The following is a 55,795-nucleotide window of genomic DNA, read 5'->3' on the forward strand; positions in this document are numbered from 1 at the left end:
CCAGCGTCCGCAACAGGGGATCAACGACTACTTCTGGATGAACCACGACGGCCAGGGCGCCGGGGTGAAGAACTTTGATATCGGCGGCGTGCAGTTCGACGTGGCGGCGGTGTCGCAGGTGAAATCCTGTAGTCCGGAAGTGATGGCCGACGAGACCAACCCGTCGCGCATCACCTGTACCGGTAGCTCCGACACCGGCGACAACGGCCACTACGCGCTGACCACCAAAACCCACAACATCAAGGCCGGGCCGATCGACGTCGAGGTGTACGCCAACTACGGCTTTGACTCGAAGGCGGTGGACAGCGACGCGCGCCTCGAAGCCTGGCAGGGCGGGCTGGTGCTGAGCCACACCAACGACAGCGGGGTGAACAAGGTGATCCTGCGCTACTCCGACAACTCGGATAACAGCGTCTATAACAAAACCGACGACCTGACCACGGTCTACGCCAGCTTCGAGGGCAGCCATAAGTTCACTCAGCAGGCGCAGGTGGAATATCTGCTGGCCTTCCACGACTACGACAACGGCAGGGACAACACCGACAACCGTAAAAACTACGGCGCCATCGTGCGGCCGATGTACTTCTGGAACGACGTGCACTCCACCTGGCTGGAAGCGGGCTACCAGCGCGTGGACTACGACCAGGGCGGGGATAACCACGGCTGGAAGCTGACGCTGTCGCAGAACATCGCCATCGGTATGGGGCCGGAGTTCCGTCCGATGCTGCGCTTCTACGTCACCGGCGGCCAGGTGGACAATGAGCATACCGCGAAGGTGAACGGCACCCAGGACCAGCAGCTGGATTCGCTGAACGTCGGCGGGATGTTTGAGGCGTGGTTCTGATGCGATAGCGTTGCCGAAGGAGCGTTCCCGGCTGGCGCTACGCTTAGCCGGGCTACGACTGAGGAGGCCTGCCGGATCCCACCCCCAGGACCGGCAAGCAACAGCTCCGCCGGGCAGTCAGCCCCGTGCCCTGGTGGCGTCATCAATTCTTTATCTCTGGCTTAATCGGCGGGCGATACGCTCCAGCTTCATCATCAACAGCAGCGTGACGCCCACCAGCACGATGGTCAGCGCCGAGCCATCGGCGATATTACCGCGATCGGTCAGGCTGAAAATGGTCACCGGCAGCGTCGTCCAGCCCGGCGGATAGATCATCACCGTCGCCCCCAACTCCCCCATCGACAGCGATAAACTCAGCGCCAGCGCCGAGATCATCCACGGCGTCATCAGCGGCAGCGTCACATGGCGCAGGCGGTACCACGGTGAAGCGCCCAGGCTGGAGGCGACGTTTTCAATATCAGCGGAAATCCGCGCCAGGCCGGTCGTGACGTTACTGAAGGTAAAGGCCGAGATCAGCACGAAATGCGCCGCCAGGACGATAAAGAAGGTGCCGTTCATCTGCAGCGGCCCCTGGCTGAAGGCCACCAGAATGCCCAGTCCCACGGAAACCGAGGGGATGGCGCTGGGCAGATAAAACATCAGCCCAAGATATTTCTGCAGCTTCGCGCCAGTCTGGCGCAGCGCCAGCGCCGCCCACATCCCGCACAGCAGCGCCAGCAGGCTGGCGCAGAAGCCCACCACCAGGCTGGAAAACAGCGAATCCCACGCCGCCCCGCGAAACGCGTTAACAAAGTGGGCAAAGGTAAAGCCGGTGGGCAGCAGGCCGTTCCATTGTTTACTCAGGCTGGAGAGTAAAATCACCGCCAGCGGCAGCAGGAAAACGCCGGCAAAAAGCGTCACCGCCAGCGCGCCCGCCGCCGCGCGGCCTTTACGCGACCAAATCAACATCGTTAACTCCTTACGCCAGTGCGCACCGCCGCCAGCCGATAGAGCATAAACAGCCCCAGCGACAGCAAAATATTGATCAGCGCAATCATGCAGGCCACGCTGTAATCCGACTCCAGAATCGCCTTGCTGTAGACCATCATCGGCAGGGTATTGACCCCTTTGGCGCCAATAAACAGCACGATCCCGAACTCGTTAGTGGTCAATAGCAGGCACAGGCTGCCGCCCGCCATCAGCGCCGGCAGCGCCGCCGGGAAGATAACCTGGGTAATCACCCGTAACGGATGAGCGCCGAGAATACTCGCCGCTTCCAGCTGGCTCTTATCTATCTGCCGCAGTCCCGCCATCAGCGGGCGCATCACCAGCGGCGTAAACACGGTAATCTCCGCCAGAATCACGCCGTTAATCGAATAGAGGAAGTCTACCGGCGGCAGTTCAAAAGCAAACAGCGCCATCAGGGTGCCGTTGAGCAGCCCCGCCGAGCCGTAAATAAAGGTGAACGCGAGAGTGATAAGAAAGGTCGGCAGCGCAATAAAAGTATCAATGACCCGGCCCACCAGTTGGCTGCCGGGGAACGGAATAAATACCAGAATCAGCGCCAGGACGCTGCCAAGCACCAGGCAGCCAAGGGTGGCGAACACCGCAATCTGTAAGGTATTGAGCAGCGCGCCAATAAAGCGTTTTGAGTCAATCACCTGCCAGAAGGTCTCAAGGCTCAGATTGCCGCTGGCGTCGCGAAGCGCCTGTTCGGCGATCAGCAGCAGCGGATAGAAAAACAGCGTCGCCAGCACCAGCAGCGGCAACGCCAGCCACAGATAAGGGCGCAGGTTTCGCGCCGGGGGCGTGAGTATTAAGGTTTGCGCCATCATTGCACCTCGATCAGAACCGCATCGCCAGGTTCGAAGTAGAGCGCCAGCTTATCCCCCGCGCGCGGCAGTGGGTTGACCTGAGTCATGACGATCCGCACCGCTTCGCCCGCGACGTCGCACAGCAGATGCGTCAGATCGCCCTGCCAGTGCACCGACATCAGGGTGGCGTTGAGGCGATTACTGGTTGCCGATCGCGGCGCCAGGCTCATGTGCTGCGGGCGAATGCATAACAGCTTATTGTTGCCATGCAGGCCGCCCCGGCTGAAGGCGTTAATCAGGCCGCCGCCGCAGCTTACGCTAACCAGCCCCGGCTCGGGGCTGTCTTTCAGCGCCGTCGCCTGCAGGATATTGGCGCGGCCGAGGAATTCGGCGCTAAAGCGGTTCGGCGGATAGTGGTACAGCTCGTGCGTTTCACCGTGGGCGATCAGCGACCCGTCTTTCATAATGCCGATTTTGTCCGCCAGGGTCAGCGCTTCGGTCTGATCGTGGGTAACGTAGAGGATGGTCAGCTCCGGCAGTTCGCGGTGCAGACGGGCAATCTCTTCCACCATGTTATGGCGAATTTGCGCGTCCAGCGCCGACAGTGGTTCATCAAGCAGTAACACCCGAGGACGCACGGCAATCGCGCGGGCTATCGCCACGCGCTGCTGCTGGCCGCCGGAAAGCTGATGCGGATAGCGGGTGGCGTAGTCCGCCATACCGACGATGTTTAAGGCTTCGGTCACCCGCCCGGCGATAAGCCCCCTGGGCTGCTTTTGCGCCCGCAGGCCGAAGGCGACGTTGTCTTCCACCTTCATATGAGGAAACAGCGCGTAGTTCTGCACCACCATCGCCAGCCCGCGCTGGTAAGGCGGCAGGTGGGTGACGTCCGTGTCGCCGATCAGGATCCGCCCGCCAGCCGGTTGCACAAAACCGGCAATCGCCCGCAGCACGGTGGTTTTCCCGGAACCGGAAGGGCCAATCAGCGCCAGCACTTCACCGGGCTCAATGGTCAATGACAGCGGTTTTAAGACCACGTTGCCGTGGTAGGAAACGCGCAGCGAGTCCAGGGTGATCCCGGAGGTCCCCGCTAGCGACGGGGAAGAGATGACGGTGGTTTTCATTAACATCAGGCTTACTCGCTATCGGTCACTTTATGCCAGCGGGCGATATCCGCCGAGAGAGAAACCGCGACGTCGTCCCAGTTGGGTTCCCAGCGCTTCACGCCGTCGAGCGCCGCCTGCGCTGCCTTAAAGTTAGCGTCATCCGGCGCCACGTCGTTGCGCACCGGTAAGCCCCAGGAGCGCGCGCTGACGCTGGATTGCGCCGGTTTATCCAGCAGGAAATTAATCAGCTTCTTGCCGTTTTCGCTGTTCGGTCCGTTCTGCACCAGCCCGATGGTGTAGGGCAGCGCCAGCGCGCTGCGCTCGCCTTTGTCGTCCGCCGGCCAGAAGATTTTGACGTTCGGGTTACGCGCCATCTGCGACAGGTTCATCTGCAGATCGCCGTTGGCGACGTACAGCTCGCCTTTGTTGACCAGCGCCGTCAGCTTGCCGGTGGAGGCCGATGGGCCGACGTTATTGGCCTGCAGCTTGCCCAGATACTCGAAGCCGGCATCTTTGCCGCCAAGGCTGTGGAAGGCCTGCAGCATCACCGCGGTGCCGTCCCCCGCCTGGCCCGGCGTGGAGTACTGCAGCTTATTCTTAAAGCGGCTATCCAGCAGATCCTGCCAGCTGGCCGGCGCGGTTTTCAGCAACTGGCCGTTATAGATGAAGGTCAGATAGTTGTTCACCAGCGGCGAATAGCGGTCATTGGCGCCGGGGATCTGCGCGCTGCCCTGTGGGGTAAAGGTGGCCAGCAGCTGCTCTTTCGCGGCGCGCTGGATAAACGGCGGCACCGTGACCAGTACATCGGCCTGCGGATTGGTGCGCTCCTTCGCCAGACGCTCGACGATCGCGCCAGAGCCGCCTTCCACATACTGCACTTTGATACCCGTCGCTTTGGTGAAGGCGTCGAACTGGCTCTGATACCAGCTATTATCGCCGTCATGCAGGCCGTCGGCGGAGTAAACCGTGACGACGCCGTCCGCCCAAACCGGGGAGCTGGTCAGCGCGAACAGGGACAGCAGAGCAAGTCGGGAGAGTTTCATCGTGTTAGCCTCATCGCAGTTAGTTGTTCTGGTGTAGACCAGATTTGCGTTCACGCTACCGAGGGTTTATGACAAAACGATGAAAGAAGTGTGTCGAAAGAGTTAAAGCGAAGGGGATACGTCGCCCCCGGTTAACGCTGACGCCACCGGGGATACGGGAAGGGTTAATACAATAAAATCAATGGGTATCGACTTCGATCCGCAGGCTGTCATGCCGCCAGTATTCGATATCGTAATCAAGAATACGCCCGTGCTGATCGTAATTCAGCCTGCGCAGCAGCAGCGCCGGGCGCCCCTCCATCACCCCCAACGCCTCTGCGGCTTGCGGCGGCATGGAGGTGGGATAAAACGACAGATGCATACTGGTATAGATCAGGTCGTAGTGACTCTGATAAATCTCGGTCAGACTGCCATTGAGATCGTGGCGCAGCAGCTCCGGCACCCGGGCCGGCAGGCAGTGGTTTTCGCAATAGCACACCGGACGCCCGTCGGCATAGCGCAGGCGGGTCAGCAGGTAGATCTGATCGAAGGGCTGCAGCGCCAGCGGCGCCATCACATCCAGCGGCACGGCGGTTAAGCGGCCATCAAGCAGCATCGTTTTCGGCTCACGTCCCTGTTCGAGACACAGCTTGTGGAAGTTGGTGTTCTGCGTCGGATCCAGCCACAGACGCTCCGGCGTCACAAACCAGCCGCGGCGGTCGGCGCGGTAGATCACGCCGCTGGCCTCCAGCTGCGCCAGACTCTCGCGCACGGTGATACGGGTTGTGTTGAACAGTGCGCACAGCTCGCGCTCGGAAGGCAATTTATCGCCGCTTTTGAGGGCGCCGTTTTGAATACGCGCCTGCAGCTGCGCCTTAATCATCAGGTATTGCGGCATCTCGCCAGAGGGTGATTTCATGTTTACTCGCTGCCACGTTTGGTGCGCTCATTATACATAGCCAGATGAATTTTTTGTTGCAGCGCCACATTTCCTTTGACCCTGCCCCGGCTTTGTCTCCATGATAAACACCAATCTGGTATAGACCAAATGGTGAGACAAATGACTTCACGGAATTACCTGCTGCTGACTCCCGGCCCGCTAACCACCTCCCGCACGGTGAAAGAGGCGATGTTGTTCGATAGCTGCACCTGGGATGATGATTACAATCTCGGCGTGGTACAGACCATTCGCCAGCAGCTGGTGCAGCTGGCCACCCCGGCCGACGGTTATACGGCGGTGCTGCTGCAGGGCAGCGGCAGTTACGCGGTCGAAGCGGTGCTCGGCAGCGTCATCGGCGAACAGGGCAAAGTGCTGATCGTCAGCAATGGCGCCTATGGCGCGCGTATGATTGAGATGGCGCAGCTGATGGGCATCGCCTTTCATCCTTACGATTGCGGCGAAGTCGCCCGTCCGGACGCGGCGGCGATCGCGCGGATCCTGCAGGATGACCCGATGATCACCCATATCGCGATGGTGCATAGCGAAACCACCACCGGCATGCTCAACCCGATCGAAGAGGTAGCCGCGCTGGCGAAGGAGTATGGCAAACGCTATATCGTCGATGCGATGAGCAGCTTCGGCGGCATTCCGCTGGATATCGCCGCGCTGAATATTGACTATCTGATAAGCTCCGCCAACAAATGCATTCAGGGCGTGCCGGGCTTCGCTTTCGTCATCGCCCGCGAATCGGAGCTGGCCACCTGCAAAGGCCGCTCGCGCTCGCTGTCGCTGGATCTTTACGCCCAGTGGCGCTGTATGGAGGATAACCACGGCAAGTGGCGCTTCACCTCACCGACCCATACCGTGCTGGCCTTCGCTCAGGCGCTGAAAGAACTGGCCCAGGAGGGCGGCGTCAGCGCCCGCCATCAGCGCTACAGCCACAATCAGCGCCGACTGGTCGCCGGAATGCGCGCGCTCGGCTTCCGGACGCTGCTTGATGACAGCCTGCACTCGCCGATCATTACCGCCTTTTATTCGCCGGACGCGCCGCAGTATCGCTTTCACACCTTCTACCAGAAGCTGAAAGATCAGGGCTTCGTTATCTATCCGGGCAAAGTGTCGCAAAGCGATTGCTTCCGCATCGGCAACATCGGCGAAGTCTACGACGCCGACATCACCGCCCTGCTGGCGGCCATCGACAACGCCATGTACTGGAAACAATAAGGAACCGCCATGAACCGTATCACCGCACTCATCCTCGACTGGGCCGGCACCACCGTGGACTTCGGCTCCTTCGCGCCGACGCAAATTTTCGTCGAGGCCTTCCGCCAGGCCTTCGATATTGAGCTCACCCTTGAAGAGGCCCGCGTGCCGATGGGGCTTGGCAAATGGCAGCACATTGAGGCGCTGGGCAAACTGCCGTCGGTCGATAGCCGCTGGCAGGCGAAATTTGGTCGGCCAATGACGGCTGCTGATATTGATGCGATCTACGCCGCGTTTATGCCGCTGCAAATCGCTAAGGTTGTCGATTTTTCCGCTCCGATCGCCGGCGTGGTCGACACCCTCGCCGCGCTGCGCGCCGACGGACTGAAGATCGGCTCCTGCTCGGGCTATCCGCGTCCGGTGATGGAAAAGCTGGTTCCAGCAGCCGCCGCGCAGGGCTATGCCCCGGACCACTGGGTCGCCACCGATGACCTTCCCGCCGGCGGGCGTCCCGGGCCGTGGATGGCGCTGCAGAACGTGATTACCCTGGGCATAGACGATGTGGCCCACTGCGTGAAGGTCGATGACGCCGCACCGGGCATCAGCGAAGGGTTACATGCCGGGATGTGGAGCGTCGGCCTGGCGGTGTCCGGTAACGAATTCGGCGCTACCTGGGAGGCGTACCAGGCGATGTCGAAAGAAGAAATCGCCACCCGTCGCGAACGGGCGGCAGGCAAGCTGTATGCCGCCGGGGCGCATTATGTGGTTGATACCCTGGCGGACCTGCCGGAAGTGATTGCCGACATTAACGCCCGGCTGGCAAAAGGCGAACGGCCTTAAGCGGGTGAATTCACCTTCACTTTGGCCGCCACCAACAGGCCGGTAAACAGCATTAATACCCCTGACAACACCAGCGGCGACAGCAGCCCTAAGTGGTCAAGCGCAATGCCGCCGACCGCGGCGCCGCAGGTGTTGGCCAGCTGGATCACCGCCACCTGAATCGACCCGGCTTTTTCCGCCTGATCGGAGAGTGAACGGGTGATCCACGTTGACCACCCCACCGGGATCAAGGCGAACGCGAAGCCCCAGATAATTGCCACCGTCGAGGCGACGATTTTGCTTTCTCCCCACAGCACCAGCGCCGCCGCGCAGGCGGTCAACACCAGCGGCGCAATCGCCAGCGCCGCTTTCACCGAGCGTTTGAGCAGCACCGAGGAGAGCGACGTGCCGATGAAGCTGGCGATACCAAAGCTCAGCAGCACCAGCGTCAGGCCATCGACATCAAACCCGGCGAGGGTCATGTAGACCGGGCGAATATAGGTAAAAAAGGCGAACTGTCCGGCAAAGGCCATGAAAATGGCGCACATGCCGGCCATCACCCCCGGCCGCTTCAGCAGGCCAAACATATTTTGCTGCTGAGCCGCCGATTCACCAGGCAGCGACGGCAGCGCTTTCAGCACCCAGAGCGTACACAGTACACCCATCACCGCCGCGCCGTTAAACACGTTGCGCCAGCCGATAAGCCCGCCAAGGAAACTGCCCAACGGGGCGGCGATCACCAGCGCGATGGATACCGCGCCGAAGATAATCGACAACGCTTTCGGCACCACGCGCATCGGCACCAGCCGCATGGTCAGCGAGGCTGACATCGCCCAGAAACCGCCGAGCGCCAGCCCCAGACAGGCGCGTCCCAGCAGCAGCAGGGTGAAGCTATCGGCAAAGGACACCAACAGGCAGGAAAGGGTCAGCAGCAGCGAAAAGAGGATCACCACGTAGCGGCGATCGGTTTTGCCAATGACGGAAGTGATAAACAGGCTGGAAAACATCGCGACGAATGCCGTCGTCGTCACCGACTGCCCGGCCATCCCTTCGGAGATACCTAAATCCAGCGCCATCGGCGTCAGCAGGCTGACCGGTAGAAATTCGACGGTAATCAGGCAGGCGACGCAGAAAGCAACCGCGAAGACCGCCGACCAGTTTGGTCGCGCGAGTTCGCGTGCATGGGGTTTGGCTTCATTTGAATAACTCATGAGTGACCTGCGAAGAAAGTGGCGGAAAGCTGCGCAGTGTAACATTTTGTTTGTGACGCATTTAACGTTTTCGCAACTATTCTCGCTTTTCATAAGAGGATGCGTAGCTGCTCGCATGTTTAAAAAAACGATGCTTGCTATCGCTTTAACAAATCTCAGGAGAATTTAATATAGCACTATGTGCTATACTTTTAACGACAGGATGTCAGCAATGCGTATCTTCAAAACCAAATGGTTCGCCAGAGAGGCTAGCTCTCATGGCATTTCCGACGACGAGCTCTATCAGGCAATTCAATCTGTGCTTCAGGGCAAGGTGGTTGATTTAGGAGGAGGGGTTTATAAAAAGCGACTCAACAAGAATCGCGATCGCGCAATCATCCTTACCAAAAGCGCAGGGTATTGGTTTTATACCTTTCTATATGCCAAACAGGATATGGCCAATATCAACCATCGCGAGTTAATGGGTTTTCGTGAGTTAGCAAAACACTATGCCAATCTCTCTGAAGAGAAAACGACGGTCTTAGTTAAAAGTAAAGAACTGGTGGAGATTTGCGATGACAGCAAAAAATAAATACAAAAGCCCGGCTTTCGAAGCGATCCATAGCGCTGCGTCGGGGCTATTCAGCGTTGGCGCAATCCCACAGGAAACAATGCGCCAATTTGATGAATCATGTCTCGGTAGCGTAGCCGCACTTCAACCCATTGAAATTAAAGCGCTACGTGAACAACTCAATGTTAGCCAACCCGTGTTCGCTCGTTATCTGAATACCAGCGTGTCTACCGTGCAAAAATGGGAGACTGGCGCTAAGCGACCAAGCGGAATGTCATTAAAATTGCTTAGCGTCGTACAAAAACACGGCCTGAAAATCCTACTGTAGTTATCCTGCCGGATGGCGCTTACGCTTATCCGGCCTACAAGTGACGAGTGCGGAAACCGTAGGCCGGATAAGGCGCAGCCGCCATCCGGCACAAAAAGCGATGAACCCCAGGCCGAATAACAATGAGATCAGTGCAGCCAGTGCACGCCGTCTTCCGGGAGAAACAGGTCGTTATAGCGCTGCTGAAGGTTATGCAAATCGCTCATATCCGGATCCAGCTCGCGCAGAAACCCTTGCGCCAGGCGGATCTGCGCCTCGGTGATCGGCGCCGCTAAACGCGCTTTTTGCATCAGGCGATACCAGTAATGCAGGTTTTTTTCGCTAGCGTCGACAATTGCAACCTGCCAGATCAGCAGCACCTGGGCAGCGTTCTGCAGATGCGCTTCATTCGGCCGTTCAAGGTAACGCAAATACTCATTGCCGGCGGTTTTACCCAGCTGATCGATCATCGATTCCAGCGGGACGGGCGTGATGCCCAGGCGTTCGCTCAGGCGGCGGATCGCGCGGCGTGAATCAGAGGTAAGCACCCGAAATCCCACAACAAATACCACTACCAGGGTGGCCAGTCCTATCCAGATCATGCATCCTCTCATCCAATCGCAGCCTGACTATCATAATGGGAATTTGCCTGCTGTCGACTGTCGGACCTGGCATATTACGCAAGAAATAAAAAAGCCCGGCGCAATGGCCGGGCAAGGTTACCAAATACCTGGTGAATCAGGCAGTCTGCAAAATACGGTTCTTTTTCTCGCGGCGAATTTTACGCTCTTCGAAGATAGCCACGATGGCCATCAGGCAGATACAGCCGATGGCGGCGGCGTCCAGCGCCGCAAAGGTGCCGGCCCAGCCGGTGAGGCCAAAGACCGGGGTGCCGTCGGCGATCATCCCGAGGCCCAGCTTGGCGAAGCTATCGCCGATCAGATAGGCGAAAGTGCCCTTGATCCCATCGGCGGCGCCGATCGCTTTTTTCGGTACGAAGCCAACGGCGGCGACGCCAATCAGCAGCTGCGGGCCAAACACCAGGAAGCCCAGCGCAAACAGCGAAGCCAGATAGACGTACTGATTGCTGGCATGTTGATAAACACCGAGAGTGGCGATAATCAGCGCCAGCGCGATGCAGGCCACCAGCGCGCGGCGGCCGTTGGCCAGGTCCGACAGCCAGCCCCACAGCAGCGTGCCGACCAGGGCACCGACCTCAAACAGGGTAAACCCCTGAATCGCCACCTCTTTCGACAGCTTCAGCTCCTGGAAGGCATACACGGTGGACCATTGATCGATACCGATACGCACCACGTAGAGGAAGATGTTGGAGAAGCACAGCAGCCAGATCACTTTGTTTTTCAGCACGTACTCAACAAAGATCTGCCACTTGGTCATCGCGTTTTCTTCGGTCTCTTTATCCTCTTCGCTGATCGCTTCGCCAAACAGCTCCTCCGCCGTGCCGAGGCCGTAGGATTCCGGCGAGTCGCTACCGTAGCGCAGGCCAATAAAGCCGACGATCAGCGCAATAATCGACGGGAAGATAAACATGCCGATCACGTGGCCGTCGAACAGATAGTTGGCGCCAAACAGCGCCACGCCCGCCGCGCCGGCGCCGCCGAGGTTGTGAGAGATATTCCAGAAGCCGAGGAAGGTGCCGCGTTTGCGTCGTGGCGTCCATTTGGTGATGGTGGAATAGCTGCACGAGCCGCCGGTGCTCTGGAAGAAGCCGCTTAGCGCATAGAAGGCGATCATCAGGAACAGGCTGGTGGAACCCGCACCCATACTGGCGCTAAAGCCCAGCATGCAGATGGCGGAGAGGATCAGCATAAACGGCAGGAACTGCTTGGTGTTTTTGCCATCGGCATAGTAGGAAACCAGGGTTTTCCCTACGCCGTAGGTAATGGAGAAGCCCAGGCCAATCATCCCCAGCTGGGTCATGCTCAACCCGTAGGTGGAGATCATGTCGTTCTGCGCAATATTAAAGTTCTTGCGGATCAGGTACATGGTCAGGTAGCCAATGAAGACCACCAGATAGGACTGCATGAAAGGTTTGAACCACATTTTGCGCCGCACGTCGAGCGGCAGATCCAGGGTCGGCTTACGAACCTGATTCAGAAAGGCCAGCATGGGTATCTCCTGAGCTGATTTTTTATGCCTGCGTCATAGCCAGGCATTGTAAAAATCAGCGCGCCGTCTGGCCTGAGACGGCGTCCAGGTGAAACCGGGAAAATTTCTTAGTTTTGCCCCATTCGCGGCGAAAGAGTGAGATGCATCACGCTTCACTGGCGGCGCGCGGCGCCTGCGCGTTTAAGAACGGCAGCAGCAGCAGCGCGGAAATGCCGGCGGCAATCGCGATCGCCACGAAGAATCCGGTCCAGTGCCAGATATCCATTACCTGCGCCAGCGGCCAGCCGGAAAGCGACGCGCCAAGATATGCGAACAGGCCGACAAACCCGGTAGCCGCCCCGGCGGCCTCTTTATGCGAACACTCCGCCGCCGCCATGCCGATCAGCATCTGCGGGCCGAAGACAAAGAAACCGGTGGTGAAGAAGCAGGCCGCCTGCATCACGTAGCTGGCGAACGGCATCAGCCACAGGCCGCCAACCGACAGCAAAATGCCGGCGGCGAAGATCAGATTCATCGGTCCGCGATTGCCGTTAAACAGCTTATCCGAGCCCCACCCCGCCACCAGCGCGCCGATAAATCCGCCCAGCTCGAACATGGTCACCGCCGAGTTAGCGGTCACCAGATCGACGCCAAGCGTCTCCGACATATACAGATTGCCCCAGTCGTTAATCGCCGCCCGCACCACGTACACCAGCACATAGCACAGCGACAGCAGCCAGATATAGGGGTTTGCCAGCACGTATCGGGTGAGGATCTCTTTGCGCGTCAGCCCGGCGCCCTCCTGCTGCTGGGCAATCTCCAGCGCATCGTGACGCCAGTCGCCCACGGCGGGTAGCCCCACCGCCTGCGGACGATCGCGCAGCCGCCAGCACAGATATAATCCGGCGAGGATCGCCAGGCCGCCGGCGATGGTCATCCCCGCGCGCCAGCCGTAATGTAGCGCCGCCGCTCCCACCACCATCGGGATCAGCGCGCCGCCCACGTTATGCGCCGTATTCCACAGCGCCCACCAGCCGCCGCGTTCGGTGCGTGAATACCAGGCCGTCAGCAGCCGGGCGCAGACCGGCGAGCCCCACCCCTGAAAGAAGGCGTTCAGTGCCCACAGCAGGGCGAAGGCCCACAGTGAGGAAGAAAAACCGAACAGAATATTCACCACCCCGGTGGCGATAAGCCCCAACCCCATAAAATAGCGGGCATCGGAGCGGTCGCTGACGATACCGGAGAAAAATTTCGACAGTCCGTAGGTGATGTAAAACAGCGTGGCCAGCAGACCGATATCGCTGCGGGTTAGCACGTTGCTGGCGAGAATGTCAGGCACCGCGGCGTTAAAGCTTTTGCGGGTGAAATAGAACAGCGCGTAGCCCAGCCAGATGGTCAACAGGATATGGCGGCGCCAGTAGCGATAACGCGCATCAAGCTCGCGTTTATCGCTAATCGGCGCAGCGTCAGGCGGGGCTTTTAAAAAGGCGAACATCAGCGATCCTCTCAGGCGTAACGCAGCGGTAGATTGACGCACACCCGGGTACCGTGGGTGCAGGAGATCGTCAGCGTGCCCCCCAGGGCGGTCACGCGCTCACGCATGCCGGTCAGACCAAATCCCTGCGCGCTGGATCCCGGCGGCAGGCCGCAGCCGTCATCCTCCAGCACCAGCATCAGACGCTCCTCCTGCTGCCAGCCCTGCAGGGTCACGGCGCTGGCGCTGGCGTGCTTGACGATATTGTTCAGTCCCTCCTGGCAGACGCGGAACAGGGTCACGCGCTGGTTTTCGCTCAGCCCCGCCTCGTTAATCCGCCAGTCGAGATGGCTGACGATACCGCGGTCCTCCAGCTCCATCTCGCGCATCAGAGAACGTACCGCCTGCTCCAGCGGCAGGTCGTCAAGCTGGCGCGGACGCAGGCGGCCCAGCAGGCGACGCACCGAGTCGTAAACCCCCAGCGAGAGGTGTTCAATCAGCTGGCCGCTCTGGCGAACGCTGGCGTTGTCCGGCGCCAGCCGCTGGACGATCCCCGCCTGGGTGCGTATTGCGGTGATGGTCTGGCCGATATCATCATGGAGCTCGCGCGCGACGTCGCGGCGCACGCTCTCTTCGGTCTCCAGCAGGCGATCCGCCAGACGACGATTACGCGCCAGCTCGTTCTGTAGCGACTGGTTAAGCTCGCGCAATCGCTGGATCCCCGCCCCCAGCAGCAGCCCGGTGAGGCTCTGCGCCAGCAGCGAAAGCAGGAGATCGACGGGGTGATCGTGCCAGGTCTGGCTGGCAATCAGGGCGATAGCGTTCATCAATGTGGCGATCAGTGCGCCCTGCCAGCCGTAGTGCCAGGCGAGGGCGATAATCGGCAGCGCAAGGCAAAACGGGGTAAAGCGGGAGAGCTCGGCGGGCAGCCCAAGCTGCAGCCACAGGCTAATAGTGAATAACAACAGATACCAGATCAGATGCCGCCCGCGCCAGTTTACCGGCTGCGCCACCAGCGACGGCCCCAGGGGCCGCCAGACGGTGCTGGTGAGGTAGTGCCAGAACACCAGACAGGTCGGCGCCAGAGTCAGGCCGCCGGTGAGCGTCAACAACAGGGCGTTAAGACCCTCGTCCCCCTCCGCCAGCCAGGGCAGCGATTGCAGCAGCGCGGCGGCCATTAACGCCCCGCCCTGACGCAGAAGCGTCAGCCAGTCGCGCTGCTGGCGATATCGCGAGATCAGCGCCACCGGCAGTAGGGTCAGCAGGCTTCCGGTCATCAATATTATCGGGTGCGCCAGCGCTACTTCCTGCGCCAGCCAGAAGATCAGCAGCCACTCGGTTCCCAGCAGCACCGGCCAGTAGCCGCGCGGGCACTGCAGCATCAGCCCCAAACGCAGGCCGAAGGGGAACAGCAGCACCGCCAGATCGGCGCGCTCCACCAGATGCAGGCTGATGCTCCACAGACAAAACCAGGCGGCGGCGAAAATAAAGGCGCAGCCGATCACCGACAGCAGGCGCGGGAGTATGGTCTTCATTGCCAGCTGTCAAACATACGGCGCGCCAGCTCGACGTCATTGTTGACGCCCAGCTTTTCCAGCAGGTTAGCGCGGTGAACGTGGACGGTTTTCGGCGACAGTCCGAGCTCAGCGGCGATCTCTTTCACCGCCATGCCCTCCGCCAGCTTTTCCGCCACCTGGCGTTCGCGTTTGGTGAGCGGATCCTGGCGCCCGGCGGCCAGCTTCATGGCGATATCCGGTGTGAGATAGCAGCCGCCCGCCGCCACCGTGCGCACCGCGGCGATAAGTTCGTCCGGGCTGCAGCGTTTCGACAGAAAGCCCCGCGCGCCGGCGTTAAGCGCCTGCTCGACCAGCGCCGGGCTGTCGTGCACCGACAGCATGATGGTCGCCATCCCCTTCGGCAGCTGGCTGAGCAGCGCCAGCCCGGAAATATCCGGCATTGAGATATCGCAGATACAGACCTGAACGCCGCGCCCCGGCAACCCCGTCAGCGCCTCGCGGCCGCTGCCGAATTCGGCGACAACCTGAAAATCAGTTTCCAGCCCCAGCAGCTGAGCAAAGCCGGAGCGGACAATCAAATGATCGTCAATAAGGGCGATGGTGGTCATGATAGGGTCCTGGTGCCTGAGGCGACAAAGCGCTGTGTCCGTAGGCCGGATAAGCGCAGCGCCATCCGGCAAAGGCGCTTACCTTAACCATAAGCACCTTACCGTTCAAGCCTTGCGCGATTTACTCGAAGAACACCGCAATTTTGTTAAACATGGTGGGATCGGACTGGTTACGCGCCACTTTGGTGACATCTTCCAGCTTTTCAATCTGGCTAATCATCTGCCCGAGACGCTGATCGTCGTTCACCAGCAGCCAGATGCGGCTGTGTTCGCTGCCCTGAATCGGTAGACAAAGAATACCTTCGACGTTAAAGGCACGGCGGGCAAAAAGCCCGCAGACGTGGGTCATGACGCCGGGGTGGTTGCGGACGGTGAGTTCCAGAATGACGTTTTCACAGTGTTTTTGCATGGCTTATTCCCCCACCATTTCAGTATTGGCCGCACCCGGCGGTACCATCGGATACACTTTCTGCTGCGCGTCGATGCGCACGTGGATCAGCGCCGGTCCCGGACGAGCGATGATCGCCTGCAGCGCCGCCTGCGGATCGGCTTCGTTATTTAAATCACAGGTTTGCAGGCCAAAACCGGCGGCAATCTGCATAAAGTTAATCATCCCTGGATAAGTGGCGGCAAAAACGCCCTGCTGATAAAACAGGCTCTGCTGCTGATGCACCAGCCCCAGCGCTTCGTTGTTCAGCAGAATAATTTTTACATCCAGCTGATTTTCAGCGGCGGTAGCCATCTCCTGAATATTCATCATCAGGCTGCCGTCGCCGGAGAAGCAGATAACCTTGCGCTGCGGATTCGCCAGCGCCGCGCCAATCGCCGCCGGCAGGCCGAAGCCCATGGTACCGAGGCCGCCGGAGGTCAGCCACTGGCGCGGACGGTTGAGCGGGTAGGCCTGCGCCGTCCACATCTGGTGCTGGCCAACGTCGGTAGTGATGATCGCTTCATCATCCACGCAGGCTGCCACGGCGTTAATCAGGCCGTAATGGGAAAGCGGGTCGCTTTCCTGCGGGATGGCGCAAGGGAATTCGCGCTGCAAGTCGGCCACCAGCTGGCGCCATTCCTCGCGCGGCTGCGCCTCAATCTGCGGGTTCAGCTGGGCTAAGACTTCCGCCACATCGCCCTGAATCGCCACGTGCGGTTGCTTGATTTTGCCCAGCTCGGCGCGGTCGATATCGACGTGGATAATCTTCGCGTTCGGGCAGAACTGCTCGGTCTTGCCAATCGCCCGGTCATCAAAACGCGCGCCTAAAACAATCAGTAAATCCGCTTCCTGCAGAATGAAGTTGGTGCTGCGCGCGCCGTGCATCCCCAGCATCCCCAGCGACAGCGGGTGCGCCTTCGGCAGCATGCCCAGCGCCATCAGGGTCATGGTGGTTGGCAGATTGGCTTTTTCCGCCAGCTCACGGATCTCCTGCGGCGCGTTAATCACCCCGCCGCCCAGATAGAGCACCGGACGCTTCGCCGCATTGATCATCGCCGCCGCTTCGCGCACGCTTTCGTGGGCGAATGCCGGCGGAGCGGCGCGCTCGCCCGGTTCCGGCAACGTTTCCAGCTCAATGGTCGCCGACTGTACGTCCTTAGGAATGTCTATCCACACCGGCCCGGGACGCCCGGACTGAGCAATACGGAAGGCGTCGCTGATCACCTGCGGCAGCTCGGCGATGTCGCGCACCAGATAGTTATGTTTGGTGATGGGGATAGAGATGCCGTAGGTGTCCACTTCCTGGAAGGCGTCGGTGCCAATCATCGATGCCGGCACCTGGCCGGTGATGCAGACCAGTGGAATCGAATCCAGGCGGGCATCGGCGATCGCCGTCACCAGGTTCGTCGCCCCCGGGCCGCTGCAGGCCATACAGACCGCTGGTTTGCCTTCGGTACGCGCCATCCCCTGGGCGATAAAGCCCGCGCCCTGCTCGTGGCGCGCCAGGATGTGGCGGATCTGCGTGCTCTGGCTTAAGGCATCGTAAATAGGCAGGATGGAGCCGCCCGGAATGCCGCTAACCATAGTGATACCCTGGCGTTCCAGTAAATGAACAACCAGCTGCGCGCCGGTAAAGCGCATTGTGTTTGATGTGGTGCCCGAACTTGCCATGCTCCAGTCCTTTTCTTCTGGGCCGACTTTACCGGGGGGCTCGCCAACAAAAAACCCCGCTCGGTTGGCGCCGGCGGGGTTTGGAATTCGTGTTGTTCCGGACCCTACGGCGCATTGCCGACGACGACCACCACAGACACGACGACCACCGCGGCTGGCGCGGTTTTTAGTAGGGTCGAAGCGATCAGGGTTGCGTTCATTAGGGACCTGTTGTGTCGAAAAATAAGCTGAATTTATACAAACACAGGTTTTACGTTTTCACAATGGATTTATTTTCATCCACGAAAATTTGCGCGAAAGATCACAGTTCGGCGCAAAAGGGCAGAAAACAAAAAACCCCGCCGGAGCGAGGTTTTTATCAGTATGGTTACAGGTGGTAGCCGCAAGCACACTGTATTACGTCAACGCCAAAAGTATACGCGATCGCTGCAGTTCGCGCAATTTAAGGTCGCTTTTTCTCTGTCATAGAGTATGGGCGAGAGCGGCTGATTTGTCCAAAAAATACTGTTCATCCATACAGTATTTATCTATACTGGGTGTGTTCATGGTGTGCCATTCGGGGGCCGCAAGTTTGACCGGCGCAACGAAGTCCTGGCTGAAACGGGTGGTGCCGTCAGTGCCTTAACCCCGAGAGAGCACACTGTGTTACGTCAACAACGTGCAGTCACTGGTCCGCGCGGCAACGCGTGGTTCAGCGCTGCGCACCCCTGTCGTTGCTGGCGGCGGGCCGGGAAGCCGTCCACGGAAGGAGCAATCATTGGCCAGGGCGACGCCGCCGGCGACAGGCAGGGATAAGCTGGCAACAGGCAGCGGAAAGGTACGTCAGCTTATTGTGCTCCTTAACCACAGGAGACGCGCGTATGGGCGGAATGGATATTATTATTTTAATCCTGAAACTCATGGTTGCTGTGTTGCAACTACTTGATGCAGTCCTGAAACAGTTCCGCTGATTCAGGTTCAAGTCGCACCTGAGGGGGGCGGGAAACCGCCCCCCTGCAGGCGCCCGCCGGGCGTCCCGGGATGACTTGATGGAGGAAGCTATGCCACCCCTGTTAATTGCCGCCACGACGCCGGATGCCCCGGGGTTCGCGGCGCTGCGCACCGAAAGCCTTGAACAGCATTTCAATATGCTGCGCCGCCTGGCGGAAAACTGGCAGAGCGGCAAAAACCGCTTTACCGCGCCGGGCGAAACGCTGCTGGGCGCCTTTGTGAACCACCAGCTGGTTGGGGTATGCGGCATCAATAGCGATCCCTTCAGCCCGCAGCCGCGGGCCGGGCGTATTCGCCATCTCTACATCAGCGAGCGCTACCGCCGCCGGGGGATCGGCCAGCAGCTGCTGGTCTCGGTTATCACCCACTCCAGCGCCTGGTTTGATTTTCTGAACACCCACGCCCCGGCGCAGGCCTGGCCCTTTTATGAAAGACTTGGCTTTCGCCCGGTGTACGATGAACCGCGGGTGACGCATCGCCTGTTTTGTTCGCTGTAGCCCCCGCTGGCTGGCAGCGCGGGCGCGTGTTACAGTCCGGTGACCTTCACTGTTGAACCTGTCTGCGATGACCATCACCGTATTCTGCATTTTGCTGTTCGCCGCCCTGCTGCACGCCAGCTGGAACGCTATTGTCAAAGCCAGCGGCGATAAAATGTACGCGGCGATCGGCGTCAGCGGCTCGGCCGCGCTGATCGCGCTGGTGATGCTGCCCTTTTCCCCGCAGCCCTCGCTGGCCAGCGCCCCCTATCTGCTGGCGTCGTGCGCGTTACAGGTGGTGTATACGGTGCTGGTGGCGAAGACCTATCAGGTGTCGGATATGAGCCAGACCTATCCGCTGATGCGGGGAACTGCCCCATTGCTGGTGGCGGCGATAAGCGTGCTGTTTCTCGGCGATCGTTTGTCGCCGCTGGCCTGGCTGGGCATCGGCGTCATCTGCCTGGCTATTCTGGCGATGGCCTTTAACGGCCGCGCCAGCTCGCGCAAAGGCATCGTGCTGGCGCTGATCAACGCCTGCTTCATCGCCGGCTATACGCTGGTGGACGGCACCGGCGTCCGGCTGGCGGGCTCGGCGCTGGGCTACACCCTGTGGACCTTTTTTATGAACGGCTTCTGCCTGCTAAGCTGGGCAATGATGACCCGCCGCGCTGAAGCCAGCCGCTATCTGCGCCTGCACTGGCGAAAAGGTATCCTCGGCGGTATCGGCACCATGGGCTCCTACGGCCTGGCGCTGTGGGCGATGACCCAGGCGCCGCTGGCGGTGGTCGCCGCGCTGCGTGAAACCTCCATTTTGTTCGGCGCGCTAATCGCTTTTATCGTCCTGAAAGAGCAACTGATGCCGCTGCGCATCTTCGCCGCCTGCGGGATTGCCGCCGGGGCGATCCTCCTGCGCCTTGCGTAGCCTGCAATGGCAACATTAGTTGCCGTTCCTGTTTACATAATCTGCCTGGAACTCCCTCAATAATCGGCACTTTGCAGTTGTTCTGTCATTTTTATATGGTAGATTCCTCCATCGATTACGGGATGTGCCAGTCACATATTCTTCATTTCTCTTTACTCACAAAGTATTCATCGACATGAAACGGCATAAAAACTTCAATTTGTTGTTGATGCTGGTACTGCTGGTGGCCGTTGGCCAGATGGCGCAGACCATATATATTCCGGCCATCGCCGACATGGCGGTCGCGCTGAACGTTCGCGAAGGGGCGGTTCAAAGCGTGATGGCGGCCTACCTGCTGACCTACGGTATTTCACAGCTGTTTTACGGCCCGCTCTCCGACCGCATCGGTCGCCGCCCGGTGATCCTCGTCGGGATGTCGATTTTTATGCTGGCGACACTGGTCGCCATGACCACCCATAGCCTGCCGGTGCTGATCGCCGCCAGCGCCATGCAGGGGATGGGCACCGGCGTCGGCGGCGTGATGGCGCGCACCCTGCCCCGCGATCTGTACGAAGGCGCCCAGCTGCGTCATGCCAATAGCCTGTTAAATATGGGTATTCTGGTCAGCCCGCTGATTGCCCCGTTGCTCGGCGGCATCCTCGACACCCTGTGGAGCTGGCGCGCCTGTTACGCTTTCCTGCTGGTGCTGTGCGCCGGGGTGACCTTCAGCATGGCGAAATGGATGCCGGAAACGCGCCCGGAGGGCGCGCCGTGCACCAAACTTTTGGCCAGCTACAAAACGCTGTTCGGCACTGGCGCGTTTAACTGCTATCTGCTGATGCTGATCGGCGGCCTGGCGGGGATTGCGGTATTCGAAGCCTGTTCCGGCGTACTGATGGGCGCGGTGCTCGGCCTGAGCAGCATGGCGGTGAGTATTCTGTTTATTCTGCCGATCCCGGCGGCCTTCTTCGGCGCCTGGTTTGCCGGCCGCCCGAACAAGCGTTTCCCGACCCTGATGTGGCAATCGGTTATCTGCTGCCTGCTGGCGGGTCTGATGATGTGGATCCCGGGGCTGCTGGGCGTCATGACCGTCTGGACCCTGCTGGTGCCGGCGGCGCTGTTCTTCTTCGGCGCCGGCATGCTGTTCCCGCTGGCCACCAGCGGCGCGATGGAGCCATTCCCGTTCCTCGCCGGTACCGCCGGGGCGCTGGTTGGCGGCTTGCAGAATATCGGCTCCGGCGTACTGGCCTGGCTGTCGGCGATGATGCCGCAAAACGGTCAGGGCAGTCTCGGTCTGCTGATGATGCTGATGGGTCTGTTGATTCTGCTGTGCTGGCTGCCGCTGGCCTCGCGCTTTACCCACCATCAGCAGCCGGTCTAAGCGCCGCTTGGCGCTCCCCGGATAGCGGCTGACGCCTTATCCGGGCTACCTCCCGGTGGCTGCTTTTGTCTTATGTCAGACTATGCAGCCACTCGATAAAGGCGTCGATTTTCGGCCACTGGCGACCCGGCAGGGTGGTTACATAGTAGTGCTGGTGGCATTTCAGCGTCATATCGCCAAACGGGGCGATCAACTCCCCACTCTCCAGCCGCTTCTGCACCAGCCGCTTACGCCCCATCGCCACCCCGACATTATTCATCGCCGCAATCGTCGCTAAATCGGAACGATCGAAGCCAATACCCGACGATGGCGGCAGTTCCACCGCAAACTGCTGCGCCCAGCTATACCACTCGTCGGTGCCGGAATCGTTGCTCCATGCCTGGCGGTCGTGGAGCAACGTACAGTGGCGCAGATTGCCCGGATTCGACATTAACTGCCGCTGTTGCGCGTAATTCGGCGTACATACCGGCACGATCGCCTCATCCATCAGAAAATGGTGACTCAGCTGCGACGACGGCGCATCATCAAAATAGATCGCCAGATCGATGCCCGTCCGCTGCAGGTTAACGTTCTCATTGCCGGTCAGCACGGTGAGGGAAATGGCCGGGTAACGGCGGGTAAAGTCACCCAGGGCCGGCACCAGCCAGCACTGGGCGATAGAGGGCCGCGAGTAGACCGTCAGACTGCCGGAGAGCTCCTGGTTTTTGATATCGAGGATCTCCTGATTGAGACCATCCAGCGACGACTTCAGCGCCCAGTAGACCCGCTTACCTTCACGCGTCAGCTCAACTTTGCGATGCGAGCGGACAAAGAGCAGGATCCCCAGCTCCTCTTCAAGTTGATTAATCCGGTGGCTGACGGCGCCAGGCGTGAGCGCCAGCTCGTCGGCGGCCAGGGCAAACGACTCGTGCCGAGCCGCCACCTCAAAGGTCGACAGCCTGGAGAGCTGCCATCCGTTCAGCAACCGAGTACCTAAGGTTTTTAGCACATCCATCACGCGCTCCTGGCAAATACAGTGGCTGTTGATGATAAAAAAATCACGCCGGTTTTGCCGCAAAAGGGTGAGTTAATTTGACCCATAGCATATTTAATGGTCTGTTTTTGAGCTAAATCACCCATTTGATTCAATTCTCCTCACCTTAAAGCCCATTTATATCGTTTGTCAGCCCATGAGGTTTCTCGCTTCAATAAGGCCAGATTATTCACAGGCGAGGTGGAATATGGGTTCGCAAGTCTGGGTTGTGAGCACGCTGCTGATCAGCATCGTGTTAATCGTCTTAACGATCGTCAAACTGAAGTTTCATCCATTTCTGGCGCTGCTGCTGGCGAGCTTTTTCGTCGGCGCGATGATGGGGATGGGCCCGCTGGAGATGGTCAACGCTATTGAGAGCGGCATCGGCGGTACGCTGGGCTTCCTTGCGGCGGTGATCGGTCTCGGCACCATTCTCGGGAAGATGATGGAGGTCTCCGGCGCGGCGGAGCGCATCGGCCTGACGCTGCAGCGCTGCCGCTGGCTGTCGGCGGACGTGATTATGGTGCTGGTCGGCCTGATCTGCGGCATCACGCTGTTTGTCGAAGTCGGCGTGGTCCTGCTGATCCCCCTGGCCTTCTCCATCGCCAAAAAAACCAATACCTCGCTACTGAAGCTGGCTATTCCGCTGTGTACCGCGCTGATGGCGGTGCACTGCGTGGTCCCCCCGCATCCGGCGGCCCTGTTTGTCGCGAACAAACTGGGCGCCGATATCGGCACAGTGATTGTTTATGGCCTGCTGGTCGGTCTGATCGCCTCGCTGGTTGGCGGTCCGCTGTTTCTCAGAGCGTTAGGCAACCGCCTGCCGTACAAACCGGTTCCGGCCGAATTTGCCAACCTTGAGGTCCGCGAGGCGTCGACGCTGCCGTCACTCGGCGCCACGCTGTTTACCGTACTGCTGCCGATTGGCCTGATGCTGGTGAAAACCGTCGCCGAACTGAACATGGAGAAGGGCGGCACGCTGTATACGGTGCTGGAATTTATCGGCAACCCCATCACCGCGATGTTTATCGCCGTCTTTGTCGCGTATTACATGCTCGGCATTCGTCGGCAGATGGGGATGGGCGTCCTGCTGACCCATACGGAAAACGGCTTTGGGTCTATCGCCAACATCCTGCTGATTATCGGCGCAGGCGGCGCATTCAACGCGATTTTAAAATCCAGCGGCCTGGCCGATAGCCTGGCGGTGATTCTGTCGAACCTCGACATGCATCCGATTCTGCTGGCCTGGCTGGTGGCGCTTATCCTGCACGCCGCCGTTGGCTCCGCCACCGTGGCGATGATGGGCGCTACCGCCATCGTTGCCCCGATGCTGCCGCTTTATCCCGGCGTCAGCCCGGAGATCATCGCCATTGCCATCGGTTCCGGCGCCATTGGCTGCACGATCGTCACCGATTCCCTGTTCTGGCTGGTAAAACAGTACTGCGGCGCCAGCCTCAGTGAAACGTTCAAGTACTACACGACGGCGACTTTTATCGCGTCGCTACTTGCACTGGCCGCCACCTTCCTGCTTTCTTTCATTATCTGAGCGCAAAGAGACGTATGATGAAACACGCTGACCTGACCACCTTAACCGCGACCTTCCCGCTTGTGCAGGATCTGATCGCCCTGAAAGAAACCACCTGGTTTAACCCCGCCACCACCACCCTGGCGAAGGGATTGCCTTACGTCGGCCTGACCGCCGACGACGTGCAGGACGCCCATGCCCGCCTGCAGCGCTTCGCGCCCTATCTGGCGGAAGCCTTCCCGGAAACGGCCGCCAGCGGTGGGATTATCGAATCGGAAGTGGTCGCCATTCCGGCAATGAAGCACCGCCTTGAGCAAAAATTCGGCCAGCCGATTGGCGGCGAACTGCTGCTGAAAAAAGACAGCCATCTGCCGATCTCCGGCTCGATCAAAGCGCGCGGCGGCATTTATGAAGTGCTGACCCATGCGGAAAAGCTGGCGCTGGAAGCCGGTCTGCTGACTACCGCAGACGATTATCGCAAATTGCTGACGCCGGAGTTTAAACAGTTCTTCAGCCAGTACAGCATCGCCGTCGGCTCCACCGGCAACCTCGGGATGTCGATCGGCATCATGAGCGCCCGCATCGGCTTTAAGGTTACCGTGCATATGTCCGCAGACGCCCGGGCGTGGAAAAAGGCCAAACTGCGCAGCCACGGCGTGACGGTGGTGGAGTATGAAGAGGACTACGGCGTGGCGGTCGAACAGGGGCGCAAGGCGGCAGAATCCGACCCAAACTGCTTTTTCATCGACGATGAAAATTCGCGCACGCTGTTCCTCGGCTATGCCGTGGCCGGCGAGCGCCTGAAGGCGCAGTTCGCCAAAGCCGGACGGGTGGTCGATGCCGACCATCCGCTGTTCGTCTACCTGCCGTGCGGCGTCGGCGGCGGCCCTGGCGGCGTAGCGTTTGGCCTCAAGCTGGCCTTTGGCGACCACGTTCACTGCCTGTTCGCCGAACCGACCCACTCCCCCTGCATGCTGCTCGGCGTCTATACCGGGCTTCATGACCAGATAGCGGTGCAGGATTTAGGCATTGATAATCTGACCGCCGCCGACGGTCTGGCTGTCGGCCGGGCGTCCGGCTTCGTTGGCCGGGCAATGGAGCGCCTGCTCGACGGGTTCTATACCCTTGATGACCAGACGATGTATGACATGCTGGGCTGGCTGGCGACAGCGGAAAATATTCGCCTTGAACCCTCCGCGCTGGCCGGAATGGCCGGGCCGCAGCGCGTCTGCGCCAGCAAAGCGTACCATCAGCTGCAGGGGCTGAGTGAGCAACAGCTGCAGCAGGCGACCCACCTGGTGTGGGCCACCGGCGGCGGAATGGTGCCGGAAGAGGAGATGGCGCAGTATCTGGCGAAGGGGCGCTAATCTTCAGCGCAGCAGCGGCATCAACGCCTCTGGCGACCGCTGCTGTCGGCGCAGGTCCCGCATCACCCGCATATAGGGCCCGCTGAGATCGTAAAACTGTCGGTAACCCGCACACAGCGGGTCTTCCTGTTCGCCGCAGCGGCACAGGCGTAGCCACGGACAGCCGTAGCAGGCGCTGTTGGCCGCCGGCGCTCCCGCCTGCGTTATCAACTCGCCGCACCAGGCGCTCAGCGTCTCGCTAAACAGCAAAATATTGATACGGCCAATATCTTCCCGCACCCAGCGGTGAAAGACTGCGCAGAGAAACTCACCCCACAGCGCGGCGTCGCCGGCCGCCAGCTGCGGAATAAAATGGATAGCCGTGAGTCCCTGTTGACGCAGCTGCGCATAGAACGCCTGCGGTTGATGGCAATGATGCGCCTCCACAACGACAGCCTGAAAGGGAGTGTCATGGTGCTGGCCGGGGGCATGAGTGAGAGGCAAATTCGCCGGACATCCTGTCATGACATATCCCTAATGAATAAAACGATCTGTTGAAGGTGAGTAACAGCAAACAGGAATGCCAGAGAAAGTACTGCGAGTGCGATCAAAAATTTGTCACGAACCGCCCGCGGCTGTAAAAAATCGCTGTCGTCGATGTCCATCAGATGACGACGGCGGGTATAGCCCCAGAGGATCGCCGCCACTATCGTCAGCACGCCGATCGATAGCCAGAAAGGCAGTCCGGCGCGGTGCCAGCTGTGCTTAATCGCCAGCGCCATCAGCGCGCCATAGCCCAACAGGGTGCGAAACCAGGCCAGCGAGGTACGCTCTGGCTGTAGTCCCGGGTCGCTTTCCCGCCGCGCCCGGCGTTTATCCGCCATACAGCACCAGCAGCATCACCGCGACCACCACCGCCAGCAGCAGGATGCTAATCACCAGCAGCGTCCGGGTATAGGGGAGATCCTGCTTCAGGCGCATCGCCTTCTCGTTATTCAGCCAGCGCAGATAGCCATAGATGGCCATGCCGCCGGCAAACAGGCACAGCAGCAGGGCGAGAATTTCACGGATCAGCGGCGTGGCAAAGTCTGGCGCCAGCTGGTCAAGACCGACGCCAGCGGCGAGAAACCCCAGCGCCGTGCGGATCCACGCCAGAAAAGTGCGTTCGTTAGCCAGCGAAAAGCGGTAATCCGGCGCTTCGCCGAGGCGGGAGATTTTCATGACGGTTCCTTGTTCATCGCGCAGCAAGCTTCAGCATAGCGTAAATCAGGAACCGGGGAGAAGAACCGGCGCCCCGCAGGGCGCCGGTCAACGGCGGGGATTAATGCAGCTCCGGCCAGTAATCTTTGTTGGCCGCAATCAGGTCGTCGAGGATCGCTTTCGCCACCGAGGCGCTCGGCACGGTTTTCGACAGGGTAATCGCCTGCCACAGCTTGTGGTAAGAGCGCTGTTCCCAGGCATCGACCACCAGTTTTTCCACCGCCACCTGCTGGCTCATCATCCCTTTCTGGAAGTGCGGGATGTCGCCGACCGTCAGCGGCTCCGGCCCGTTGTGACCCACCAGGCAAGGAATTTCCACCATCGCGTCAGCGTCAAAGTTATGGATTGCGCCGTTGTTCGGCACAATCAGCAGCATCCTTTCCTGGGTGTTAAAGGCGATGGCCGTCGCCAGATCGACGATATACGACGCGTGCTCGTCAATTTCCAAATCGCCAGCGGAGGATTTCCCGGCGGCAATAATCGCCCGGCAGGCGCTGAAGACGTTTTTCTCACGATGATCCATCACCTCATTGGCGCGGGTGCGTTCCGGGTTGGAGTGGGCCACCACGTAGTCCGGGAACAGATAATATTTCAGATAGGTATTCGGCATGGTCTGCGGATCCAGCGCCTGCACATCTTTCGCTTTGGCAAAAGTGTCGTTCCAGCTGGCCTCGGTGTGCGGGTCGTTAGAAGGCGGCACATAGCCGTATTTCGCCACATATTCGCGCAGTTTTGGCATCAAATCGTTGCCGTCGAGATCCTCAATCGAAGTCCACCAGCCGAAGTGGTTAAGGCCGTAGTAGCGCACGCGCATCTGTTTACGGTCTTTGAGGCCAACAATCTGCGCCATCCGCCCTTCGATACCGATTGGCATATCGCAGATGTTGAGGATTTTGGCGTTTGGCCGCAGACGGCGGGTGGCTTCCGCCACAATCGCCGCCGGGTTGGAGTAGTTGAGCATCCAGGCGTTCGGCGAATATTTTTCCATATAATCCACCAGCTCCAGCACGCCGCCGATAGATCGCATACCGTAGGCGATCCCGCCCGGTCCGCAGGTCTCCTGGCCCAGCACGCCGTGGCGCAGCGGGATTTTTTCATCCTGTTCACGCATCGGATATTTCCCGACGCGGATATGCGCCATGACGAAATCAACATCGGTAAACGCCGCCTGCGGATCGGTGGTATAGCTGAATTCAATCTCCGGCGCCTGCTCTTTGAGGATCACTTTGCACGCCTCGGCGATGGTCTCCTGGCGCGCACCGTCGTTGTCGTAAAATTTCAGCGACCGCAGCGGAAAACGATCCTGGTTTGCCAGCAGCATCAGGACAATGCCCGGAGTGAAGGTGCTGCCGCCGCCTGCGATAACAACTGAGAATTTTTTCATGATACTGCCTCCGTCATGGTGGTATGTTCGGTCGAAAGAGAATCTTTCATCAGGTTTTCCAGCTGGTCGCGCACCTGGGGAACGTGCAGGCCGACGATGACCTGAATCCCGTTGCCGCGGCGAACTACCCCGTGGGCGCCCAGCGCTTTAAAGACGTCGTCACTTTGCGTTTTCGTCATATCGACCAGCGCGATGCGCAGTCGGGTGGCGCAGTTGTTGATGCTTTCAATGTTGCCGGCGCCGCCGAGGGCCTGCAGGAAGCCAGCGGCCTGGCCCAGCCGGGTCTCTGGCACGGCCGCCGCCGTGGTTTTACCCCGCGCTGCCTGATAGTCGGCCTTGCTGTAGAGCTTGATTTCACTCTCTTCCCGGCCCGGCGTCTTCAGGTTCAGACGCAGGATCAGGGTGCGGAAGACCACGAAGTAGAGAGCGGTGAAACAGAGACCAATACCTATCTGAATGAACATCATCGAGGCGTGGTGATGAAACATTGGGATCCAGTTTTGCGGCAAGAACTGGTCGAGCAGGCCGCCGCCGAAATTGCCCACCACCCCGCAGATGTACATTACCGTCGCCATGGACGCCGCCAGCACCGCGTGGACGGCGAACAGCAGCGGCGAGATGAACAGGAAGGTGAACTCCAGCGGCTCGGTGATCCCGACCAGCATCGCGGTCAACGTGGCGGGGATCAGCAGGCCGGCAACCTTGACGCGATTTTCCGGCGCGGCGGTGAAGTAGAGCGCCAGCGCAATGCCCACCGAACCAAACACTTTCGAGTTACCGTGCAGGGCAAAGCCGCCCTCCGGGAACAGCGTCTTCAGCGGTTCCGTACTCTGACTGAACGCCTGCAGATGCTCTGCCCAGTAGACCTGTAGTCCCCCCTCCACCACCGCCGGGCCAAAGATGAACGGGCCATAGACGAAGTGGTGCAGGCCGGTGGGGATCAGAATGCGCTCAAGGAAGATGTAAACCCACACCCCAAGCGCGCCGGCAGAGCGCAGGAAGGCCTGTAGCGATTCAATACCCAGCTGGACTTTTGGCCAGCCGAGCAGCGTCAGCCAGGCGCAGGGGATCATCGCGAGGAAGGCGACAATGACCACAAACGATGAGCCCTGGAAGATGCCGAGGAACACCGGCAGGGGTTTATCGAAATAGCGATTATGCAGGGCCGTCACCAGGCCGGAGATGACGATCGCCCCGATAATGCTGGTGTCGAGGGTTTTAATCCCGGCAATCATCGTCAGGCCGCTGCCGGCCGTGGGTTCAACGGAAAAGTCGACGCCGAAGAAGTGGCCCCAGGTCATCCCCATGGCATTGATAAAGTAGTTCCAGGTGAGAAAGCTCACCAGTACCGCCAGACAGGCCCGGCCCTGGGCCTGCTTCGCCAGGCCAATCGGCAGGCCGACGGCGAAAATCAGCGGCATATTACGAAAGACAGTCCAGCCGCCCTCTTCGATGATGTGAACGATCTGTGCAAACAGGCTGTCGGGTGCGGTCAGCGCTTCGCCGACGAACATCGGGTTGCGCAACATAATGGCGATACCGACCACGATCCCGGCGAAAGGAAACAATAAAACCGGGGTAAACATGGCGCCGCCAAAGCGTTGTATTTGACTGAGCATTGGGAAATCCTCATATAACAACTCGTAGGGTGAATGGCCTTCTTTTTCTTAGTTACCGGCCTCACTCGAGAATAGGAATTTGCCCGTCCGACAACATGCCGCGCCGTTGCGATTCGTGATCGCTTTCATGGTTTTAATTTGGCCAAAGTTGTCTACTTCGCTAACAAAAGTTAGACATCGATAAGCTAAAGGATGTAATCGATCTAATGAATGGATAATAACCGTCTGTCTTAAAAACTATTTTTTTCTAACAGGTGAAGAAAATAACCTCGCCCTTTCCTGTACAAGAGGACTACTGGTGATCTACAAATCCATTGCTGACCGCCTGCGGCTACGGCTGAATTCTGCCGACTTCGCCATCGGCAGCCCGCTGCCGGGAGAGAAAAAACTGGCCGAGGAGTTCGGGGTGGCGCGCATGACCATCCGCAAAGCCATCGACCTGCTGGTGGACTGGGGGCTGGTGGTCCGTCGTCACGGCTCGGGGACCTACGTGGCGCGCAAAGACGTCCATCATGAAACCAGCAATCTCACCGGCCTGGCGGAAGTGCTGCGCAAACAGGGTAAAGAGGTGGTGAGTCAGGTGCTGGCCTTCGAGGTGATGCCCGCCCCGCCGGCCATCGCCAGTCTGCTGCGGATTAAAATTGATGAACGGATCTACTTCTCACGGCGGGTGCGCTTCGTCGACGGCAAGCCGCTGATGCTGGAGGATAGCTATATGCCGGTGAAGCTGTTCCGCAACCTGTCGCTGAGTCATCTGGAAGGGTCGAAATTTGATTATATTGAGAAGGAGTGCGGGATCATCATCAGCGGGAACTATGAAACGCTGACGCCGGTGCTGGCGGACAAGCAGCTGGCGCACTCAATGAACGTCCCGGAGCAGACGCCGCTGCTGCGTATTACCTCCCTTTCCTACAGCGACAGCGGCGAGTTTCTTAACTATTCGGTCATGTTCCGCAACGCCAGCGAGTATCAGGTGGACTACCATCTGCGCCGCGTCCAGACGCACAGCCCGCTAGCTCAGCCCCCAGAACAGCACGGCGAGTAGCTGCGGGGTGATAATCCGCAGAAACATCACCAGCGGATAGACGGTAGCGTAAGAGAGCGCCGCCGCGCCGCTGGTGGCGTGCAGATTGTTGGCGAAGGCCAGCGCCGGCGGGTCGGTCATCGAGCCGGCCAGCATGCCGCACAGCGTCAGATAGTTCATGTTCGCCAGCATGCGCGCGAGAATGCCTACCGTCAGCAGCGGGATGGCGGTGATGAAAATGCCGTAAGCGATCCAGCTCAGGCCATCGCCCTGGGTCAGGGTCGCCACAAAGTCGCCCCCCGATTTTAGCCCGACCACCGCCAGAAACAGCACGATCCCCAGCTCGCGCAGCGCCAGGTTGGCGCTCGGCGGCATAAACCAGTACAGCTTGCCGATGCTACCGATGCGCCCGAGAATCAGCGCCATAATCAGCGGCCCCCCGGCCAGCCCCAGCTTCAGGGCGGCGGGGAAGCCGGGAATAAACAACGGGATAGAACCCAGCAGTACCCCGAGGCCGATGCCGATAAATACCGGCAGCATCTGAACCTGCTGCAGCTTCTGCTGGGCGTTACCCAGCTCGGCGGCCACGGCGTCAATCGCCTCCGGACGGCCGACCAGGTTGAGGATATCGCCAAACTGCAGGCTGGCGCTGCTGCTGGCCACCAGTTCGACGCCTGCGCGATTAAGCCGGGAGATCACCACGTCATAGCGCTGTTTGACGTGCAGATCGCGTATTTTCTTCCCCAGCACTTTCTCGTTAGTCACCACCACCCGCTCCACTTTCAGATCGGTGCCGCGCGTTGACAGCGAGGTGGCCACCTCCTGGCCGATCACCAGTTGCGCATTGTGCAGATCCTCCGGCCGCCCCACCAGGTGCAGCAGATCGCCGGCCTGGATAAGGGTTCCCGGCGCAGGCACCATCAGCAGCTCACCGCGCTTCAGCCGCGAACAGACGATATTGTCGCTGTTGAGCATCGGCACATCCTGAATCGCCATCTGGTGGAGGTTGGGGTTCTCCACCCGCACGTTGATGGTGTGCAAATGGGCATGGCCGTTGCCGCTGCTCTCCTCAAACTGCTGGGCCTCTTTCTCGACATTGATGCGAAAGAACAGGCGTACCAGCCACATGGTCAGCAGAATGCCGCAGATGCCGAACGGATACGCCATCGCGTAGCTCATCCCCATCTGATCGACCACCTCGAACGGCACCCCGAGATCGCGCAGGATTTGCTGCCCGGCCCCCAGCGCCGGCGTGTTGGTCACCGCGCCGGAGAAGATGCCAAGCACCACCGGGAGAGGAATATTGAACAGCTTATGCAGCACCGCGGTGACCAGGCCGCCGAGAATCACGATCAGGATAGCGAACAGATTGAGCCGCAGGCCTGAGACCCGCAGCGAGGCGAAAAAGCCCGGTCCCACCTGGATACCGATGGTGTAGACAAACAGGATCAAGCCGAATTCCTGAATAAAATGCAGCATCGGGCTGCTGAGGGCGACGCCCGCCTGATCGACAAAGTGACCGACGATAATGCCGCCAAATAACACGCCGCCAATACCAAAGCCAACGCCGCGGATTTTGACATTGCCGATCCACAACCCAACCACCGCCACCAGCGCCAGTACGCTGACCGTCAATGCTATCTCACTCATGGTACCGTCCCTGTGAATAACATTATTATTAACAGGGATTATGACCGCGACCAGGCGGGTTGTATGCTGCCTGGCGCACAATACCAGCAAACAGACAGGCACAAAAAAGCCCCGAAAATCGGGGCCTTATAAGTTATTCGCTTAATTAACTATTTAACGCCGGTCGTTCGCTGATGGCGATACGCTGCGGGGCGATCTGCTCAGGCTCATTGCGGGTCAGATCGATATGCAGCAGACCGTTGGTGAAGGTCGCGCCAGAGACCTCCATGTTGTCAGCGAGGGTGAAGCTCAGGCTGAAGGCCTGGCTCACCAACCCCTGGTGCAGCCAGGTGGTCTCTTTTTCCGGCTGCTGCGGCGTGCCTTTTACCACCAGGCGGGTGCCTTCCAGTTGAATATCCAAATCTTCCTGACGGAAACCGGCCAGCGCAAGGGTGATGCGGTAGTGGTTATCATCGCTTTTTTCGATGTTATAGGGCGGGAAGCTCTGGCTTTCACCAGCGGTTTGCAGGGCGCTGGCCAGTTTGTCAAAACCGATCCATTGACGCAGCAGGGGGGATAAATCGTAGTTACGCATACTGTTTTCTCCTTCTAAGAAGCGAGTGAATGTCTGCGAATTGCGTGAATTCGCATCTGCTCCCTGACGGCGAGCAGGTTGTTACATCAGGCCGCCTTGCGGCCTGAGAGAGACAATTAGTTGATTTCGATACGGCGCGGCTTGTTCGCTTCCGGGATCACCCGTTCCAGATCGATATACAGCAGACCGTTTACCAGGTTGGCGCCGCGGACATGAATGTTTTCCGCTAGCTGGAATTTGCGCTCGAAGTTACGCTCGGCGATCCCCTGATACAGGTAGGTCCGCTCTTTCTGCTCGGCAGCGTGGGCGCCTTTGACGATCAGCAGATTGTCCTGGGCGGTGATCTCCAGTTCGCTTTCAGCAAAGCCGGCCACCGCGATGGCAATGCGATAGTGGTTTTCGTCTACCAGCTCGACGTTATACGGAGGGTAGCCGCCATTGCTCTGGCTTTGATTGTTTTCCAGCAGGTTAAACAGGCGGTCGAAACCAATGGCTGAACGATAAAGCGGGGAGAGATCGAAGTTACGCATAATAAATAGCTCCTGAAAATCAGCGAGAATCAAATGACCTTCCATCGTGGACAGGCCGCGGTAATCCGGAATACCCCTCAGGCGTATTCTCAGCGGGTTACACCTATAAAATGGGTTTCTCCCCGTCCTTTTCAAGGGATTCGGGGCGTTTTTTTTTGCAGTTTGCCGATGATTGCTTAGACTGGGGGGAGGAGCACAAAAAGCAAAGTGCGATGCCCGCCACAGTGCGGCGCAATAACGCTATGCATTCACGGGATGGCCCGATATAACCCAACAAGGTTATCTCAACGCCCGAAACGACGATGGAAGAACAATGAAAAGCAGACGACTGTTAAAGCTGGTCCTGTTCAGCGGGATAATAAGCCTGAGCGGTTGCTCCAGCGTAATGTCACATACCGGTGGCAAAGAGGGAACCTATCCGGGCACGCGATCCAGTGCGCAAACGCTGGGGGACAGCAATACCAACTGGGGTGTGAAATCGCTGGTGGCGCTGGACATGCCGTTCACCGCCGTCATGGATACCCTGCTGCTGCCGTGGGATATGTTCCGCACCGACAGCTCAATCAAATCTCGGGTCGAAAAGAGCGAGAAGGCCACGCTGGCGACCAACTCGGTGATCCCGCCAGCGCCGATGCCTGCCCAGTAAGTTATCGCCCGGTCTGCGTAACCCACAGCTGACGATAACCGTCCACCTCCTCCATCCAGGCAATCTGTTTACCGTCTGGCGAAAAGACGATCGCGTCCGCCGAGGGCGCATGAGCATGCGCCTCGGTTAAAAAGGTGATATCGCCTGTGCCGGCATGACAGCAGGCAATCCGCCCCTCCAGTACAAAGCCCAGCCACTCTCCCGACGGATGCCAGTTAAACGCCGACTGGATACCCGACGCGTGATGCGTCAACTGCCGCGGCTCGCCCCCCCGCGGGGAAATAAGCCATAGCTGCACTACGCCGGCGTCGTCGCGCATAAGAAAGGCTATCGCCGTCGCCTGCGGATTGGCGCGCACCCAGTGGCGCGGAACGTTCACCAGCCCCGGGTAGCGGCGATGGTGGGTGAAGGTCAAACGACGCTGACTGACGCCCGCCGGCGGCGCCGGCATCGTGCTTGCGGTGCCCGCCAGCGGCGCCCCGCCGGGCTGCTTCCAGCCGGCTTCATCCTGCGGCAGCTCGACAATAAACAGCTCCGGGACTTTGTCGCCGTTTTCCGCCAGCGTATCGCCAATAAACGCCAGCGCATGGTTCCCGACCCAGCCCTCTTCATAGGCGCGATTAATCTCATCGCTGCCCGGCGCGGGAGTCGGCGTCGTGCGGCTCACCAGCACGCACCAGTGGCTGCCGCCGTATTCGCGCGGATGGTGGCCCGGCGGCGTCACCGGCCCATACGGCGCCGCCACGCCGACGTTGCGCAGATCCAACGCCGGGTCGCGCTCATGCAACACATGATCGTTGTAGGTAAAACTGACCAGTTGGCCGTTGGGGCTATAGACATGGACGTGGCTGCCGCCGCGCAGCGCCCCGGGGGTGTAAGGGGCGGTAATGTCCATGGCGTCCAGATTCTCGACGGCTCCCTGAAAGGCCACCACCCCGCGACGGTGATGAAAATCATACTGCCACTGTGCATCCGGCCGCTCGGGGCCGTGAATGAACACGTAGCGCTCCTGGGTTGGATGCACGGTCACCACGCCGACGTGCGCGCCTTGCGTGGCACGATAAATGGTCTCCACCGCGCCGCTGTTTACGTTCACTCGCTCTATGGTCTCGCCGGTGAACGACGCGCCGGACGGGCGGACGTCGTACACCAGCCACTGGCTGTCGGGGGTCCAGGTGCGGGTGTTGGTGAGCTGGTGGTTGCGAGGAGCAAAGGTAACTTGTTTCATGGTGTGCTGACCGGGCCGATATGAGAGTAGCCTTAGCATACCGCAATCCGCACCGGGTTGAATGCCCGGCGACGAGCTTAAAACGCTTCGCCGACCTGGAAGTAAAAGCCGCTGCTGCCTTTGCCGATACCGTAGTCGAGGCGAACGTTAACGCGAGGTTTGAATTCAAAGCGGTAGCCAACGCCCGCCGAAGGCAGCCAGCGGTCATTATTCAGCGACGACAGTGAAGGCCCCATGGTTCCCGCCCCGGCCCAGGCGACAATCCCGTGCCGCCAGGTGAGCTGCCGGCGATATTCCAGCTGGCTGCTGAAGACGTTTTTATCCCGGTAGCGCCCCTGGTAGTAGCCGCGCATCCGTTCATCGCTGCCCAGCAGCGGCATCATGCTCCACGGTACCTCGCCCTGGGTGAAGGCGCCATCGGCCTCCCAGGCGAGGACGCTCTTCTCGCTGAGGGCATGATAATGGCTGTAGTGCAGCTGAAATTCTTCAAAGCGGGTATCGCTGCCTAAGCCGGACGCATAGTGGGTGTAACGGAAGTTGGCATACTGACCCCGGCGCGGATTGGGGACGAAGTCGCGATCGTCCCAGTTGAGCGCGACGCTGGCACCCGAGCTGAATACCGACGGTCCCTGCGGGGTATTTTCAATTTTCGGCAGATCGTTATGGTCCATCTTATCGGCATTCTGCGCCGCCAGCGACCATCCAGCGCCGAGATAAACATTGTCGATGAGCTGCCGGTAGACCGTCGGGCGCAGGGTCAGCACCTGGGCGGTATATTTCTCTTTTTCGTTGTCTTTATCGCCGGCATGAAAGCCTTGTCCCCAGAAGTACGTCGGGGTGTTGGCCATTGAACCATCAACAAAAATTCGCCATCGGTCGTGGTCAAAAAAAGCGTAGTTTTTCACGCTAAGGCCAAAGGCGCCGGTGGAGCTGGCGTAGCCGCTGAGCGTCAGCGTGGAATTCTGGCTGGTGGTATCCTGCGGATCGGGACGGTAGAGACCGACGACGGCAGTGCCGATGCCCAGCCCCAGCTCCGGCGTATAAAACGGACCGGGCATCATGCCCCAGTCAATGCCTTTGCTGGCGTCGAACTTATCGCTGGCGCCGAGATGCTGCAGCCAGCCGTCGATTTGCTCGCGGCTGATGACCTTGGCCTGGACCGGCGCGCATAGCGCGCATGTCAGAAGCAACAGAACAGGGTTAAGCGGTCGGCTCAAAAGCGATACTCACCGGAGATAAAGAAGCTGTTACGTTCGGCAAAACCAAACTCCGTGGTGATGTTAAAATTCTGCGTCAGCTCATACTGTGCGCCCACCAGCACGTTCCACGGCGACTGCAGATGCTGCTTCACATCGAAGCGACCGTTATTGTCCTGGTTGGCCAGGTTGACCATATTCTGCAGCAGCGGCGACGGCATCGAGAGATCGTTAAGGCTGCCCTTAAACTCCTGCTGCACGTCCTGATACATGCTGCCGACCCACAGGTTCAGCTTACCGGCGGGGAGATGTAGCGCATCGACCGAAGGCGTATTGAAACGATAGCCTACGCGCGGCGAAAAGGTAAACGCATCAATGCTGCCGTCGAGGATATCAAAGCGGGTCTGGGTGTAGTTAGCGTCCAGCACCGTAAACCAGTTGCCGACGCCGCCCACCAGCGTGGTGCCCATCCCATAGGTGGTACCTTTAAAATCGAGGCGAAAGTCGAGGTCCTGCATCCCGGGCATGGGCACCACTTTGCCGTTCGGTCCCTTCAGGCCGACGGCAATCTGCGAAATGGAGTGTCCCTCGGTGTGTCCGACGAGACCATAAACATTCATAAACGGCAGCAGCCAGGCATCCAGCTTGAGCGTCTCGGTTTTGCTGCTTTCCCGCGTATGACCAACGCCAATCTGGAAGGCGTTATCCAGTGAGACCGGCCCCTTAGCGAAAATGTTCTTCACGGCGTGTTTGCAAACAGGATCCTTACCGCAATCGATATTGCGGCCGTCCAGCGACAGGCCGGTGAAGCTAATGCTGTCGACATTAATATTCTGCCGCATATCCATATAATTAATGCTGACGCCAAACGGCAGCGGCAGGACGTAGCCACGTTTTCTGGCCTCATCGCCTAGAAATGGCAATATCGGCGCCGATTCCGCTGTCTCAGTCTCGGTGTCGACCGGCGCCGGCAGATCCGCAGGCTCGGCGCCGTGATAGGCGTACGCCGGCTCAAGCGGCGTCGTTGGTTCCGCGGCCGCGCAAATCTGAACAGAGGCGAATGGCAGCGTAACCAACATCAAATAATGGCGTTTATTCATGAAAAATCTGATGTTAGTTCTGAATTGCAAAAAAAGAGGGCGGGTAGCTTATAGAATCCCCTGTGCGGAATAAGGGATTTAAATGCGGATTAACATCTGTTCATGAAAAAAGAGAAGACAGGCCCGAAGAACGCCGGGCCTGAAGGAAGCTTACGCTAAAACGTATTTTTCAATAGCGAAGGCGACGCCATCATCGAGGTTCGATTTGGTAATGAAGTTCGCCGCCTCTTTAACCGCCGGAATGGCGTTATCCATCGCCACGCCGACGCCGGCAAATTCAATCATCGCGATATCATTTTCCTGATCGCCAATCGCCATAATCTCTTCCGGTTTGATACCCAGCGCATCGGCCAGCGACTTCACGCCGGTGCCTTTATTGACGCGTTTATCCAGTATTTCGAGGAAGTAAGGCGCGCTTTTCAGCACGGTGTACTTCTCTTTCACTTCCGCCGGGATACGGGCGATGGCCTGGTCGAGGATCGCCGGCTCATCGATCATCATGACTTTCAGCAGCTGGATCTCAGGGTCCATCTTTTCCGCTTCGCAGAACACCAGCGGGATGGTCGCCACATAGGATTCATGCACGGTGTAGTAGCTGATATCGCGGTTTGCGGTATACAGCGTATTGCGATCAAGCGCGTGGAAGTGGGAGCCGACCTCGCGGGAAAGCTGTTCGAGGAAGCGATAGTCGTCATAGCTCAACGCGGTTTGCGCCACGGTGCTGCCGTCCCCGGCTTTTTGCACCAGCGCGCCATTGTAGGTAATGCAGTAATCACCCGGCTGCTCCATATGCAGCTCTTTCAGATAGCTGTGAACGCCGGCGTAAGGGCGGCCGGTGGTCAGCACCACGTTGACGCCGCGCTCACGCGCCGCGGCAATGGCGGCTTTCACCGCAGGAGAGATGGTATGGTCTGGCAGCAGCAGAGTGCCGTCCATATCGATTGCAATCAGTTTAATAGCCATAGGATCCCCGGGTAAGATGAGTCTTCCCTCATGCTAACGCGATTCCGCTCAAAAAACAGTAAAAGTGTCGGCCAGAAAGGGGGATAGAACCGCAGCAGAGGATTCCTCTTTTACTGGCAAAGAAAAGCCCGGTCGCGCCATGCGACCGGGCTCAGACATTCCGTTACCCCGGGCAAACTCGCTCCGGGGGTACACGGCTTAGATATCGATATTCGCCGCTTTCAGGGCGTTTTCTTCGATAAAGGCGCGACGTGGTTCAACCGCATCACCCATCAGGGTGGTGAACAGCTGATCGGCAGCAATGGCATCCTTGACGGTGACGCGCAGCATGCGGCGGCTGTCCGGATCCATGGTGGTCTCCCACAGCTGATCCGGGTTCATCTCGCCCAGACCTTTATAGCGCTGGATGGAAAGGCCGCGACGGGACTCTTTCACCAGCCAGTCCAGGGCCTGCTCGAAGCTGGCCACCGGCTGACGACGTTCGCCGCGCTCGATGTAAGCATCTTCTTCCATCAGGCCGCGCAGTTTCTCGCCCAGGGTACAGATACGGCGATATTCCGGCCCCATAATGAACTCATTATCCAGCGGATAGTCGGTGTCCACGCCGTGGGTACGAACGCGAATAACTGGTTCAAAATGCTGCAGCTCTTTGTTCTCGTGGAGATCAAATTTCCACTGGCTGCCGTGCTGCTCTTTCTCATTCAGCTCGGATACCAGCGTGTTCACCCAGCGGGTCACCTTCTGTTCGTCAGCCAGATCGGCCTCGGTCAGGGTCGGCTGATAGATAAGCTCTTTCAGCAGCGCTTTCGGGAAGCGGCGCTCCATGCGGCCAATCATTTTCTGGGTGGCGTTAAACTCGGCAACCAGTTTTTCCAGCGGTTCGCCCGCCAGCGCCGGCGCATTGGCGTTAGTATGCAGGGTCGCACCGTCAAGAGCGATAGCGATCTGATACTGATCCATCGCTTCGTCGTCTTTAATGTACTGTTCCTGTTTGCCTTTCTTCACTTTGTACAGCGGCGGCTGGGCAATATAGACGTGGCCGCGCTCGACGATCTCCGGCATCTGACGATAGAAGAAGGTCAACAGCAGGGTACGAATGTGCGAGCCGTCGACGTCCGCATCGGTCATGATGATGATGCTGTGATAGCGCAGTTTGTCCGGGTTGTACTCATCGCGGCCGATGCCGCAGCCCAGAGCGGTGATCAGCGTGGCCACTTCCTGAGAAGAGAGCATCTTGTCGAAGCGGGCTTTCTCGACGTTAAGGATTTTACCCTTCAGCGGCAGGATCGCCTGATTCTTACGGTTACGGCCCTGCTTCGCAGAGCCGCCCGCGGAGTCCCCTTCCACCAGGTACAGTTCGGAGAGCGCCGGGTCGCGTTCCTGGCAGTCCGCCAGTTTGCCCGGCAGGCCAGCCAGATCCAGCGCGCCTTTACGGCGGGTCATCTCACGGGCACGACGCGCGGCTTCGCGCGCGCGCGCGGCGTCAATAATTTTGCCGACCACGATTTTCGCATCGGACGGGTTTTCCAGCAGGTATTCGCTCAGCAGTTCGTTCATCTGCTGCTCAACCGCCGATTTCACCTCGGAGGAGACCAGCTTGTCTTTGGTCTGCGAGGAGAATTTCGGATCCGGCACTTTCACCGATACCACGGCAATCAGGCCTTCACGGGCGTCGTCGCCGGTGGCGCTGACTTTCGCTTTTTTACTGTAGCCCTCTTTGTCCATGTAGGCGTTGAGGGTACGGGTCATCGCCGCACGGAAGCCGGCAAGGTGAGTACCACCGTCACGCTGCGGAATGTTGTTGGTAAAGCAGTAAATGTTTTCCTGGAAGCCATCGTTCCACTGCAGGGCCACTTCCACACCGATACCGTCTTTTTCCGTAGAGAAATAGAAGATATTCGGATGGATCGGCGTTTTGTTCTTGTTGAGATACTCAACGAACGCCTTGATGCCGCCTTCGTAGTGGAAATGGTCTTCTTTGCCGTCGCGCTTATCGCGCAGGCGGATAGAGACCCCGGAGTTCAGGAACGACAGCTCGCGCAGGCGTTTCGCCAGGATGTCATATTCAAATTCGGTGACATTGGTGAAGGTTTCCAGGCTTGGCCAGAAACGCACCATGGTGCCGGTTTTGTCGGTTTCGCCGGTCACGGCCAGCGGTGCCTGCGGCACACCGTGTTCGTACATCTGCTTGTGAACTTTGTTATCGCGCTGGATAACCAGCTCCAGCTTCTGCGACAGGGCGTTTACCACCGAGACGCCTACGCCGTGCAGACCGCCGGAAACTTTATAGGAGTTATCATCGAATTTACCGCCAGCGTGCAGGACGGTCATGATAACTTCCGCTGCGGAGACGCCCTCTTCCGGGTGAATGCCGGTCGGGATGCCGCGGCCGTCATCCTGGACGGAGACGGAGTTATCGCTGTGGATGGTCACCACGATATCTTTGCAGTAACCCGCGAGCGCTTCGTCGATAGCGTTATCCACAACCTCGAATACCATGTGGTGCAGACCGGTGCCGTCATCCGTGTCGCCGATATACATACCCGGGCGCTTACGCACCGCATCCAGCCCTTTCAGGACTTTGATACTGGAGGAGTCATAAGAATTCGACATCAACGTTTCTCGCTCATTTAATCTTGGGTTAATCCGTTATTTTACCTTTTTCCACGCGGAACATCTTCGAATTTTTGTCCGACATGTCCATAACGTGCTCAGCGCTGATCGCGCTGACGAAAACCTGCGACTGCGTCGCTTTCAGGCGACTGGATAACAGACCGCGGCGGGCATCATCGAGTTCCGAGGCAAAATCATCTATCAGGTACAGGCAGCGCCGCCCGCTGACGCGGGTGAGGAACTCGCCCTGCGCCAGACGCAGGGCGCACATCAGCAGCTTAAGCTGCCCGCGCGACAAGGTATCTTCCACCGGCGCCCCGTCGGCACGAATACGGAAATCCGCTTTATGCGGGCCGTGGGCGGTATAGGTTAACATTCTGTCGCGCTCGAAATTCCGCTCCAGCACTTCAGCGTAGTCGGTCTCTTTTTCCCAGCCGCGCTGGAAGGAGAAAGAGAGCGAGAATTCCGGTAAAAATTGCTGACAGGTATCCGCCATGTCTTCGACGATAGCGGCGCTGTATTCGGCACGCCAGCGGCTGATCTGCTCCGCCAGCGGGATTAATTCCAGATCCCATGGCCGCAGCTGGGCATAGCGGCTGACCTGACGCAGCGCGGCGTTGCGCTGCTTGACCAGGCGCTTCAGGTTGCTCCAGGCGGTGAAGAATCCGGCTTCGTTATGAAAGCATCCCCAGTCAAGGAATGCTCTTCTGTATTTGGGGCCGCCGTTGAGTAAAGTAAACCCCTCCGGCGTAATCAGCTGCATCGGCATCAGGTGCGCCAGCTCCGCCACTTTGTGTCCGTCGGTGCCGTCGATACGCACCTTGCTGTCGCCCTGTTTGTCTTTGGTCAGGCCGATGGCGGTTTCCCGCTCTTCGCCCTGTAAACGCCCGTGCAGAACAAACGCATCCTGCTCGTGGCGGATCACCCGGCCAATTTGCAAACTACGAAACGCCCGGCCATGACCGAGCGTATAGATAGCTTCCAGCACGCTGGTTTTGCCGCTGCCGTTGGCGCCAACCAGGAAGTTAAAGCCGGGAGATAAAGCGAGATCCGCATGTTCAATATTGCGGAAGTCTTTGATCAGGAGTCGGGATAGCGACATATCAGCTCGTCATCATTCAAGGGGCGTGGGTGTCGCAGCCAGTTCGTCTACCGCCAGCGCGCAGAAAGCGGAGCGTACACGAAGTACGTGAGCATTTCGAGCACTGCCGGAAGGCGAAATGGCAAATAAACCAGCCCCTTTGCAGATTCTACAATCGCATTGGCATGACAACGTAGGCGGCGGATTGCGAAGCCGCATCCTCAATCTGCACGCTCGACACCGAATCCGTCAGCAGAATCCGTACATTCTCGCACTTCAGCGCGTTCAGCACATCCAGCACGTAGCTAACGTTGAAGCCAATCTCCATCTCCGTTCCGGCGTAGGTCACGTCCAGAATCTCTTCCGCTTCTTCCTGCTCCGGGTTATTGGCGGTGATTTTCAGCTGATTTTCGCTCACGTACAGCCGCACGCCGCGGAATTTCTCATTGGAGAGAATCGCCGCGCGGGCAAAAGCCTGCTTCAGAATATCGCAGCCCGCTTCGAGGTGTTTATCCGGATTTTTCGGCAATACGCGGCGATAATCCGGGAAACGGCCATCAACCAGCTTCGAAGTGAAGATAAAATCGCCGACGTGGGCGCGGATGTTATTGCTGCCAATCTGCACGCGCAGCGGCGTATCACCGCCGTCGAGCATCCGCATCAGCTCAATCACCCCTTTACGCGGCACGATCACCGAATGGTTCGGCAGCGACGCTTCCAGCGGCATCGAACAGACCGCCAGACGGTGGCCGTCGGTAGCAACGGTGCGCAGTTCGCTGCCTTCGGTTTCGAACAGCATACCGTTTAAGTAGTAACGAACATCCTGGTGCGCCATCGAGAACTGGGTCGCTTCGATCAGACGCTTCATGGTCGCCTGCGGCAGGGTAAATTCCACCTCGCTCTGCCAGTCGTCAAGATTCGGGAAATCGGCAGCGGGCAGGGTCGACAGCGAGAAGCGGCTGCGGCCGGAACGCACCAGCATGCGATCGCCTTCCAGCTGCACCGCGATCTCCGCGCCTTCCGGCAGGCCGCGGCAGATATCAAAGAATTTACGCGCCGGAACGGTGGTGGCGCCCGCTTCGTGCGGCTGAACCAGCGCCACGCGCGCCACCATCTCCATTTCAAGATCGGTACCGGTCAGCGACAGCGCGCCGTCCGCGACCTGAAGCAGCAGGTTACCGAGAATGGGCAGCGTCGGACGACCACCTAACGGACCGCTCACCTGTTGCAGCGGTTTTAATAAATGTTCACGTTCTACGGTAAATTTCATAGCGTCACGAGGATAATGTTCTGATTAAATTGGAAAAATCTTCTTTAATGTCGTGGCTTTCTTCACGCAGCTGCTCAATCTTGCGGCAGGCGTGCAGCACGGTGGTATGGTCGCGGCCGCCAAACGCATCGCCGATTTCCGGCAGGCTGTGGTTGGTCAGCTCTTTGGCCAGCGCCATCGCCATCTGGCGAGGACGCGCCACCGAACGGGAGCGGCGTTTGGACAGCAGATCCGCTACCTTAATCTTGTAGTACTCCGCCACCGTCTTTTGAATATTGTCGATGGTGACCAGTTTTTCCTGCAGCGCCAGCAAATCGCGCAGCGCTTCGCGCACGAAATCGATGGTGATCGCCCGGCCGGTGAAGTTGGCGTTGGCGATAACGCGGTTCAGCGCCCCCTCCAGCTCACGCACGTTTGAGCGCAGACGCTTGGCAATAAAGAACGCTACTTCACCCGGCAGGCGGATGTCGTTCTCATCGGCTTTTTTCATCAGGATCGCGACGCGGGTTTCCAGCTCCGGCGGCTCGATCGCCACCGTCAGCCCCCAGCCGAAGCGGGATTTCAGACGATCTTCAACGCCGTTGATCTCTTTGGGATAACGATCCGAGGTCAAAATGATCTGCTGATTACCTTCCAGCAGAGCATTGAAGGTATGGAAAAACTCTTCCTGGGATCGCTCTTTATTGGCGAAGAACTGAATGTCATCGATCAGCAGGGCGTCAACGGATCGGTAGTAGCGCTTAAATTCTTCGATGGCGTTGTTCTGCAGCGCTTTAACCATGTCCTGAACGAAACGCTCCGAGTGCATATAGACCACTTTGGCGTTCGGTTTACGCGCCACGATACCGTTCCCCACCGCGTGCAGCAGGTGGGTTTTGCCTAGACCCGTCCCGCCATAAAGGAACAGGGGGTTGTAGGCGCCGCCCGGGTTATCCGCCACCTGACGCGCCGCCGCGCGGGCCAGCTGGTTAGATTTACCTTCGACGAAGTTATCAAACGTGTGTTTCACGTTAACGTTAGAACGGTAGGTCGGCTCCGCTGGCGCCGGGACATTATCCCAGCCAGGGCGCACGATCGTCGGCGCCACGCGCGCGGTCTGCACCTGCGCCGCCGGGATAGTCGCTGCGGCCGGGCTTACCGCCCCTTTCTGCAGCGAGCTGGCGGGCTTAGCGCCCACCTCAAAACGCAGCTGCGGGGCGTCCGCACCGCAAAAATCATTGAGGAGTCCATTGATATTATTGAGGTATTTGTCCCTTACCCAGTCGAGCACAAAACGGTTTGGCGCATACAGTGCCAGCGTGTTATCGCTCAGTTCCGCCTGCAATGGGCGGATCCACATGCTGAATTCTGTGGCTGGTAACTCATCCTGCAATCGGGCAAGACACTGCTGCCAAAGCGAAAGTGACACGGCGGACTCCACTCGAACATAAAATCGATATCAAAGAAAAACTGAAACAATCGTGATTGTTGGCACACGTCGACAAGACCCTGCATTAGCCGAAAAGCCCCTGCACAAAAGGGGTGACGTGCGAACCGCTATCTGCGGTTATTTCCCGCTGCGGATCCGGGGATCGCGATCGGGACCGGGGATCATAGCCTAAACTGAGAAAGAGATCTTGTGTTTCTCAACAGATTCTTCCCGATTTATCCACAGGAAGGATCGAAACCGGGTAAGTGTAATCGATCCTGGAAGGAGTGAAGCACGATTTCCGCCGCATATTGGAAAAATTAATGAGCTATGCCGCTTTTGGGCGCAAACGATCTAACAAAGATCCTTCAGGATCCTTGCGCTTTACTGGCCAGGCCGTATAATCCCCCACCCGGCGCGTAATGCCCGTTTTCGTCACACGTCTCAGCTTATTTTTTGTGCGACGAGGTGCGAGAAATAAGGAAAGAGAATTGACTCCGGAGTGTACAATTATTACAATCCGGCCTCTTTAATCACCCACGCTGAGGCGTAAGTCGTTCGAAGTTCGTTCGGGTCTACGCAAAAGTCAGTGAATTTATTCAAGTTTAGGTAGAAATCGCCATGAAACGCACTTTTCAACCGTCTGTACTGAAGCGCAACCGTTCTCACGGCTTCCGTGCTCGTATGGCTACTAAAAATGGTCGTCAGGTTCTGGCACGTCGTCGTGCTAAAGGCCGCGCTCGTCTGACCGTTTCCAAGTAATAAAGCTAACCCTGCGTGGTTAAGCTCGCATTTCCCAGGGAGTTACGCTTGTTAACTCCCAGTCATTTCACTTTCGTCTTCCAGCAGCCACAACGGGCTGGCACGCCGCAAATCACCATCCTCGGCCGCCTGAATTCGCTGGGGCATCCCCGCATCGGTCTCACCGTCGCCAAGAAAAACGTGAAACGCGCACATGAACGCAATCGGATTAAACGTCTGACGCGTGAAAGTTTTCGTTTGCGTCAACATGAACTCCCACCTATGGATTTCGTGGTGGTGGCGAAAAGAGGGGTTGCCGACCTCGATAACCGTGCTCTCTCGGAAGCGTTGGAAAAATTATGGCGCCGCCATTGTCGCCTGGCTCGCGGGTCCTGATCGGCCTGATTCGAGTTTATCAGCGCCTGATTAGTCCGCTACTCGGGCCGCATTGTCGTTTCACCCCAACCTGTTCTCAATACGGAATTGAGGCCTTACGCAGGTTTGGAGTGATAAAAGGCAGTTGGTTGACAATGAAACGCGTATTAAAATGCCACCCTTTACACCCTGGTGGTGACGATCCCGTCCCGCCTGGACCATTTGATACCAGAGAACACTAACGATGGATTCGCAACGCAATCTTCTTATCATCGCTTTGTTGTTCGTGTCTTTCATGATCTGGCAAGCCTGGGAGCAGGACAAAAATCCGCAACCCCAGCAGCAGACCACGCAGACTACGACCACAGCAGCGGGTAGCGCCGCCGACCAGGGCGTACCGGCCAGTGGCCAGGGGAAACTGATTACGGTTAAAACCGACGTGCTTGAGCTGACTATCAACACCAACGGTGGCGATATTGAGCAGGCGCTGCTTCTGGCGTATCCAAAAACGCTGAAATCGACCGAACCGTTCCAGTTACTGGAAACCACCCCGCAGTTTGTCTACCAGGCGCAGAGCGGCTTAACCGGCCGTGACGGTCCGGATAACCCGGCAAACGGCCCGCGTCCGCTGTACAGCGTCGATAAAGAGGCGTTTGTGCTGGCCGATGGCCAGGATGAGCTCGTCATCCCGCTGACCTACACCGACAAAGCCGGCAACGTCTTCACCAAAACCTTCACCCTGAAACGCGGTGGCTATGCGGTGAACGTCGGTTATAGCGTGCAGAATGCCAGCGAGAAACCGCTGGAAGTCTCGACCTTCGGTCAGCTGAAGCAGACCGCTGCGCTGCCGTCCAGTCGCGATACGCAGACCGGCGGCCTGTCCACGATGCATACTTTCCGTGGCGCAGCGTTCTCCACCGCGGATTCGAAATACGAAAAATACAAATTCGATACCATTCTGGATAACGAAAACCTGAACGTTAGCACCAAAAACGGTTGGGTTGCCATGCTGCAGCAGTACTTCACCACCGCGTGGGTGCCGCAGAATAACGGGACGAATAACTTCTATACCGCCAACCTCGGCAACGGCATTGTTGCTATCGGCTATAAATCCCAGCCGGTACTGGTACAGCCTGGCCAAACCGACAAACTGCAGAGCACGCTGTGGGTCGGCCCGGCGATTCAGGACAAAATGGCTGCCGTCGCGCCGCACCTGGATCTGACCGTCGACTACGGCTGGCTGTGGTTCATCTCCCAACCGCTGTTCAAGCTGCTGAAGTTCATCCACAGCTTCCTCGGCAACTGGGGCTTCTCGATCATCGTCATCACCTTTATCGTTCGTGGCATCATGTACCCGCTGACCAAAGCGCAGTACACCTCCATGGCGAAGATGCGTATGCTGCAGCCGAAGATTCAGGCCATGCGCGAGCGTCTGGGCGACGATAAACAACGTCAAAGCCAGGAGATGATGGCGCTGTATAAAGCGGAGAAAGTGAACCCGCTGGGCGGCTGCTTCCCGCTGATTATTCAGATGCCGATCTTCCTTGCGCTGTACTACATGCTGAGCGCCTCGGTTGAACTGCGTCATGCGCCGTTTATCCTGTGGATCCACGACCTGTCTGCTCAGGACCCGTACTACATCCTGCCGATCATCATGGGCGCGACGATGTTCTTCATCCAGAAGATGTCGCCAACCACCGTGACTGACCCGATGCAGCAGAAGATCATGACCTTTATGCCGGTCATCTTCACGGTGTTCTTCCTGTGGTTCCCGTCTGGCCTGGTGGTGTACTACATCGTCAGCAACCTGGTGACCATTATTCAGCAGCAGCTGATTTACCGTGGTCTGGAGAAGCGTGGCCTGCATAGCCGCGAGAAGAAGAAATCCTGATACTCTTCATTCTTCAAGGCAACGCATCTGCGACTTGAATAATTTAGAGTAGTTACGGTAACGTTAATGCCAGAGAAGGCGGTCAATGGACCGCCTTTTTTACATCTACATAGAGAGTCACCATGAGCCATAACGACACTATCGTCGCCCAGGCAACCCCACCGGGACGCGGGGGGGTGGGCATCCTGCGCATCTCCGGCCTCAAAGCGCGCGACGTTGCGCAGGCGGTACTCGGCAAGCTGCCGAAACCGCGCTATGCCGACTACCTGCCGTTCAACGACGTTGACGGTACGCCGCTGGATCAGGGGATTGCGCTGTGGTTCCCCGGGCCGAACTCCTTTACCGGGGAAGATGTGCTTGAGCTGCAGGGCCACGGCGGCCCGGTCATTCTCGACCTGCTGCTTAAACGTATTCTGACCCTGCCGGGCCTGCGCATCGCCAGGCCGGGCGAATTCTCTGAGCGCGCGTTCCTTAACGACAAGCTCGACCTGGCGCAGGCAGAGGCCATCGCCGACCTTATCGACGCCAGCTCAGAACAGGCGGCGCGCTCGGCGCTGAACTCACTGCAGGGGGCCTTCTCCGCGCGGGTTAACCACCTTGTGGAAGCGCTCACTCACCTGCGCATCTATGTGGAAGCGGCGATTGATTTCCCGGATGAAGAAATTGATTTCCTCTCCGACGGCAAAATTGAAGCCCAGCTGAACGAGGTGATGGCCGACCTCGACGCCGTCCGCGCCGAAGCCCGTCAGGGCAGTCTGCTGCGCGAAGGGATGAAGGTGGTGATCGCCGGGCGGCCAAATGCCGGTAAATCGAGCCTGCTAAACGCCCTGGCGGGCCGCGAAGCAGCGATCGTCACCGACATCGCCGGCACCACCCGCGACGTGCTGCGCGAGCATATCCATATCGACGGCATGCCGCTGCATATCATTGATACCGCAGGCCTGCGCGACGCCAATGACGAAGTGGAACGTATCGGCATCGAGCGCGCCTGGCAGGAGATTGCCCTGGCCGATCGGGTGCTGTTTATGGTCGATGGCACCACCACCAGCGCCGTTGATCCGGCGGAGATCTGGCCAGATTTTATCGAGCGCCTGCCCGCTAAACTGCCGATTACCGTGGTGCGTAATAAAGCCGATGTCACCGGCGAAGCGCTGGGTATCAGCGAAGTAAATGGCCACTCACTGATCCGCCTGTCGGCACGCACTGGCGAAGGCGTCGAGGTGCTGCGTAACCACCTCAAGCAGAGCATGGGCTTCGATACCAATATGGAAGGCGGCTTCCTCGCCCGCCGTCGCCATCTGCATGCGCTGGAAGAGGCGGCGGACCATCTGCAGCAGGGCAAAGCCCAGCTGCTGGGCGCCTGGGCCGGCGAGCTGCTGGCGGAAGAGCTGCGTCTCGCGCAGCAGGCGCTGAGCGAGATCACCGGGGAGTTCACCTCCGATGACCTGCTGGGCCGCATCTTCTCCAGCTTCTGTATCGGCAAATAACGTTTAGTCCGTAAATGTTCACTCACCCGCATTAACGCCGCGTTAATGCGGGTTTTTTCTTGCCCTTTGCGGAGCAACGTTCTCTACTTTTATCTCCCCTTAACCACGAGACTAAAGCATGACCGTTGAATATACCGTGATCGAGAAGGTGCCCTCCGCCGAAGCGTTTTGCCACCTGCGAGAGGTAGCGGGTATGTCGCCGCGCCCCCTGGAAGGCGCCAGAGCCGGGCTGCCGCGCAGCTGTTATGGCGTACATATCCTCTGGCAGGAGACGCCTATCGCCATGGGGCGCATCGTCGGCGACGGCGCAATTAATTTCGACATTGTCGACGTCGCCGTCGATCCGGCTCACCAGGGAAAGGGCCTTGGGCGGCTGGTGATGGAGAAGCTGGTTGCCTGGCTGGACGCTAACGCCTTTGACGGCGCCTACGTTACGCTGGTGGCGGATGTTCCGGAGCTGTACGCGAAGTTTGGCTTCGAAAGCGTTCGGCCGGAAAGCGAAGGGATGGCCCGCGTGTGGCGATGCCGGGGCCGCTAGTTCGCGTTTCCTGCCAGGAAAATAGCGTTGTCCAAATGGCAACTCGTCTTGCGGGACGTTCCTCACTATGCTGAACGCCATTCACATCGCGAGGATCTCATGACACGCTTTCTTCTCTGCAGCTTTGCCCTGGTTCTGCTCTATCCCTCCGGCATCGATATGTATCTCGTCGGCCTGCCGCGTATTGCTCAGGATCTGGGAGCCAGCGAGGCGCAATTACATATCGCCTTCTCGGTCTATCTGGCCGGAATGGCCTCCGCGATGCTGTTTGCTGGCCGTATCGCCGACCGCTCGGGGCGTAAGCCTGTCGCCATGGTGGGGGCGGCGATCTTTGTTATCGCCTCCCTGCTCTGCGCGCAGGCGCACACCAGCAGCCACTTCCTTACCGGACGCTTTATCCAGGGGATCGGCGCCGGCTGCTGCTACGTGGTGGCTTTCGCTATTCTGCGCGATACGCTGAACGACCGTCGACGGGCCAAAGTGCTGTCGTTGCTCAACGGCATTACCTGCATCATCCCCGTGCTGGCGCCGGTGCTCGGCCACCTGATCATGCTGAAATACCCGTGGCAGAGTCTGTTCTACACCATGATCGGCATGGGGGTAACAGTGGGTTTGCTGGCGGTATTTATCCTGCGCGAGACGCGTCCGACGGCGCCTGCGCAGACGGCTATGCCGCAGCATGGCGCGGGCGAATCGCTGTTGAACCGCTTTTTCCTCAGCCGCATTCTCATCACCACCCTCAGCGTGACGGCGATCCTCACCTACGTGAACGTCTCGCCGGTACTGATGATGGAGGAGATGGGGTTCGATCGCGGCACCTATTCCATGACGATGGCGCTGATGGCGATGGTCAGCATGGCGGTCTCCTTCTCGACGCCGTTCGCCCTGTCGCTGTTTAAACCACGCACCCTGATGATAACCTCGCAGCTGCTGTTCCTGGCGGCAGGCGTGGCGCTGAGCCTCGCCACCCAGCAGGTCGTCACCCTGGTCGGGCTGGGCATGATTTGCGCCGGCTTCTCCGTCGGCTTCGGCGTCGCAATGAGCCAGGCCCTGGGGCCATTCACGCTGCGCGCCGGTGTCGCCAGCTCGGTCCTCGGCATCGCGCAGGTGTGCGGTTCGTCGCTGTGGATTTGGATCGCCGCCATCATCGGACTCAGCGCAATGAATATGCTGATCGGGATACTCATTGCCTGTAGCATAGTGAGTCTTGTTCTGCTACTGGTCGCCACTCCGCCGCGGGTTGCGCAACACAATGAAGAAGCCGCTTTCGAGTCTCGATCTTAATTTACTGCTCTGCCTGCAGCTCCTGACCCAGGAGCTCAGCGTCACCCGTACGGCGAAGCGGATGAACGTTTCGCCCTCGGCGGTGAGCAAGTCGCTGGCCAAGCTGCGCGCCTGGTTTGACGATCCGCTGTTTGTCAAAACGCCGCTGGGCCTGGCGCCTACACCGCTGGTCAGCAGCATGGAGCAGGATCTGGCGGACTGGATGCAGATGGGCAACCAGATCCTCGATAAACCGCACCACACCATGCCGAGCGGCCTCAAGTTCGAGCTGGCGGCGGAAACGCCGTTGCTGATGATCCTGTTTAACACCCTCTCCCAGCGCATCTATCAGCGCTACCCGCAGGCATTGATTCGTTTGCGCAACTGGGACTACGACTCCCTGGACGCCATCATCCGCGGCGAGGTGGATATCGGCTTCTGCGGACGCGAAAGCCATCCGCAGTCGCGGGAGCTGCTGAGCCTGCTGCCGTGGTATATCGATTTTGATGTGCTGTTCACCGACCTGCCGCAGGTTTGGCTGCGCGCCGATCATCCGGCGCTCAGGGAGGAGTGGGATCTGGCGGCATTCTTACGCTATCCGCATATCACCATCTGCTGGGAACAACGCGATACCTGGGCGCTGGACGACGTGCTGCAGGAGCTGGGGCATAAGCGTAATGTGGCGCTGACCGTGCCAGGGTTTGAGCAATCCCTCTTTATGGCGGCTCAACCGCAGCACACCATGCTGGCCACCGCGCCACGCTACTGCCAGCACTATAATCAGCAGCATCAGCTACCGCTGGTCTCCCGGCCGCTGCCGCTGGAGCCGCAGCATCTGGAAAAGCTTCGCGTCCCCTTCACCTTGCTATGGCATAAACGCAACAGCTACAACCCGAAGCTTGTCTGGCTTAGAGATACGTTGAAAGCGCTCTATTCCGGTACGCTGTAAGCTTTGTTTCGTGTCCGTAGCACCTTATTTGCGCAATAATTTGTAAAATCCAAACAAATTCCCTTTTCAAGGGGGGATTTCGGCATTAAAACCTGTTAATACCAGGCGATAATAGCGCCCGCAGTTTTCATTCAGACCATTACTCACGGAGCGACGTATGGCAACGCATTTTGCACGAGGGATACTCAGTACCGGGGAGCCGCTATCGACACGTTTGTCAGCGGCCTGTCATCAATCCGCACGTCGGCTCCCTGAATACCGGCAAGCCCGCTTTCGCGCTTCGCGGTCGCTGCTCGCCGAACTGCTGTTTATGCTTTACGGCATCGGCGAGCTGCCTGAAATCGTTAACGAAGCCAATGGCCGACCGGTTTTTAGCGATCGTCACCTCCCCCGCTTCTCTATCTCTTATACTGGCAATATCGTTGGCGTAGCGCTGACCACCGAAGGGGATTGTGGCCTCGATATGGAGCTGCAGCGCACTGTCCGCAGCCACGACGCCGACCGGCAAAATTTCAGTAACAATGAGAATCTGTGGGTTAACATTCAGCATGACCCGGACGAAGCGCGCAGCCAACTGGTGGCGCTGCGGCGCAGCGTGCTGAAGCTGACCGGTGAAACATCAACACAGCTGCAGCTGCTGCCTGGCTCCGGCCGCCTGCGTACCGCCGGCAGCCTGCCGATCGAAGCCGTCTGTGACGCCGAATCGCTGCTGGTGTGGTCGATTGCCGCTACCCCGAATATCGGCCCGCTGAAGGTCTGGGAGTATGACGCTAAGGGAGGCGACTGGCACAGCCTGGCGGACGCTCAGCGGCGCGCGCGCGAGCCGTCAGCCCGCCTGATGCGCTTTACCAGCCTACCCACGGAAAAAACCTTATCCCTCAATTGACCGGTCTTGCCGGCATCATGATCCAAAGGAGCAATCATGTCAGATACCTTGAAAGTGGTTACGTTACTCGGCAGCCTGCGTAAAGGGTCGTTTAATGGAATGGTCGCGCGTACCCTGCCCGGCATCGCGCCGGCGGGCATGGACATCTCCGCGCTGCCGTCAATCGGCGATATTCCGCTGTACGATGCTGATATTCAGGAAGAAGAGGGATTCCCGCAGCGCGTGCAGGAGATTGCGCAACAGATCCGCGAGGCGGATGGCGTGGTGATCGTCACCCCCGAGTATAACTATTCCGTGCCTGGCGGCCTGAAAAACGCCATCGACTGGCTTTCACGCCTGCCAGAGCAGCCGCTGTCCGGCAAGCCGGTGCTGATTCAAACCAGCTCAATGGGCGCCATCGGCGGCGCGCGCTGCCAGTATCATCTGCGGCAGATTCTGGTGTTCCTCGATGCGATGGTAATGAATAAACCGGAATTTATGGGCGGCGTGATCCAGAACAAAGTGGATCCGCAGTCAGGTGAAGTGGTCGATCAGAGCACCCTCGACCATCTGCGCGGCCAGCTGACCGCCTTTGGCGATTATATTAAGCGGGTAAAAGCATAAAAAAAGCCCGGCAGCGATGCCGGGCTTTTTCATCATGCGTGCGGATTAATGTGCATCAATAAAGACAATCTTCAGCACGAACAGCAGCGAGACGATAATTACGCAAGGGCTGAGGTCGCGCAGACGGCCGGTGCCGATCTTCATCACGCAGTAGGAGATAAAGCCCAGGGCGATACCTTCAGTGATCGAGAAGCTAAACGGCATCATCACCGCGGTGATAAACGCCGGTACCGCTTCCGTCAGGTCATCCCACTTCACGCGCGCCAGGCTGGAGGTCATCAGCACGCCGACGTAAATCAGCGCGCCGGCGGCCGCATAGGCCGGAACCATCCCCGCCAGCGGAGAGAGGAAGATAACCAGCAGGAACAGGATACCGACGACAACGGCGGTCAGGCCGGTGCGCCCGCCTACGGAAACGCCGGAGGAGGATTCGATATACGCTGTTACCGATGAGGTGCCGATGAAGGAACCTGCCACCGACGAGACGCTATCGACAAACAGCGCCTGCTTCATGCGCGGGAATTTACCGTTGGCGTCCGCCAGACCCGCTTTATCCGTCACGCCGATCAGCGTCCCGGAGGAGTCAAACAGGTTGACCAGCATAAAGGAGAAGATTACCCCGGCCAGGCCCAGATTCAGGGAGCCCGCCAGATCGACATGACCGATCACCGAAGTCACGCTCGGCGGCGCTGAGACGATACCGGTGTAGTGCACATCCCCCAGCATCCAGCCCAGCAGGGTGGTCACAACGATAGAGACCAGTACCGCGGCGTGAATGTTGCGCGACGCCAGAATCGCGATGATAAAGAAGCCCAGCACGCCCAGCAGCACGCTGTGGGAGGTAAGATGACCAATGCTGACCAGCGTTTCCGGGTTGGCGACAATCACCCCGGCGTTCTTCAGGCCCATCATACCGATAAACAGGCCGATCCCGCTGGTGATGCCCACGCGCAGGCTCAGCGGAATATTGGCGATCATCCAGTAGCGTACGCGGAAGATCGTCAGCAGCAGCAGGCCGACGGCGCCCCAGAAAATCGCGCCCATGCCGACCTGCCATGGCAGGCCCATCGCCTGCACCACCACAAAGGCGAAAAAGGCGTTCAGGCCCATCGCCGGCGCCAGAGCAACCGGCAGGTTCGCGAACAGCCCCATCATGATACTGCCGAAAGCGGCAATCAGACAGGTGGTCACAAACACGGCGCTGGTATCCATGCCCGCTACGCCAAGAATTTGTGGGTTAACAAAAACGATATACACCATCGTCAGGAACGTGGTGAAACCGGCGATGGCTTCCGTGCGCACCGTGGTGCCGTGCTCGCGCAGTTTAAATACGCGCTCCAGCAGACCCTGGCCAGAAGACTGGCTGGTTTGTTGTTGACTCATTATCGGTTTCCGAACGTAAGGAGGGAAAATTCGACGCTATCCTATACCAAATTACAGCGCCAGGCGCGGTTGTATGGTAATTTTTTTCATTTATTTTGCTTATACGGCAACGATTGCGTCGCGGCATTGGACATAACGAAAACGTTAAACTTGTTAATATGGAATGGCTATGACTCAACCAGAAGCAGTATTTTTTGACTGTGACGGCACGCTGGTCGACAGCGAGGTAATTTGCTCCCGCGCCTACGTGCACATGTTCCAGGAATTTGGCATTACGCTGGAGCTGGCAGAGATTTTTAAGCGCTTCAAAGGCGTAAAGCTGTACGAAATAATCGACACCATCAACGCCGAGCATGGCGTTAACCTGCAAAAGGCCACCCTGGAGCCGATTTACCGTGCGGAAGTCGCCCGCCTGTTCGATAGCGAACTGGAGGTGATTGCTGGAGCCCAGGCGCTGCTGGATGCGGTAAGCGTCCCGATGTGCGTGGTCTCCAATGGCCCGGTCAGTAAGATGCAACACTCTCTCGGCCGCACCGGCCTGCTGCACCATTTCGCTGACCGGTTGTACAGCGGCTACGATATTCAGCGCTGGAAACCCGATCCGGCGCTGATGTTCCATGCCGCAAAGGCGATGAACGTTAACGTTGAGAACTGCATTCTGGTTGATGATTCCAGTGCAGGTGCACAATCGGGAATAGCCGCCGGCATGGAGGTGTTCTACTTCTGCGCCGATCCGCACAACCCGCCAATCGATCATCCCAAAGTGACAACCTTTACCGATCTGGCTGCGCTGCCGGCATTGTGGAAAGCGCGCGGTTGGGATATCACTCGCTAGCCCCCGGCGTCGCCCGGCCGGGCGACGGTTGGCAGCAAGGGTAGCCCGGTAGCGCTGTGATCT

57 protein-coding genes and 1 other annotated feature are annotated in these 55,795 nt (G+C 58.8%); of the genes, 25 read left to right on the forward strand and 32 right to left on the reverse strand.

The features are described from left to right. The coding region (locus ACLEXF_RS23645) for a carbohydrate porin (protein ID WP_171879711.1) at nt 1-844 on the forward strand (844 nt) is incomplete at its 5' end. Nucleotides 845-994: 150 nt separating this feature from the next. On the opposite strand, the gene phnV is transcribed toward ACLEXF_RS23645, so the two are convergent. From phnV to phnR, 5 genes are all read right to left on the reverse strand, one after another. After that, nucleotides 995-1,792, reverse strand: a complete 798-nt coding sequence (phnV, locus tag ACLEXF_RS23650) for a 2-aminoethylphosphonate ABC transport system, membrane component PhnV (RefSeq protein WP_017900800.1) — start codon at nt 1,790-1,792, stop codon at nt 995-997. Between the two features lie 2 nt (nt 1,793-1,794). Beyond that, nucleotides 1,795-2,655, reverse strand: a complete 861-nt coding sequence (gene phnU, locus ACLEXF_RS23655; protein ID WP_053809846.1) for a 2-aminoethylphosphonate ABC transporter permease subunit — start codon at nt 2,653-2,655, stop codon at nt 1,795-1,797. After that, the gene (gene phnT / locus ACLEXF_RS23660; protein ID WP_423265820.1) at nt 2,655-3,767 is read right to left on the reverse strand and encodes a 2-aminoethylphosphonate ABC transport system ATP-binding subunit PhnT; all 1,113 of its coding nucleotides are present in this window, start codon (nt 3,765-3,767) and stop codon (nt 2,655-2,657) included. The genes phnU and phnT overlap by 1 nt, the downstream gene beginning before the upstream one ends. Nucleotides 3,768-3,772: 5 nt before the next feature. Continuing rightward, complete coding sequence (phnS, locus tag ACLEXF_RS23665) at nt 3,773-4,786, reverse strand: 2-aminoethylphosphonate ABC transporter substrate-binding protein (RefSeq protein WP_004202233.1); 1,014 nt, start codon at nt 4,784-4,786, stop codon at nt 3,773-3,775. A 178-nt stretch (nt 4,787-4,964) separates the two neighbouring features. Next, a complete protein-coding gene (phnR, locus tag ACLEXF_RS23670) occupies nt 4,965-5,684 on the reverse strand; it encodes a phosphonate utilization transcriptional regulator PhnR (RefSeq protein ID WP_201357014.1) in 720 nt (239 codons plus the stop codon). 141 nt (nt 5,685-5,825) lie between these two features. Between phnR and phnW the strand changes: the two genes are divergently transcribed. Then, nucleotides 5,826-6,929 (forward strand): 2-aminoethylphosphonate--pyruvate transaminase, encoded by a 1,104-nt coding sequence (phnW, locus tag ACLEXF_RS23675; RefSeq protein WP_004202236.1) that lies wholly within the window; start codon nt 5,826-5,828, stop codon nt 6,927-6,929. Between the two features lie 9 nt (nt 6,930-6,938). Then, nucleotides 6,939-7,748, forward strand: a complete 810-nt coding sequence (gene phnX / locus ACLEXF_RS23680; RefSeq protein ID WP_060656547.1) for a phosphonoacetaldehyde hydrolase — start codon at nt 6,939-6,941, stop codon at nt 7,746-7,748. Here phnX and nepI read toward each other — a convergent pair. Beyond that, nucleotides 7,745-8,938 carry a purine ribonucleoside efflux pump NepI gene (gene nepI, locus ACLEXF_RS23685; protein WP_004202240.1) on the reverse strand — a complete coding sequence of 398 codons (1,194 nt, stop codon included), beginning with the start codon at nt 8,936-8,938 and terminating at the stop codon, nt 7,745-7,747. The genes phnX and nepI overlap by 4 nt on opposite strands. 211 nt (nt 8,939-9,149) lie before the next feature. Between nepI and ACLEXF_RS23690 the strand changes: the two genes are divergently transcribed. Both ACLEXF_RS23690 and ACLEXF_RS23695 read left to right on the forward strand, forming a co-directional pair. Beyond that, a complete protein-coding gene (locus ACLEXF_RS23690) occupies nt 9,150-9,509 on the forward strand; it encodes a type II toxin-antitoxin system RelE/ParE family toxin (RefSeq protein WP_032456762.1) in 360 nt (119 codons plus the stop codon). Then, complete coding sequence (locus tag ACLEXF_RS23695; RefSeq protein WP_032456763.1) at nt 9,493-9,816, forward strand: helix-turn-helix domain-containing protein; 324 nt, start codon at nt 9,493-9,495, stop codon at nt 9,814-9,816. The genes ACLEXF_RS23690 and ACLEXF_RS23695 overlap by 17 nt, the downstream gene beginning before the upstream one ends. Nucleotides 9,817-9,944: 128 nt before the next feature. On the opposite strand, the gene ACLEXF_RS23700 is transcribed toward ACLEXF_RS23695, so the two are convergent. The 8 genes from ACLEXF_RS23700 to ivbL form a co-directional block, all read right to left on the reverse strand. Further along, nucleotides 9,945-10,397 (reverse strand): DUF1198 domain-containing protein, encoded by a 453-nt coding sequence (locus tag ACLEXF_RS23700; RefSeq protein ID WP_004181583.1) that lies wholly within the window; start codon nt 10,395-10,397, stop codon nt 9,945-9,947. Nucleotides 10,398-10,533: 136 nt separating this feature from the next. Next, nucleotides 10,534-11,925 (reverse strand): hexose-6-phosphate:phosphate antiporter, encoded by a 1,392-nt coding sequence (gene uhpT, locus ACLEXF_RS23705; RefSeq protein WP_004202242.1) that lies wholly within the window; start codon nt 11,923-11,925, stop codon nt 10,534-10,536. A 145-nt stretch (nt 11,926-12,070) separates the two neighbouring features. Then, nucleotides 12,071-13,399: an MFS transporter gene (locus ACLEXF_RS23710; protein WP_017899678.1), complete on the reverse strand. Its 1,329-nt coding sequence runs from the start codon at nt 13,397-13,399 to the stop codon at nt 12,071-12,073. Between the two features lie 11 nt (nt 13,400-13,410). Beyond that, entirely contained in the window at nt 13,411-14,892 is a 1,482-nt protein-coding gene (uhpB, locus tag ACLEXF_RS23715) for a signal transduction histidine-protein kinase/phosphatase UhpB (RefSeq protein ID WP_025999189.1), read from the reverse strand. Nucleotides 14,893-14,909: 17 nt separating this feature from the next. After that, nucleotides 14,910-15,503 carry a transcriptional regulator UhpA gene (uhpA, locus tag ACLEXF_RS23720; RefSeq protein ID WP_080841296.1) on the reverse strand — a complete coding sequence of 198 codons (594 nt, stop codon included), beginning with the start codon at nt 15,501-15,503 and terminating at the stop codon, nt 14,910-14,912. Between the two features lie 121 nt (nt 15,504-15,624). Continuing rightward, entirely contained in the window at nt 15,625-15,912 is a 288-nt protein-coding gene (gene ilvN / locus ACLEXF_RS23725) for an acetolactate synthase small subunit (RefSeq protein WP_023319383.1), read from the reverse strand. Nucleotides 15,913-15,915: 3 nt separating this feature from the next. Beyond that, on the reverse strand, nt 15,916-17,604 hold the full coding sequence (ilvB, locus tag ACLEXF_RS23730) for an acetolactate synthase large subunit (RefSeq protein ID WP_032425823.1): 1,689 nt from the start codon (nt 17,602-17,604) through the stop codon (nt 15,916-15,918). A 104-nt stretch (nt 17,605-17,708) separates the two neighbouring features. Continuing rightward, a complete protein-coding gene (gene ivbL, locus ACLEXF_RS23735) occupies nt 17,709-17,804 on the reverse strand; it encodes an ilvB operon leader peptide IvbL (RefSeq protein ID WP_002923286.1) in 96 nt (31 codons plus the stop codon). Nucleotides 17,805-17,816: 12 nt separating this feature from the next. On the opposite strand from ivbL, the gene ACLEXF_RS23740 reads away from it, so the two are divergent. From ACLEXF_RS23740 to emrD, 5 genes are all read left to right on the forward strand, one after another. Next, nucleotides 17,817-17,984 (forward strand): hypothetical protein, encoded by a 168-nt coding sequence (locus ACLEXF_RS23740; RefSeq protein ID WP_072096580.1) that lies wholly within the window; start codon nt 17,817-17,819, stop codon nt 17,982-17,984. 450 nt (nt 17,985-18,434) lie between these two features. Beyond that, a complete protein-coding gene (gene tisB, locus ACLEXF_RS23745) occupies nt 18,435-18,554 on the forward strand; it encodes a type I toxin-antitoxin system toxin TisB (protein ID WP_004145059.1) in 120 nt (39 codons plus the stop codon). Nucleotides 18,555-18,644: 90 nt separating this feature from the next. Then, entirely contained in the window at nt 18,645-19,091 is a 447-nt protein-coding gene (locus tag ACLEXF_RS23750; protein ID WP_004202251.1) for a GNAT family N-acetyltransferase, read from the forward strand. Between the two features lie 67 nt (nt 19,092-19,158). Continuing rightward, nucleotides 19,159-19,992, forward strand: coding sequence for a DMT family transporter (locus ACLEXF_RS23755; protein WP_049092136.1), 834 nt, complete (start codon nt 19,159-19,161; stop codon nt 19,990-19,992). A gap of 175 nt (nt 19,993-20,167) precedes the next feature. After that, complete coding sequence (emrD, locus tag ACLEXF_RS23760) at nt 20,168-21,352, forward strand: multidrug efflux MFS transporter EmrD (RefSeq protein WP_135730205.1); 1,185 nt, start codon at nt 20,168-20,170, stop codon at nt 21,350-21,352. Nucleotides 21,353-21,422: 70 nt separating this feature from the next. Here emrD and dsdC read toward each other — a convergent pair whose 3' ends face one another. Continuing rightward, nucleotides 21,423-22,346, reverse strand: coding sequence for a DNA-binding transcriptional regulator DsdC (gene dsdC, locus ACLEXF_RS23765; protein WP_064187995.1), 924 nt, complete (start codon nt 22,344-22,346; stop codon nt 21,423-21,425). Between the two features lie 226 nt (nt 22,347-22,572). On the opposite strand from dsdC, the gene dsdX reads away from it, so the two are divergent. Both dsdX and dsdA read left to right on the forward strand, forming a co-directional pair. Further along, the gene (gene dsdX / locus ACLEXF_RS23770; protein ID WP_004202257.1) at nt 22,573-23,910 is read left to right on the forward strand and encodes a D-serine transporter DsdX; all 1,338 of its coding nucleotides are present in this window, start codon (nt 22,573-22,575) and stop codon (nt 23,908-23,910) included. A gap of 17 nt (nt 23,911-23,927) precedes the next feature. Then, the gene (gene dsdA, locus ACLEXF_RS23775; protein WP_023319387.1) at nt 23,928-25,256 is read left to right on the forward strand and encodes a D-serine ammonia-lyase; all 1,329 of its coding nucleotides are present in this window, start codon (nt 23,928-23,930) and stop codon (nt 25,254-25,256) included. Between the two features lie 3 nt (nt 25,257-25,259). Here the strand turns inward: dsdA and ACLEXF_RS23780 are convergent, their stop codons facing one another. From ACLEXF_RS23780 to ACLEXF_RS23800, 5 genes are all read right to left on the reverse strand, one after another. Next, nucleotides 25,260-25,682 carry a hypothetical protein gene (locus ACLEXF_RS23780; RefSeq protein ID WP_004202260.1) on the reverse strand — a complete coding sequence of 141 codons (423 nt, stop codon included), beginning with the start codon at nt 25,680-25,682 and terminating at the stop codon, nt 25,260-25,262. Nucleotides 25,683-25,756: 74 nt separating this feature from the next. Next, on the reverse strand, nt 25,757-26,119 hold the full coding sequence (locus ACLEXF_RS23785) for a DUF202 domain-containing protein (protein ID WP_135730203.1): 363 nt from the start codon (nt 26,117-26,119) through the stop codon (nt 25,757-25,759). Then, on the reverse strand, nt 26,109-26,456 hold the full coding sequence (locus ACLEXF_RS23790; RefSeq protein WP_004202264.1) for a YidH family protein: 348 nt from the start codon (nt 26,454-26,456) through the stop codon (nt 26,109-26,111). The genes ACLEXF_RS23785 and ACLEXF_RS23790 overlap by 11 nt, the downstream gene beginning before the upstream one ends. A gap of 100 nt (nt 26,457-26,556) precedes the next feature. Next, a complete protein-coding gene (locus ACLEXF_RS23795) occupies nt 26,557-27,879 on the reverse strand; it encodes a 6-phospho-alpha-glucosidase (protein WP_017899668.1) in 1,323 nt (440 codons plus the stop codon). Continuing rightward, nucleotides 27,876-29,498, reverse strand: a complete 1,623-nt coding sequence (locus ACLEXF_RS23800) for an alpha-glucoside-specific PTS transporter subunit IIBC (RefSeq protein WP_048293933.1) — start codon at nt 29,496-29,498, stop codon at nt 27,876-27,878. Before ACLEXF_RS23800 ends, ACLEXF_RS23795 begins: the two co-directional genes overlap by 4 nt. A 298-nt stretch (nt 29,499-29,796) precedes the next feature. Between ACLEXF_RS23800 and ACLEXF_RS23805 the strand changes: the two genes are divergently transcribed. Beyond that, on the forward strand, nt 29,797-30,543 hold the full coding sequence (locus ACLEXF_RS23805; RefSeq protein WP_135730201.1) for a GntR family transcriptional regulator: 747 nt from the start codon (nt 29,797-29,799) through the stop codon (nt 30,541-30,543). Here the strand turns inward: ACLEXF_RS23805 and ACLEXF_RS23810 are convergent. The 3 genes from ACLEXF_RS23810 to ibpA form a co-directional block, all read right to left on the reverse strand. Then, complete coding sequence (locus ACLEXF_RS23810) at nt 30,511-32,172, reverse strand: putative transporter (protein ID WP_004202271.1); 1,662 nt, start codon at nt 32,170-32,172, stop codon at nt 30,511-30,513. The genes ACLEXF_RS23805 and ACLEXF_RS23810 overlap by 33 nt on opposite strands. Before the next feature lie 145 nt (nt 32,173-32,317). Then, complete coding sequence (gene ibpB, locus ACLEXF_RS23815) at nt 32,318-32,746, reverse strand: small heat shock chaperone IbpB (protein ID WP_004145074.1); 429 nt, start codon at nt 32,744-32,746, stop codon at nt 32,318-32,320. A gap of 116 nt (nt 32,747-32,862) precedes the next feature. Next, a complete protein-coding gene (ibpA, locus tag ACLEXF_RS23820) occupies nt 32,863-33,276 on the reverse strand; it encodes a small heat shock chaperone IbpA (RefSeq protein ID WP_004151523.1) in 414 nt (137 codons plus the stop codon). Next, nucleotides 33,270-33,345 (reverse strand) — a sequence feature (ROSE (Repression Of Heat Shock gene Expression) occurs in the 5'-region of heat shock genes and acts as an RNA thermometer to modulate expression.). Its footprint overlaps the gene before it by 7 nt. A 244-nt stretch (nt 33,346-33,589) precedes the next feature. Between ibpA and ACLEXF_RS23825 the strand changes: the two genes are divergently transcribed. Beyond that, on the forward strand, nt 33,590-33,922 hold the full coding sequence (locus tag ACLEXF_RS23825; protein WP_004202272.1) for a YceK/YidQ family lipoprotein: 333 nt from the start codon (nt 33,590-33,592) through the stop codon (nt 33,920-33,922). Between the two features lies 1 nt (nt 33,923). Here the strand turns inward: ACLEXF_RS23825 and ACLEXF_RS23830 are convergent, their stop codons facing one another. From ACLEXF_RS23830 to dnaA, 8 genes are all read right to left on the reverse strand, one after another. Then, entirely contained in the window at nt 33,924-35,150 is a 1,227-nt protein-coding gene (locus ACLEXF_RS23830; RefSeq protein ID WP_049003811.1) for a DUF3748 domain-containing protein, read from the reverse strand. A gap of 77 nt (nt 35,151-35,227) precedes the next feature. After that, entirely contained in the window at nt 35,228-36,367 is a 1,140-nt protein-coding gene (locus ACLEXF_RS23835; protein WP_135730199.1) for a BamA/TamA family outer membrane protein, read from the reverse strand. Further along, on the reverse strand, nt 36,364-37,446 hold the full coding sequence (locus ACLEXF_RS23840; protein WP_004202278.1) for a hypothetical protein: 1,083 nt from the start codon (nt 37,444-37,446) through the stop codon (nt 36,364-36,366). Before ACLEXF_RS23840 ends, ACLEXF_RS23835 begins: the two co-directional genes overlap by 4 nt. Nucleotides 37,447-37,596: 150 nt before the next feature. After that, entirely contained in the window at nt 37,597-38,409 is an 813-nt protein-coding gene (gene yidA, locus ACLEXF_RS23845) for a sugar-phosphatase (RefSeq protein WP_004202280.1), read from the reverse strand. 198 nt (nt 38,410-38,607) lie between these two features. Further along, entirely contained in the window at nt 38,608-41,022 is a 2,415-nt protein-coding gene (gene gyrB, locus ACLEXF_RS23850) for a DNA topoisomerase (ATP-hydrolyzing) subunit B (protein WP_004202281.1), read from the reverse strand. 28 nt (nt 41,023-41,050) lie between these two features. Beyond that, nucleotides 41,051-42,124 (reverse strand): DNA replication/repair protein RecF, encoded by a 1,074-nt coding sequence (gene recF / locus ACLEXF_RS23855; RefSeq protein ID WP_004202283.1) that lies wholly within the window; start codon nt 42,122-42,124, stop codon nt 41,051-41,053. A 148-nt stretch (nt 42,125-42,272) separates the two neighbouring features. Continuing rightward, nucleotides 42,273-43,373 carry a DNA polymerase III subunit beta gene (dnaN, locus tag ACLEXF_RS23860; RefSeq protein WP_004145090.1) on the reverse strand — a complete coding sequence of 367 codons (1,101 nt, stop codon included), beginning with the start codon at nt 43,371-43,373 and terminating at the stop codon, nt 42,273-42,275. 4 nt (nt 43,374-43,377) lie between these two features. Further along, nucleotides 43,378-44,781, reverse strand: a complete 1,404-nt coding sequence (dnaA, locus tag ACLEXF_RS23865; RefSeq protein WP_017899658.1) for a chromosomal replication initiator protein DnaA — start codon at nt 44,779-44,781, stop codon at nt 43,378-43,380. Between the two features lie 621 nt (nt 44,782-45,402). Here dnaA and rpmH point away from each other — a divergent pair. The 10 genes from rpmH (at nt 45,403) to ACLEXF_RS23915 (ending at nt 53,514) form a co-directional block, all read left to right on the forward strand. Beyond that, entirely contained in the window at nt 45,403-45,543 is a 141-nt protein-coding gene (gene rpmH / locus ACLEXF_RS23870) for a 50S ribosomal protein L34 (protein ID WP_000831330.1), read from the forward strand. Nucleotides 45,544-45,558: 15 nt separating this feature from the next. Then, on the forward strand, nt 45,559-45,918 hold the full coding sequence (gene rnpA, locus ACLEXF_RS23875) for a ribonuclease P protein component (RefSeq protein WP_004151535.1): 360 nt from the start codon (nt 45,559-45,561) through the stop codon (nt 45,916-45,918). Beyond that, entirely contained in the window at nt 45,882-46,139 is a 258-nt protein-coding gene (gene yidD / locus ACLEXF_RS23880; RefSeq protein ID WP_004151536.1) for a membrane protein insertion efficiency factor YidD, read from the forward strand. The genes rnpA and yidD overlap by 37 nt, the downstream gene beginning before the upstream one ends. 2 nt (nt 46,140-46,141) lie before the next feature. Next, nucleotides 46,142-47,788, forward strand: a complete 1,647-nt coding sequence (gene yidC / locus ACLEXF_RS23885; RefSeq protein ID WP_017899657.1) for a membrane protein insertase YidC — start codon at nt 46,142-46,144, stop codon at nt 47,786-47,788. A 122-nt stretch (nt 47,789-47,910) separates the two neighbouring features. Then, nucleotides 47,911-49,275, forward strand: coding sequence for a tRNA uridine-5-carboxymethylaminomethyl(34) synthesis GTPase MnmE (gene mnmE / locus ACLEXF_RS23890; RefSeq protein ID WP_130947033.1), 1,365 nt, complete (start codon nt 47,911-47,913; stop codon nt 49,273-49,275). Between the two features lie 118 nt (nt 49,276-49,393). Next, on the forward strand, nt 49,394-49,813 hold the full coding sequence (locus tag ACLEXF_RS23895; RefSeq protein ID WP_004202289.1) for a GNAT family N-acetyltransferase: 420 nt from the start codon (nt 49,394-49,396) through the stop codon (nt 49,811-49,813). 99 nt (nt 49,814-49,912) lie between these two features. Continuing rightward, the gene (locus ACLEXF_RS23900; protein ID WP_004202290.1) at nt 49,913-51,097 is read left to right on the forward strand and encodes an MFS transporter; all 1,185 of its coding nucleotides are present in this window, start codon (nt 49,913-49,915) and stop codon (nt 51,095-51,097) included. Next, a complete protein-coding gene (yidZ, locus tag ACLEXF_RS23905; protein WP_004202291.1) occupies nt 51,066-52,025 on the forward strand; it encodes an HTH-type transcriptional regulator YidZ in 960 nt (319 codons plus the stop codon). Before ACLEXF_RS23900 ends, yidZ begins: the two co-directional genes overlap by 32 nt. A 310-nt stretch (nt 52,026-52,335) precedes the next feature. Further along, entirely contained in the window at nt 52,336-52,911 is a 576-nt protein-coding gene (locus ACLEXF_RS23910; RefSeq protein ID WP_072140520.1) for a 4'-phosphopantetheinyl transferase family protein, read from the forward strand. A gap of 36 nt (nt 52,912-52,947) precedes the next feature. Continuing rightward, nucleotides 52,948-53,514 (forward strand): NADPH-dependent FMN reductase, encoded by a 567-nt coding sequence (locus ACLEXF_RS23915; RefSeq protein ID WP_004202293.1) that lies wholly within the window; start codon nt 52,948-52,950, stop codon nt 53,512-53,514. Between the two features lie 45 nt (nt 53,515-53,559). Here the strand turns inward: ACLEXF_RS23915 and ACLEXF_RS23920 are convergent, their stop codons facing one another. After that, the gene (locus ACLEXF_RS23920; protein WP_004202294.1) at nt 53,560-54,897 is read right to left on the reverse strand and encodes an NCS2 family permease; all 1,338 of its coding nucleotides are present in this window, start codon (nt 54,895-54,897) and stop codon (nt 53,560-53,562) included. A 169-nt stretch (nt 54,898-55,066) separates the two neighbouring features. Between ACLEXF_RS23920 and yieH the strand changes: the two genes are divergently transcribed. Then, nucleotides 55,067-55,732, forward strand: a complete 666-nt coding sequence (yieH, locus tag ACLEXF_RS23925) for a 6-phosphogluconate phosphatase (RefSeq protein WP_004202295.1) — start codon at nt 55,067-55,069, stop codon at nt 55,730-55,732. Nucleotides 55,733-55,795 lie beyond the last annotated feature (63 nt).

The sequence above is a fragment of the Klebsiella pneumoniae complex sp. WS1778 genome, assembly GCF_049472055.1.
In the GTDB taxonomy this organism is placed as follows: domain Bacteria; phylum Pseudomonadota; class Gammaproteobacteria; order Enterobacterales; family Enterobacteriaceae; genus Klebsiella; species Klebsiella quasipneumoniae.

Excerpts from the sequence above, each read along its gene's own strand:
- yidZ (WP_004202291.1), top strand. The coding sequence starts at position 51,066 with ATGAAGAAGCCGCTTTCGAGTCTCGATCTTAATTTACTGCTCTGCCTG.
- phnR (WP_201357014.1), bottom strand. The coding sequence starts at position 5,684 with ATGAAATCACCCTCTGGCGAGATGCCGCAATACCTGATGATTAAGGCG.
- ACLEXF_RS23710 (WP_017899678.1), bottom strand. The coding sequence starts at position 13,399 with ATGTTCGCCTTTTTAAAAGCCCCGCCTGACGCTGCGCCGATTAGCGAT.
- dnaN (WP_004145090.1), bottom strand. The coding sequence starts at position 43,373 with ATGAAATTTACCGTAGAACGTGAACATTTATTAAAACCGCTGCAACAG.
- yidD (WP_004151536.1), top strand. The coding sequence starts at position 45,882 with ATGGCGCCGCCATTGTCGCCTGGCTCGCGGGTCCTGATCGGCCTGATT.
- ACLEXF_RS23895 (WP_004202289.1), top strand. The coding sequence starts at position 49,394 with ATGACCGTTGAATATACCGTGATCGAGAAGGTGCCCTCCGCCGAAGCG.
- dsdC (WP_064187995.1), bottom strand. The coding sequence starts at position 22,346 with ATGGATGTGCTAAAAACCTTAGGTACTCGGTTGCTGAACGGATGGCAG.
- phnW (WP_004202236.1), top strand. The coding sequence starts at position 5,826 with ATGACTTCACGGAATTACCTGCTGCTGACTCCCGGCCCGCTAACCACC.
- yieH (WP_004202295.1), top strand. The coding sequence starts at position 55,067 with ATGACTCAACCAGAAGCAGTATTTTTTGACTGTGACGGCACGCTGGTC.
- ACLEXF_RS23690 (WP_032456762.1), top strand. The coding sequence starts at position 9,150 with ATGCGTATCTTCAAAACCAAATGGTTCGCCAGAGAGGCTAGCTCTCAT.
- ivbL (WP_002923286.1), bottom strand. The coding sequence starts at position 17,804 with ATGAACGCAACCCTGATCGCTTCGACCCTACTAAAAACCGCGCCAGCC.
- ilvB (WP_032425823.1), bottom strand. The coding sequence starts at position 17,604 with ATGGCAAGTTCGGGCACCACATCAAACACAATGCGCTTTACCGGCGCG.
- ACLEXF_RS23795 (WP_017899668.1), bottom strand. The coding sequence starts at position 27,879 with ATGAAAAAATTCTCAGTTGTTATCGCAGGCGGCGGCAGCACCTTCACT.
- ACLEXF_RS23800 (WP_048293933.1), bottom strand. The coding sequence starts at position 29,498 with ATGCTCAGTCAAATACAACGCTTTGGCGGCGCCATGTTTACCCCGGTT.
- dsdX (WP_004202257.1), top strand. The coding sequence starts at position 22,573 with ATGGGTTCGCAAGTCTGGGTTGTGAGCACGCTGCTGATCAGCATCGTG.
- phnU (WP_053809846.1), bottom strand. The coding sequence starts at position 2,655 with ATGGCGCAAACCTTAATACTCACGCCCCCGGCGCGAAACCTGCGCCCT.
- ACLEXF_RS23755 (WP_049092136.1), top strand. The coding sequence starts at position 19,159 with ATGACCATCACCGTATTCTGCATTTTGCTGTTCGCCGCCCTGCTGCAC.
- ibpB (WP_004145074.1), bottom strand. The coding sequence starts at position 32,746 with ATGCGTAACTACGATTTATCCCCCCTGCTGCGTCAATGGATCGGTTTT.
- mnmE (WP_130947033.1), top strand. The coding sequence starts at position 47,911 with ATGAGCCATAACGACACTATCGTCGCCCAGGCAACCCCACCGGGACGC.
- ACLEXF_RS23785 (WP_135730203.1), bottom strand. The coding sequence starts at position 26,119 with ATGGCGGATAAACGCCGGGCGCGGCGGGAAAGCGACCCGGGACTACAG.
- phnS (WP_004202233.1), bottom strand. The coding sequence starts at position 4,786 with ATGAAACTCTCCCGACTTGCTCTGCTGTCCCTGTTCGCGCTGACCAGC.
- phnV (WP_017900800.1), bottom strand. The coding sequence starts at position 1,792 with ATGTTGATTTGGTCGCGTAAAGGCCGCGCGGCGGCGGGCGCGCTGGCG.
- ACLEXF_RS23825 (WP_004202272.1), top strand. The coding sequence starts at position 33,590 with ATGAAAAGCAGACGACTGTTAAAGCTGGTCCTGTTCAGCGGGATAATA.
- uhpA (WP_080841296.1), bottom strand. The coding sequence starts at position 15,503 with ATGACCACCATCGCCCTTATTGACGATCATTTGATTGTCCGCTCCGGC.
- ibpA (WP_004151523.1), bottom strand. The coding sequence starts at position 33,276 with ATGCGTAACTTCGATCTCTCCCCGCTTTATCGTTCAGCCATTGGTTTC.
- phnT (WP_423265820.1), bottom strand. The coding sequence starts at position 3,767 with ATGTTAATGAAAACCACCGTCATCTCTTCCCCGTCGCTAGCGGGGACC.
- ACLEXF_RS23790 (WP_004202264.1), bottom strand. The coding sequence starts at position 26,456 with ATGAAAATCTCCCGCCTCGGCGAAGCGCCGGATTACCGCTTTTCGCTG.
- rpmH (WP_000831330.1), top strand. The coding sequence starts at position 45,403 with ATGAAACGCACTTTTCAACCGTCTGTACTGAAGCGCAACCGTTCTCAC.
- yidA (WP_004202280.1), bottom strand. The coding sequence starts at position 38,409 with ATGGCTATTAAACTGATTGCAATCGATATGGACGGCACTCTGCTGCTG.
- ACLEXF_RS23920 (WP_004202294.1), bottom strand. The coding sequence starts at position 54,897 with ATGAGTCAACAACAAACCAGCCAGTCTTCTGGCCAGGGTCTGCTGGAG.
- nepI (WP_004202240.1), bottom strand. The coding sequence starts at position 8,938 with ATGAGTTATTCAAATGAAGCCAAACCCCATGCACGCGAACTCGCGCGA.
- ACLEXF_RS23900 (WP_004202290.1), top strand. The coding sequence starts at position 49,913 with ATGACACGCTTTCTTCTCTGCAGCTTTGCCCTGGTTCTGCTCTATCCC.
- ACLEXF_RS23910 (WP_072140520.1), top strand. The coding sequence starts at position 52,336 with ATGCTTTACGGCATCGGCGAGCTGCCTGAAATCGTTAACGAAGCCAAT.
- recF (WP_004202283.1), bottom strand. The coding sequence starts at position 42,124 with ATGTCGCTATCCCGACTCCTGATCAAAGACTTCCGCAATATTGAACAT.
- emrD (WP_135730205.1), top strand. The coding sequence starts at position 20,168 with ATGAAACGGCATAAAAACTTCAATTTGTTGTTGATGCTGGTACTGCTG.
- dsdA (WP_023319387.1), top strand. The coding sequence starts at position 23,928 with ATGAAACACGCTGACCTGACCACCTTAACCGCGACCTTCCCGCTTGTG.
- ACLEXF_RS23840 (WP_004202278.1), bottom strand. The coding sequence starts at position 37,446 with ATGAATAAACGCCATTATTTGATGTTGGTTACGCTGCCATTCGCCTCT.
- gyrB (WP_004202281.1), bottom strand. The coding sequence starts at position 41,022 with ATGTCGAATTCTTATGACTCCTCCAGTATCAAAGTCCTGAAAGGGCTG.
- ACLEXF_RS23750 (WP_004202251.1), top strand. The coding sequence starts at position 18,645 with ATGCCACCCCTGTTAATTGCCGCCACGACGCCGGATGCCCCGGGGTTC.
- uhpT (WP_004202242.1), bottom strand. The coding sequence starts at position 11,925 with ATGCTGGCCTTTCTGAATCAGGTTCGTAAGCCGACCCTGGATCTGCCG.
- yidC (WP_017899657.1), top strand. The coding sequence starts at position 46,142 with ATGGATTCGCAACGCAATCTTCTTATCATCGCTTTGTTGTTCGTGTCT.
- ACLEXF_RS23810 (WP_004202271.1), bottom strand. The coding sequence starts at position 32,172 with ATGAGTGAGATAGCATTGACGGTCAGCGTACTGGCGCTGGTGGCGGTG.
- ACLEXF_RS23700 (WP_004181583.1), bottom strand. The coding sequence starts at position 10,397 with ATGATCTGGATAGGACTGGCCACCCTGGTAGTGGTATTTGTTGTGGGA.
- ACLEXF_RS23695 (WP_032456763.1), top strand. The coding sequence starts at position 9,493 with ATGACAGCAAAAAATAAATACAAAAGCCCGGCTTTCGAAGCGATCCAT.
- ACLEXF_RS23915 (WP_004202293.1), top strand. The coding sequence starts at position 52,948 with ATGTCAGATACCTTGAAAGTGGTTACGTTACTCGGCAGCCTGCGTAAA.
- ACLEXF_RS23830 (WP_049003811.1), bottom strand. The coding sequence starts at position 35,150 with ATGAAACAAGTTACCTTTGCTCCTCGCAACCACCAGCTCACCAACACC.
- phnX (WP_060656547.1), top strand. The coding sequence starts at position 6,939 with ATGAACCGTATCACCGCACTCATCCTCGACTGGGCCGGCACCACCGTG.
- ilvN (WP_023319383.1), bottom strand. The coding sequence starts at position 15,912 with ATGCAAAAACACTGTGAAAACGTCATTCTGGAACTCACCGTCCGCAAC.